The organism is Dyella sp. AD56, from assembly GCF_002878475.1.
In the GTDB taxonomy this organism is placed as follows: domain Bacteria; phylum Pseudomonadota; class Gammaproteobacteria; order Xanthomonadales; family Rhodanobacteraceae; genus Dyella.
The window spans coordinates 1-57,671 of record NZ_NRDP01000024.1; the positions used below are offsets into that span (position 1 = coordinate 1).

A 57,671-nucleotide genomic window follows, 5' to 3' on the forward strand; every position below is an offset into this window, starting at 1 on the left:
CTCGGCGATGTAGGCCGAATAGTTGGTGTAGTAGTTCGTCGACTGCCCGCTCAAAGGTGCCTGCAACGCCTGGTAGTACGGATCACTGGCAATGCTGATGGTGCCGCCACCCGGGGTGGCTCCGGTTGCCGCCGAGCCGGATTTCAGGTTGATCGTGCCGTTCCAGATGCCGTTGGCATCAAAGTAGTTCTGCGTCGTCTGATACGCGGCTAATGCCTTGGCATAAGCAGGATCAGAGGGATTGGCAGCCGGGGCGAAGGGTGCATAGAAGAGCTGCCGTCCGAAACTCTGATTGCCTACGCTGAGATAGACATAAGTCCAGTAATCCAGGTGGCCTGAGATGTAAGTGGCGTAATCGCTGGTGTAGTTGGCGTAATTGGTATCCACCGGAAGCAGCAGCGGGGATGGCGTTGAGCTTCGCTTTGAAACAGGCGCATAAGCAAAATTACTCTGCAGCCAGTTCTGGTAGGCCGTCACGTAATCGGCATAGTTGGTATATGCGCCAGGCTGTGGCGCCACCAGGGTCGTGGGTTTGTAGGCAAGGAAATTGTGGTTGACCGTATTGTTGTTGACATCCGCAAACGCCTGCGCCCACGTATCGCCTCCCGCAACCGATGCAGGCGTCGTGTTGATCTCGGCGATGTAGGCCGAATAGTTGGTGTAGTAGTTCGTCGACTGCCCGCTCAAAGGTGCCTGCAACGCCTGGTAGTACGGATCACTGGCAATGCTGATGGTGCCGCCACCCGGGGTGGCTCCGGTTGCCGCCGAGCCGGATTTCAGGTTGATCGTGCCGTTCCAGATGCCGTTGGCATCAAAGTAGTTCTGCGTCGTCTTGTACGCCGTCACCGCCACCGCATAACCGTTGTCCGATGGCGCCGGAGCGGGTGCAGGAGCCGGTGCCGGTGCGTTCGCCAGCGTCGCGCCGCTGTTTTGCTGATAGAACCCGTCGGTGATGCTGGCCTGGACGTTGAGGTTACCCGCTGCACGCACCGTGAGGATGGGCGCCATCCCCTGATAGCGATAAGCCTGCACGATGCTGCCGTTGGACTGTGTGGTGCCCGCGCCGAGATTCCAGTTGGTAAGCACCGAGATGGTGCCTTGCTGTACCCCGTCTACGGGGTTGTCCAGCTCGATGCCGGGACGCACCTGCACATTGGCAATGCCCGTGTAACGGCTTCCAAAGCTGTAACCCGGCTGCTGCACGTACGACATCAGCGTGCCCGCACCCTTACTCGCATCGCCGCCGACGTAGCCGTAGAAACCCGTATGCGCGCTGTCGACCTTGGCGGGAATGAAGTAGTCGTTCTGCAGGTACTGCGCCAACGTGGCGGCGTCAGTCGGTGCTGCAAGGATCTTGCCCGAAGCATCCGTCCACGTGCCGGAAACCATGGTCCCTGCCGTGCCGGCTTGATACCAACCCGCGGGATCGATCACGCCATCGAAGTGCTGAGCGCCCGTGGAAGTATCCTTTGTACTCCAGACCGCATAAGGCTCGATGGTCACGGTGCGTGCACCGGTGATGGCACCGTTCACGCCAATCTGCACATCGCCGCTGTCCAGCAACGGCGCCCGGAAACTAACCGTACCGCCGTTGTTGGTTCCAGCAGAACCACCCGACACGTTGATCAGCGCGTTGGCGCCAATCTCGATGCGGCCGGAATCCTGTGCCCGCACGTTCTCGTAACCGTAGGTCGGGTTGAACGAACCGTTCGGGTCCGGCGTGCCGCTAGTAGCGATGATCACGTCGCCGCCACGTTGGGCCGGAATGTCACTGGTGGCGATCAACGAACCTTCGACATCCACAAGCTTATTGCCGAACAAAGAGATGCGACTGCCGTAATGGCTGGCTGCGTTGATCGTGCCGACAATCAGCAACTGACCGCCGCCGGCATCGCCCACACCACCGCCGTTGGCACTCAGGTAGACGCGTTGTGCGTTGATCGTGTGCCCAGCGGACAGGCTCAGATTGCCCGCGCCGCTGACCACCTGGAACATACCCGTGGCACCCGCGCTGTTCGCGATATCGACCAGCGAATCCAGATCGACCGCACTACCGCTGCCCAGGGTGAAATAGCCGCCGCGATAACCGCTGCTCGCGCCACCGGTAAGCGTGCCGCCAAACGTCGTCTGAGTGCCCGACTGGAGGGTGAGACTGCCAGCGTCGCCACCGGCAGAAGCACCCGAAAAATCAAGCAGCGAGCCGGAGCCGAGATTCACCGCACCATGATCGGATGTCAGGCTCAACGCACCACCAGGCGCGTACGTGGTGGTGTCGAAGAACGTCTTGTTGATGCCCGCGACAGAGAGCCTGCCGCCACTGCCTACGCTGAGGTCACCCTGTGTCGCCTCGATCGTGAGGTTACCCGCAGGGGCACCGATCACCGTGCCCAGGGACACCGTGCCGCCGGTAAGTTGGAGCGCACCGCCCATGACGCCAGTGGGCAGCGCGCCAGGCGCACCAGTGATGTTCAGCGCACCAGTGGTGGTCAAGGCTGAATTCGCCGCATTGTCGGCGAGCAGCCAGGGTGCGTTGAGGTTGACGTTGGCCTGTCCGAAGTTGAACGAACCGCTGCCTTGTCCCTTCATGCCCTGGGCTGCGGTGGCAGAGAATCCACCGAAGCCACTCAGGCCCGTGTTGCCATTGCCGAAGTCCAGCTCGTTTGCGCGAATGGTGAGCTGACCATTGCCCGCAGCAAAGCTGGCATTGGAGGCACCAAGATCATTGGAGAGGCTGAGGTGATCGGCCTCGATGCTGACCACGCCCCCACGGTTGGCAAACGTACCGGCACTCAGGCCGAGATCGTGGTCGAGATCGATATCCACGTTGCCGTAGAAATCGATATTGCCGCGGCTGCGCAGCGTGATGCTCTGCGCGCCACGCAGCAGGTTCAGGGTCTGCGGGCCGATAACGAAGCCACCGATACCTGTGCCCAGCGACGCACCATCGCCGACAAACGAGATCAAGTTGCTGTAGCTGTCGATGGCCTTGGCGGACAGCACGGCCGTACCGTCGACCATGGTCGCGCCCGTCGCATCCAGCGTCAGCGCGTTGCCGCCATCCACGCGAGCGCCCGCACCGATGGAAAGCGCGCCCACGCCGGTTGTGGACGTGTTGTTGCGCACGATGCTTGCCGTGCCGTTATTGGACACACGCAACAAGGCGCCATCACCATTGACGGCGGCGATAGCGTTGCCATTAGCATCCTTACCCGCAGCCACGCCAAAAATGAGCGGAACATTGGCGGCCCCCGAACCGTTCCCTGTAGCGAGCAAGGCGCTTCCATCCTTCAACAGAACGCCCTGGGCGCCCGCATGTCCGAGGCCGTTCGCTACAAGCAGAATTTCCGCCCCCTGCAACGGATGAGCAGCATCATTGGCGAGCACCACACTGTCTGCCGACGTGTTCACCTGATAACCATTGCTGCCCAACTGGCGCGTACCGCCCAGCAGCAAGCTACCGGCGCCCAGTGCATTGAGTCCGTCGGCAGAAAGCGTGAGGTAGCCGGCGTCACCGCTCTGGCCGCCGTCCACTACTTCGATCGCCTGCGCAGCGATATCTACCAGCGAGCTGCGACCGCCTGCAGCGGGTGTTGCCGTCAATGTCGCGCCGAGGTTCAGCGTCTGGCCGGCGGCCAGCGCAAGGCGACCGGCATCGGCAATCGCGGCCGGAGCGATCTGCCCGCTCTTGCTGGCGAGATTCGAGAAGAACGTGTCGGCATCGGTCAGCGTGTATTGCGAATACTGTTGCCACACAGAACGCGACTGCACGAGGAAACTCGTGTTTCGTGCATCGCGCGCACCGTTCAAGGCATCGGCGAAGTAGCCGCTGACGCTGAGCGTGCCGTCGGGTTGTACCGCACTGCGACCCAGCACCGTATCGATGGCGCTGGTGTCCTGCACGACGCGATACGCACCTGGCAACGTCGCGTACTGTGCAGGCAGCAAGGTGTAGTAGCCGGCCGGCAGGCCCGGCGCGCCTGACAGGTAGACCTGCTGACCCACTGCCGGCCCAGCGTTTCCACTGTTCTGGAACGTAGCGTCGTACGCTGCCACCGGTGACGAATAGCCGGGCAGGATGGCGTAGATGGCGCGCCCATCCGCGTACTGCGGCACCTGTGTGCCGGTGGTGCTGTTGCTGTAACTCGTCCCGTACTGCGAAAGCACGTTACGCGACCCACCGGTGCCATTGACCCACTCAGCTGCCTGCAGGTGGCCACCGCCAGATACATCGATGCCGGCGCCGGTATCCAGCGACAGCGACGCTCCGTACAACTCGATCTGCTTGGAGGGCGCAGCCGTCAGATCGGGCGAGCTGTTGACGGGGTCACCGTTGTAGCGCCATTCGACACCGTCCAGCGTGGCGCCGTAGGGCACGGTTTGTCCACTCAGCGACACAGAGGTGAGACTACCCGGCGCCAGGTGCACCGTTTGCGTGGTGGCGAGCGGGAACAGCGTGGGATCGACGCCAAAGGCGTTGGCCTGTGCCACCGGATCGCTGACGCCGAGTACCAACGTGCCGGATGGCACGCGCAAGGTGCCCCGCTGCTCGATGTCGTTGGCGCTGATCAACAGCGCACCACCGGCGGACAAGGGCGTGGCGCTACTGCCATTGGGCAGGATCGTCACGCTGGTGGACCGCGTGTTGCCAGAAGCATCCTTGATGCCCGATGCATTGGCATCGATCACGAAGTGGTAGTCGCTGACTGGATAGATCTGTGCTGCCTGGAACTGCAGATTGCCCGTGGTGAACAGCAGGCCGGTGTTCTCCTTGCCGCTAACGTAGGCAATAACTGGCGGGGCATAGAAACGGATATCGCCTTGGGAGCTGAAGTCGGCGTTCGCCCAGCGCTGAAGATTCAACCAGCCGCCGAGGTCAATGGCATCGGCGTTGACCTGCAGCGTACCGTCGCCTGCCTGCGCAGCCGGGGTAGCAACGAACACCGGAGTTCCCGAAGTATTCACCGGAGACCCGAGGAGGCTTACGTACGGTGCATTGATCTGTACATGCCCGTTGCCCACGGCGTAACCATTGCCGAGGGCAAGCACTGTCGCTCCCGCAGGCAGTGCCTGGAACGCGGAAGCGTAGGCGGAGAACGAGCGATCCAACGTCAGGTTCACGTCACCCGCGAATGCCAGTGGCACAACGCTTTGGGTGCCAAGGTTGTTCGCCGCCTCGCCGGATGGACCGATCGCCAGCGACGAGATTCCGGAACCGACGAGGCGATCTGCCGCAAAATGCAGGACGCCCGACGGCGTGCCCTGCGCGATTGCGTCACCCGGTTTCAGGCCAGCGGGAACCACCATGCCCGATTGCTGCAGAATAATTGCCTTCGCCGCGGCACCCGCCGTTTGCGCGAGAGGATGCGTCAAACCGATGATGCTCAGGCTGCCCCCTTCGGCCTGTGAGCTTCCGCCCTGTGCAAGCAGGCTTTCGTCGACATACAAACCTGCAGCGGCGGTTAGAGCGATGCTTCCCGCGTCGCTCCACACAGGCGTCGAGACGTACTGCGCGGTGGCCCCCATCAGGCCACCGGCGGTGGGTAGATCAAAGGCGTCCGACGCACCCGAGACGTTGATGGCGCTGCCCTGCTGCGTGACGACGTAGCCGCCGTTGCCCGACAGCGACACGCTGCCGCCCCCGAGCACGACGCCGGTGCGTGGCACCGTCGCCCCCAACAAACCGGTCGCAGGATCGACTGTATTAACCGCACTCGCCCAGGGGTTGATCAGCGATACGCCCGATGCATCCAGCGACGACGTTGCGCCCAGCCAAACTTCCTGCGTCTGCGCAGGCAAGCCCGCCGCGCGATTCAATTGATTGGTGGAAACACTGATCGTTCCCGCTGGCGCGGAGATACTGCCGAGCACGGTAGTCGCCTGCGTGCCTGCCAGCGCTACCGAACCGCCCGCATCCGTGCGAATGTCTGCTCCTGTCCCGAGCACTACCGAGCCAGTGACCCCTGTATATGACGGCGCTCCCAGCGCGGGTTGACCGAAAACTTTCAGCCAGTCCAGATAACGACCAGCCGTCAGCGAAAAGCCGGGGCCGTGGCCTGCGGACGTTTCGCGGGTGACATAGCGATGATAGGCGTCTAGAGCCCCAACCGTTGCGTAGATGCCGTTGGGCTGCGCGGCATTCGCCGCATACAGGTCCGTGCCGGTGGGCGCGGCCATGAGTGCGGAATAGTTCGGCAACAGGTTGTTTCTGCTTATCTGCAACTGAGCGCCCGGCGCAATGGTGCCGTCGGTGATCGCCGTAAGCGAGTAGTTGTCGAAACCCTTGCCGCTGAAGAAGGACGGATCCAGATACAGGCCGTTGGCCATTGGCACTGCCGTCGAATCGCCGCCGATGTTGATCGATACCGCCTGCAGCGAAAGGGTTCCGCCTCCGCTGAAGCCGTAACCGAGCAGCGAGCCACCGAGCGCGATTGACCCGCTGTTCAGCGCCGAGGGCGCGGAGACGGAACCGCCAAAGACGTCGGCCCCATCGATCCTGTCATAGGTGGTCAGCACTATGTCGCCGCCATGTCCGACCGGAACGCCCTGGCTCAGCTCCACCTGGTCGTTGGACCCGACATAGCCGCCGCCGGAAACATCCAATGTGCTGCCCGGACGCAGATTGATCGAACCGGTACCATCCTTGCCCGTTCCGGACAACGCCTGCTGGGTGGAGAGGGTGATCGTTCCGCCATTGACGTATCGGTCACCGACCAACTCATCCGCATTGCGACCGGCGTCGTTGACCCAAAGACCTCGTGTGCTCAGTACGCCGTCCGCACCGATGGTGATGTTGCCGTCGTGCGGCATATTGGCCGGCAACAAGGACAACGCAGCCCCTGGGAACGCAATCGGCGCCGGACCGATGGACGTGATGGATATACTTCCCGCGGGAGCACTCAGCGTGCCAAGCACGTCGATATGCGACCCCGTGAGGGAGATGCTTCCACCAGGCATCACGCTGAACTGCGTGCCGGCCTGCTCGACAATCTCGCCGGTGGAATTGGATGCCGTAGCGACAAGACCCACATGGGCAAAGCCCGCAGCGCGCACCATGTCGGCCGACACAGGCAGCCAGAAGCGCGAGTCGTCGCTACCGGTGGCCGTCAGCAAGGTCTCCCACGGCGTGCTGGCATCGAAGCCGGGCATCTCGTCGTCGAGCAGTTGCGTGGTCTGCTGCAGCGATATGCCAGTCCCATAGTTGGTCCGGTTGTAGTACGAAGCGCCCGTAGCATCCAGATTGAACGAGCCGCCATCCGGCTGCTTGCCCTGCCCGACCTGATCCCGTCCCGCGAAGGCCTGAGCCGTCACCTGCCCATCCATGGCGAAGGCTCCGCCCGCTTGCACGCTGAGCTTGCCCGCGTCGCTCCCCACGACGAAGCCAGGATCCCAGCGACTCACGCCGGCCAGCAAGGGGTTGTTGTAATTCTCCGTGACACCCCAGCGGGCATGGTCGACCCCAAAGTTGCCCGCGAAGCCCACAAAGTTCATGTTGGGATCGGCGTTGGCGACGTTATAGATCCGGCCGTTGGCTCCCAGCAGGTTGGGCGTCGTCACCCAGCCGGCCTGATAAGCGAGATAACCGCCATCAAGGTTCAGCTGCGCCCCGCTCCGCACGATCACTTCCGAACCATTGAGCGTGATGTCGCCGCCCTTGGTCATCATCTGTGTGATGTCGCGCGGCATGTTCTGCACATAGCCGGCGACATTGAGAATGGGGCTGCCCACCCAGTCGAGCCCGTCCGCACGCGTACCACTTTGCGTGCTGTCGATCAGCACGTTCTTCTGTGTATACAGAAAGCTGTTGCGTAGCAGCGGCGAGTTGGCGAGCTCGTTCTGGCCGATGCGCGGCACCGTTACCAGCAACGCGGAGATCGGCAGATTGACGTTGGCGAGGCCGGACACATCCACCACAGCGCCGTTATCGATATAGATACGGCCAGCCGTGGGGCGGGCGTCATTCGCTTCGAGTGTAGCCACAATCGACAGCGCGGCGCTGGGCGCTTCCAGCAATGAACCCTGCTGCAAAGTCACGATACCGCCAGACAGCGACACCGTACTGCGTTGGAACGCAGCGTCCGCTGCTGAAGTGGAGGTGGTCGTGCTGCCGTCCTTCTCTGGAAGAACGGCAGTCACCGATTGCGACCCCAGCGCCAAAACGCCGTGCCCCGAGTAGCTCACACCCGTGGAATTGCCAGTACCCAGATCGTTGGCATTGAGCTGAACGCTGCCGGAATAACTGATGCTGGTGGAGGCCAGCGCGACACCATCCTGGTTGAGGTTGTAGCCCAACATCTGCACTTGGCCGCGCCGGGCCTGGAGCAAGCCAGTGTTGGTCACCGTGCCCGGTACGTGGCTAGGGCCCAGGGCGACACCGCCCATATTGACCATCTGGAGCGCCGTGGTCGTGGAGCCACCACCGGCATTACCGAACTGCGTGCCGGCGGCGAGTATGGCCTGGCCATCGTCGGAAACGATCGATCCGGCATTGCTGACATTCGGCGCGGCGATCAGCGCAAAGCCCTGCTTACCCGTCGTGATCGATGCGCCCTGCTGAATCACCACATCGTGGTTGCGCCCATCGGTGAATATGCCGTCGAACAGGAAACCGCTGGTCGTCGACTGAGCCCCGATGCCACCGCTCAGGAACGCCGCATTGCTCGTGGCAACGTCGCCACTGAACAGGTTCAACGAACTCGCCAGCAGCGACCCCGTATTCACTTGGCTGCCAGCACCAAACAAAATGCCGTTGCGATTGAGCAAGTACACCGTACCTTCGGCCTTGATCTGACCGAAGATCTGGCTGGGCGAGCCACTGGGATCCTGAATGCGATTGAGCGCAATCCAGTTGTTGCTGCCATCGGACTGCGTACCGCCGCTCTGGTTGAAGTAGAGCGTGGTGTTGCGACCGATGTTGAAGCTATCCCAGGTGAGGATGGCCTTCTGCGCAGTCTGCTTGACCTGCACCGTCGTCTTGCCGGCCGCCGCTGTTTGCACCGGCGCGTTGGCGTTCTGCCACAACAAGGGATTGGTCGCGGCACCGGCCGCCACCTGGAGGCCACCCGCTGCAATGCCATCGGGTACGGGCGTGGTGAGTTTCTGGGCGGCTTGTTGCGCTGCCTGCTGCGCGCTGATCTGCGCGGCCACCGCGGCCGCCGCGTTGTTGAGATTGGCGATGGACTGTTGCACCACGCGTTGCTGCAACAACTGTCCCGAGGTCTGCGCGGCAAGGCCACTGGTGTCCGGCATGGTGCCGGTGGCCGCTGCGGGGTTCGGTGTCGGCGTGACGTTGGCGTTGCGCTGCCCGGCAAGCCAGGCCTGGCTCAGTGGCGGTGCGCCAGCGTGGGCGTGCATGGCGCTCATCGCCAATGCGGCGGCGATCCACTGCGCCAGTGGGCGTCGGCCAGGTACGGCGCGCGACGATGTGGCGGAATCCTGCTGCGACCTGACCGTCTTGCTCACGAGACCCTTATCCCTTGTTGTTTCATGGCTACAGGCGTACGCGTCCTGAACGCGACGAGACGCTTTCCTCTATTCAGAAAGCCCCTCGAAAAGACGCCGCATGTCGGAAGTAAAGACGTCCGCCATGCGGCGCGACTGAACCGTTGTCACCAAAACTTCATAAGCAACCAATTCGCCTTGATGCGCTGATCACACGGACACGGGAACGTCATATCGGCTGTCATGCGCACGCATTCAATGCCCCGGCGAAAGCAGTACGGCCGGCGTGGGTGGATAGACAGCCGGTGGCCGCTGCGGCAGCACCGACTTGCCCAGGTTGGAGCCCATGCGGTGGCTCAAGGCGGAAAAGTTGTACTGCCCTACCTGACGATTGGAGGGCTCGTTGGCCACTGCATCGAACGCCGGCCCGGGCACGGAAGGACGCGACGCCCCCGCCGTCAACACGCGACTGAGACAGTCGAACGCCAGCACCGATTGCTGATTGACGCTGACGTCCACGCAACTGGGCGGCGCCGCCGATGACGGTGCCGCTGGTTCCTGTGCCATCACCGGCAGACCGCACCAGCAGGCCAGCAGCCACCCCAAGGCAGCTGGCCATGACGCGCGAAGCGGCTTTCGCCGGCGCGCGCCTGGGGCGATCACGGCTGCGATGCCTCGGCAGCGGGCCGGTAGCGTTGTTCGTACAGACGATCACCGTAATCCTGCGCCGCGTTCTCCAATTTCACCCGTGCCGACGCGGCGAAAGGCTGGCGGGACGCCATCACCGTGCCCATGTCGATATGCGCATAGGCATCGACAACTTCATTGCCGACCTTGTAGAGCGCTTCGTTACGGGCCGTGCAGGTGGACAGCTCCTTGCGGACGCCGTCCAGTTGCGTCGACAGCGCGGTGTTGCGGGTCTGCTGATCCTGCAGGTGCGTGGCGTTCGTTGCGGCGACCGCCTTGCCCTGCTGCACGGCCTCTTCGGCGCGCTGACGCGCATCGCGCTCACTCTTCAGTGCAGCGCCATCGCCGGCCGCACCGGACTTGTACCGGGCCAGTTCCGCCTGCGCCTGTTCAAGCGCCTTGCGGGCCTGGTCGCGTTCGCCTTCCGCCGATGCCTTCTGTGCTTGCCAGCTAGCCTGTTCGTTCTGCAGATCCTGCAGTTGGCTGCGCGTGTCACGCAGCTGCCCGCGCAATTGTTCCTCCAGCGTCTGGGCCTGCAACGAACTGGCCAGTCCGAGCAGCGCGAGCGACATCGCCAGGCGAGTCAGGGTGTTCATGCGCTATCTCCTCAGAACTTGGTGTTGATCTCGAGCTGCACGACGTCGATCGACAGCGGCGGCCCGAACACTTGCTTGGCATTGAAGTAACGGGCCGACAACCAGGTGCGCGTGGCGATGCCATAGTCCGCTGTGAAGATGAAGCCCTTGGCATTGGTGCCGCCAAGATGGAAGTTCACGTCGGTGAGGCCATCGAGCGCGGCGTCGGGCTGCAGGTACTTGTAGCCGAAGGTGACATTCCACTCGTTCGCGGCCATCGGGTTGGGATTGCCCAGGATGCCGCGCACCAACCAGCCCACCGGGCCGCTCTTGTACGGGCCGGATTCCGTGGCCGAGGTGCTGCTTTCGTAGTTGTTCACCGGCGTGCCAAGCCCATTGGCGTAGCGCGTCAGCGCATCCTTGGCGTGATACGCCATGTTGCGCACGTAGTCCGCCTGGATGCGGGCCGGCGTCTCGCCGATCTTGAAATCGAACGTGGAGGTGATGTTGGCCAGGTGGTAGTCGTACGACAGGCCGACAAACTGCGGCTGCGCATAGTTACTCGGCGAGGACGGATCCGGCACGATGTCGCGCAGCAGGAACAGGGTGTTGCCCTTGAGCATGTACGACGGCGCATCGTCGTCGGTGCTGCAGTAATCGACGCCGGTGTAGATCGGGCACGGCGCCGATAGCTTGCCGCGCATGCCGTCGAAGAAGTAGTACGCCAACGCCGTACTCCACTTCATATCCTCATCGATATGCCAGGTCAGGCCCAGCTGCGCGGCAGAAAGCCAGCGGCTGTTGCTCTGGTTCTTGTCATAGCCGAAGCCCTGCGCGGGCGAGTTGTTGCCCGTGTACTGGATCGGGAACATGCCGGCCGTGGCAAAACCTTCGAAGTCGCTGTTGAACGGCACCTTGAACTTGCCGGCGATGCCGTCGAAGTTGAGTTCCGGCGAGTAGATCAAGTCGGTGACGAAGAACGGATCCGCCATACGACCAAAGGTCAGCGAGCCCCAGCTATACGGTTGCCACTGAATCCACGCGCGGTCCAGCCAGATGTCCTTCTTGACGAGGCCGCCGCCCAAGGCCTGCGTGGTGGATACCGGGTTGTTATCGTTACCCGTGCCGATGCGCACACCTGCCGTCACCGTATCGGCTACCTTCGCGGTCATCGCCAGATGTGCCTGCATATCCAGGATGTTCAGGCGATTTTGCTGCGAGTTGAGAATCGGCGGATTGACGCCCTGTGAAATCTGGTTGACGTCGAACGGACCGTTGCGATTGAGCGTCGCGTAATCGATGAAGTACGGCGAGTTGTTGCGGCTATACAGCCACCACTCGTTGCGCACGCGGATGTCACCCGACCAGCTGATGCGATCCAGCCATTCCGGCAGCGCGTTCGGCTCGGCCCAGTGCTCGGTCTTGGCCTGCGCAATCACTTCCTGCTTCACTTGATCGCGGATTTCGTTGCGCACGCTTTGCGGCACGTAGGCCACGCGTACGTCGCCCGGTTGCGCGCCATCCGCCGGCGGCCTTGCCGCCTGGGCAGTGGCCGCTGCTCGCTGTGCCTGCGTTGCCTCAGTGTTCGCCTGGGTAATCAGGCCATCGGCGTCGGCTTGCGAAATCAGGCCCTTCTTCACCATCAAGCGAATCAGGTTGATGGTGGCGTTGGGCGACGGCGCGGCGTCCTGCGCCAGCGTCGGAAGTGCGGTGGCCGCCAACAGCACGGCGATACTGGCGCACAGTGCACGGCGCGTAAGGCGCGCGCCCGCGCTGAGGGCATTCCTGGAACTCATGACTTTCTCCAATGCGTGGTGTTGCCGTGCGGCAAGCAAGGGAAGAACAAAGACTGGGTATTCATGCCGGTCGCCGCCCACGGATGGCCGCGCGCACGGGCATGTGCAAAGTGGATGGTGGTGGCGTGTCGATATGCAGGCCCTGCAGCACGCTGATCAGCGCCTGATCGGTGTTGGACGAGCCGCTGGGCGTTACCAGTTCCACGCGTGACACGCGGCCGTCCGGTTCGATCCACAGGCTGGCCTTGACCTCGAAGGCGAGCCGGCGCGTGCGGTCGTCGCGCTCGATGGCCTGTTGCAGCGCGTAGCCAAGGTATTGCTCGTAGGAAGCACCACCGACGCCATTGCCGCCGCCGCTGCCCACCATGCCGCCGCCATCGCCGGCACCGATGTTGAACGAGTCGTTGCCCGCCTGCGCCGGGCCGTTGATGGACACCTGCTTGGCCAGATCGGGCGCTTGCTTGGGGGCGTCGACCGGCTTCATCGGCTCGTTGGGTTTGGGTATTTCCTGCTTAACCTCTTCGACCTTTTTCGGTTCGGGTGGCTTTTCCTTCGGTGGCGGTGGCGGTGGCGGCAAGGGCGTGATGGTGGCGATGCGCGGCGCTGAGCGCCGCACACCGACTTGATGCCCTGCGAAGTTCCACAGCAACAGTCCGGCGACGATCACGACCGCCGCGACGATGAGACGCCCGCGCCAGCGCTTCCATCCGCCCTTACTTGGTGCCGGTGCGTTCATGGATGGTCCTCGCACCGTCAGCTTTGCTGCTTGCCGGTGACCAGACCCACCTGCGACAGATCCAAACGCCGCAGCAGATCGAGGATGTCGACCACCTTCTGGTACTGCACGTTGGAGTCGCCCTTCACGATCACCGGAAAGTCAGGCGTGATCGCCTTCTGCGTGCGCAGGCGCTGCTCCAGCTCACCCAAGGTCACGGGAAAAGCATCCAGGAAGATCTGCCCACTGTCGGAAACCGTGATCGCCTTGGTCTGCGGTTTGGCCAGGCTCACCGAAGCGCTGGCCTTGGGCAGGTTTACCTTCACGCCCTGCACGGAGGCCGTGGTCATGATGATGAAGATCACCAGCAGCACGTACGCCAGGTCGAGCATGGGCGTGATGTTGATGTCGTCGTACGGTTTTTCGTCGTCTTGGACCTGCATGACCGTTCTCCTCAGGCAGTGACCGTGGTCTGGTCGATATCCCGATGAAGCTCGGCGAGACGCGTGACAAACTCATCCACGAACACCTGCATGTTCGCCGTCACCGCCTTGTTGCGCGTCAACAGGTAGTTGTAGCCAAACAGCGCGGGAATCGCGACGAACAGGCCGGCCACGGTGGCGAGCAACGCGGCGGCGATGCCGGGCGCGATGGCATTGACGTTGACGTCGCCCGCTGCCGCGATAGCGGCGAAGGTGATCATCACGCCGACCACGGTGCCGAGCAGGCCAAGGAACGGGCCGCCCGAGATCGCAATGGTCAGTATCACCATGGAGCGCGAAAGCTTCTGGTTTTCGCGCACCAGGGTGGAATCCATGACAGCGCGGATCGCCTCGATCGACTCGCTCGCGATCACCAGACGGCCGTGGCTGTCGCGACGGCGCCACACTTCCTTCTTGCCGATCTCGTAGAGGCGATACAGCGAGGAATCCGCGAAGTCGAGCGCGTGGTTCCGCTCGTCGGACATGCCGAGCAGATCGCTGCCGAGCGTGCGGAAGCGGTCAAGGAACCGGTCATTGGCGTTGGTGACGCCGCTGACGTAGCGCGCCTTGTTCCACATCACTACCCAGGAGACCAGCGCCATCACCAGCAGGATGCCGATAACCACCCAGGCGTCGGCCGTCACCGACTTCACGATGATGCCGAAGTAACCGAAGCCGAAGCCCGACTTCTTCTCGTCTTCGCCATACTGCAGCAGGCGAGATTCCGCACCTTGAGCGGTCGCATCCATAGCGATCAGTGCCGCGGGGCGGGCCACGCGCGACAGGCGCAGCTCGTCCATCTCGCCTGAAAAATTGCCCAGTGCGGATGCGCCTGCGGCATCGCCACCCAGCGTAGCCACCGAGCTCAGCGCCGGCAGCGACGCCGACATATCGGCATACGGTCGGCCATCGACGTAAAGACGAACATGACCCGACTCACCCGTCACCGCAAGATGCGTCCACTGACCGGCCTTCAATGGCTCGCCGGCCGACGTCCGCTGCGGCTGGGCGCCATCGACTTCGACATAGGGAGCGCCGCCATCCAGGCCGATGACCAGAGCACGGCCTTCCTGACGACGCGCGTAGATCGCCGTCGGTACCGTCGGCAATGCGTCCAGCTTGATCCATGCGCTGAAAGTGAAGTTGCCGCCGTCCGTCACGTTGAGCGATGTGCTTGCCGGCAATTCGATCGGCGCACTGCCGTCGAAGCGCGCAGCCCGCCCGACGATGCCGCCGTCGACGGTGCGCACGGTGCCCTTCTGCGCGTGGTTCGCGTAAGCCGTTGCGTCCTTGGGCGGCGCGCCGGCCGCTTCATCGAAGTGATACACCAGCGTGTAGTCGGCATCGAACGTCGCCGCACCGCTGCTCTGCACGGGTGCCTTGCCGTTGCCGTAGTACATCCAGATGGTCTGCTGCCCGCTGGTCGGCAGATCGGTGGTATCCACCCAGATCTGGCCAACGCCCATGACGGGATCGAAGGTCTCCACTTCGTAGTTCAGCGGCGTCTTGCCATCGGCGGCAATGAAACGCAGATCCGCGCCGTTCTTCGCCACGCCGTCGAACTGGAAGTTGCCGGAGTGCAGGCGGACCAACAGCGGCACGCGTCCCGTGGCGGGCGTCATGGCGGCGCCCTTGGGCGTCGTGTCGATGGTGATGGCCTTGCGGTAGGTCCAGTCGTCGTTCCACCAGGCAACATCAGCGGCCAGGGCAGGACGCGCCGCCCACGAAAGGCATAGCAGGCATGCAAAGATCAGGTAACGCATCGTAGTTCTACCCCTAGGCGTCGGAAATCCGTGTAATGAGCGGGTCATGGCCATGTCCCTCACAGGTTGGCCTTCACGCTGAAGAGCACCTGCCCGTCGTGTGCACGCGTACGCACGCCGTCATGCAGCGGATAGGCGAATTCGATTTCGCCGCTCATCGTGCGGAACAGGCTGAATCGCGTACCCACGCCGGTGCTGAGCAGGTTGAAGCGGCTTTGCTGCTCGGGCAGCGGATCGATCAGCAGGACGCGCCCGCCATCCAGAAACAGGTGGAAACGCCAGTCATCGACGAAGTGGCCCACCATGTCGGCCAGTGACGGACTGCGCAGTTCCACCGACGCCACGCCACCGTTGTCGCCCGTTTCCTCCGCCGACAGATAGCCGCGCACGCTGCTGGCGCCACCGGCCGCGAACTGCTCGCTGGAGATCAACGGCGAATCGGAGAGCTGAAGGCTGCCGCGCACCGCCAGCGAGAAATCACCACCAAGCAGATGCGTGTAGCTGACATCGGAGCGCACGTAGATGTAGTTGTCCTTGCCCTTGTAGCGAAGATTGTCGAACTCCGTACGCGAGCTACCCAGGCCGCTCAGGCCCAGATTGCCGGCCAGCGTGAAGGACAGGTTGGAACGATCGCCGCTGCGCTGCCCGGCGTAGGACACCATGAGCGGGTAGTAAGTGATCGGCACCTTGGACGTCTGCTCGCCCAGCGTGATGTTCTGATCGAAATGCTTGTGGCTAATGCCGAACGACAGCGACTGGCTGTAGGAGCCCAGCAAAGGCAGGCTGCGCGAGGCTTGCAGTGTTTCGGAGTTGCCCTTGCCGAGTACCGTGGTGCCACCCAGCGTGTTGGCGTTGCTGTTGGACTTGTAGCCCGACCCCACCAGCGACCAATCAGCGTTGAGCGGTGCGAGGTAGGAGAGCGCATACACCTCCGCCGCATGGCGATCCTGCGGCGCGACGATATACGTCGCGGAGATCGAGTGCCCCGCCTGCCATAGGTTGTCGTAGCGGACGTTGGCGATGGTGCGCAGCTCAGGTGTGTCGGCGCTGTGGTCGTTATTCACTTCCACGCTGGCATGCAGCGGATAGGTGTCGTTGACCTTCAGCGTCACGTCCATGGTCTGCGGCAGTGCGCCGGGCTTGAGCACGGGCACCACCTGCTGCCCTGGCTGCGCATTGACCTGGGCAAGCTGCGCCTGGGCCTGGGTGAAATTGGGCACGCTGCCTTCCGCCAGCGCAGGCACCGCGTCGCGGATCGCCTCGGGCGAGTGGTACTTCGCCCCCTCCACACGCACGCGGCCGATGCTGTTCTCCACCACCTGCAGGAGCAGCACGCCGTCCTTCACCTGTTGAGGCGGCAACTCCACCACCACCGACTGGTAGCCCTTGGCCTGATAGACCTTTTGCAGGGCGTCACGCGCCGCGTGCACGTCGTCCAGGCTCCGGCCCGGGCCCAGATAGGGCTCGACGGCCGTCTCGATCTCCAGCGAGTCAAGGAGATGATTGCCACGCACTAGGTACTCGTTAACGTCGAAGCGCGCAGGCGCCTGTGTCGTCGCTGTGTCGGCCTGCTGTGCCTGCGCTGCGCCACAGGCGCACAGCAGCGCCAGAGCCAACGGTTTCAAAGACCAACGCCGCCAGGCCATTCCCTTGCCGCTCATACGCACACCCGCCCCCTGTTCGCTCGCGGCGTGTTTCGCGCGAGCGCGAACCGAGAGGGTAGGCCTGCATTTCTAACCGAAAGGCGACAAAGGCATGTCCGATTCGCGTCGGCTGTCACATGAGAGCGGGTGAAGGCACGCGCCACGGCATGAACCGCCGCGCCGTGGCGAGGAACGAGGTCGTTCTCCATACGTGAAAATGGCCTTCCAAACGGCCGGACGTCGTTCGTTTCCATCACGCAAAGCCTTCCCCGGGGCGGGCCCGTGAGCCCGCCCTTTCCTCTCGCCAATATGACCGCCCCGGCGTGGCCCGGGCGGAAGAGAAAGTGGGCATCCCAGCCCCTAGGGATGCCCTGAACTATTCAACGTGAGTGTCACCGACTCTATTTGCCTGCCGCTGCGCGCCGCAGCAGGCAAATAGAGTCGGCCCTGCGGGTAACGTGCAGAAAGCCCACAGGCTGCGGTGCGTCACTTGCCCAGGCAGCCAGCCTGGGCTGCATCACTCCCCACACCCTGTGGGCTTTCTGCACGTCATGCCACCCGCGTTGAATAGTTCAGAGCATCCCTAGCATTCGTCCTTGCCCAGAAAGACGGAGGACCGCATGCGGGACTGAACTAAGTCACGAAAAATTCATGTCAGCGACTGTTTCAGCCGGTTTTCGCCCCGTCGGACACGAATCTGTCATTTCCGCCGTCACGCGCGGAAACGCGACGCAGCAGCGACGCGTTCTGCCCCGCGCATGCAACGATCCAGCGAATAGAAGGAGGTGGGGAGTCAGCTCACCAGCACAATGCCGCCGGGCAAGGAACGCACCGACGCGCCAAAGGCCTGGTGGATGAGCGACGCGACGTCGCCTAGCTGGTTGAGCGATACCTGCGCGTGCACCTTGCGTGCCGCCAATACATCGTTGGTCAGGATGATACGGCCGGGTCGATAGCGGTTGATCTCTGCGATCACTTCCGACAGCGGGCGGTTGTCGAACACCAGCACGCGCCGCCGCCACGCGACCGCTTCGTCTGTGTCGGCGGGCGCCACGGGCGCCAGACTATGGCTTCCATACGCGGTCTGCTGGGCACGTCCCAACAGCTCGGACCTTCCTTGGTATTCCACGCGGACGTTTCCGTCCAGGCCGGTAACTTGCACCCGGCCATCAAGGCAGCGCACGTTACAGAGCGCGCCCGAGGCCGCGTGGATGCCTCCCTGCAAAGCATGTACGTCGAAGCTGCCTGCCAGCGCGCTGGACACTTGCAGCTGGATTTCCCCTGTCAACAACTCGACACCCACGACACGCCCGGCGGACGTGCGCACGTTCATGGCGGTCTGCGTGTTCATTTCCACGACGACACCAGACGTCAGCTCGACCTGGCGCTGTTCGCCGGTGGCCGTGCGGTAATCGGCCATGGCGTCCGGAAGGCTGGGCCACAGATGCAGGGGCGACTGCGCCACCAGCAAGGCCGCCGACGCCGCCACAGCCCCACCCAGGAAGGCACGCCGCGTCATGCGCCGGGACGCCGGGGCCTGCTCCCGCTGGCGCAGGTTGCGCGCTGCGGTGCCCAGGTTGTCCCACATCAGGCGCGTTTCCGCGAAGGCCTGCGCATGCTCGGTGCTCAGAGTGCACCACTGTTTGAACCCCGCGGCATCGTCCGTAGTGGCCCGCCCCGAGGTCAGCAGGAGCAGCCAATCGCGCGCCTCGCGGCGAAGCGTGGAGTCGTGGCCCAGGCTGGAAGAACGTGACGTCATACCCTTAAGACTCTTTTCCGGCGCCGGGACCGAACCGCTGAACCACACGCCGATCGAGACGCCGTCCACAATGTTCAAGCGCCCGCCTCAATTCCTTGCCCACCATGCGGACGGAAATGCGGAAACGGTCGGCGATTTCCTGCTGCGGCAGGTCATCGACCCGGGCGGCAATGAGGATGTCGCGCTGTCGCGCCGTAAGCTCACCCATGGCGCGCTCCAGCGCGGCCACCTCAAGCCGGGCATGGACAATGCGCGCGGGGTCCAGCGAGTCGTCAGCGAAGTGCAGCAGGTCTTCGACCTCCTCGCCGGTCAGGTACCGCGACTCGGCCTGCCGCTGGTCGGCGGCAACGTTCAGCGCCATGCGGAACAGATAACCTGCTGGGTTATGCGACACAACGGAGTCATCGCTCATCCGCTCTACGCGCAGATAGGTCTCCTGCAGAACATCATTAACGAGTTCGTCGGAACCCAACCGGCGACGTAGGCGACGGCGCAGCTCGGGCTGCCACTCCATGAATAGACCAAGCAACGACAGCGTCGGCGTTTCCATCCGGCTGTCCTCAGCCGCGCGCGGCCACGGGCGTGTCGCAATGCAATGCATGCGACTTTCCCGTGGGCAACAGCAGCAAGGTCATGGGCTGACCGAGGCCAGACGGCGGCGGCGCTACCCGGATACCCTCCAGCGCCTGGCTGATCGCGGCATCCCGCGCCTGCAGTCCGGTGCTGCCAAGCAATCGCACGCGATTCACCCTGCCCTCTTCATCGACCCACACCTGCAATGCCAGCCGGTAGCCACCGGGCTTAGCGTCCGGAACCCGGCACAATTCCTGTTCCAATGAAGCCTGCAACGACGCGCCATAGACTTCCCATGCGGTATCACTCTCGTCTGGCGAACTATGCTCGTTCGTGCTTCTTTCATTTGCGCTGTCGAACGATTCGAGCGTAAACGCCTTGTCGGACGCATAGCGTTCGCGTAGGCCGGTGCCCGCCAACAATCGTCGCAAGGCATCTTCCGTGGTGAACTCACCACGCACGCCGGGCGACATTTTCCCGACCAGCAGTCGCTCATCTACAAGCAACGACTGCCCGGTCGCGTCACTGAATGCTTTCACGGCCGCGCTCAATGGCTGCGGGCCGATGTCGAATCGATAGAGGCCTGCCGAAGCGCCTGAAGCCATGTCGATCGTTGACTGCAACCCACCTGCATGGCTCGTCCCCCAACAAAGCCAACCCGACAACACGAGCGCCCACCAGGCGTGCGACATGAAGTACTTCCCCAAGACCGGATGACTGGTCCCTGCGTCGAACGCCGTCACGCGAACATCCCGAAAGAAGGTAACGGTAACTTATGTCAGTTGAATAACGCGATGCCCGTCAACGCGCGCGTTAGTCCCGCGTGAATATGACAAGCAAGTTTTCCGTTTCATGACAAGACAACTGTCGGGCCGCCTAAGCGGCCCGACGTCTTTGGGTTACGGGATCGATTGCATTGAAGTGACCGTGCTATCCATGCCCGCCGGATGCACGGTGAAGCGCACCTTGTCGCCCACCTTGACCGACTGAAGCATGGCTGGCGTCGCCACCTTGAAAGCCATGGTCATCGCCGGCCAATGAATGGCTGTGATCGCTTCATGCTGCAAGGTGACAGTGCCCTTGGAGGTATCGATGGCCTTCACCACACCCTGACCCTGAGCGTCAGTCGGCGGTGTCGCGTGCGACATACCCGGCATGGCCGCCATGCTGTCTTGTGCGAACACGATGGAGGGAGTGGCGGTCAGTGCGGTCGCCATGGCGGCGGCGAGAAACATGGCTTTCATACGTGAAGATTCCTTTGAGTGACGGGAATGGAGGATGCGACCGAGGTGTGGCGCAGACGTCGCTGCGCCATCAGGAGAAAAGCCGCGGGGATGACCAACATGGACAACAGCGGCGCCGTGAGCATGCCGCCCACCATGGGGGCGGCGATGCGTTGCATGACTTCCGAGCCGGCGCCATGGCCCAGAAGAATGGGAAACAAACCTGCCAGGATCACCGCCACCGTCATGGCCTTGGGGCGCACGCGTTGCACCGCGCCCTCGCGAATGGCGTCATGCAGGTCGGTGATGTCAGCCTGAGGATGTGCGCTCACGCGCTGATCCCAGGCGTGGCGCAAGTACAACAGCATCACCACGCCGAACTCCGCAGCCACGCCACCGAGCGCGATGAAGCCAATCACGGTGGCGACTGAAATGGCATGCCCAAGCACCAGAATCAGCCATAAGCCACCGACCAGCGCCAGTGGCACGCTGATCATGATCAGCACCGCCTCGCTGACTCGTCGGAAGACGGCATAGATCAACCCGAAGATGATCAGCAACGCAGCGGGGATCACGTAAGCCAATCGACTCATGGCGCGTGCGAGGTATTCAAACTGCCCCGACCAAGCCAGCGTAACTCCCGGCGGCAACGCCACGTTGCGTGCTACCGCCTGTTGGAGATCGTGTACGACGGCACTGAGGTCACGCCCCGCCGTGTCGATGTACACGTAGGTGGCGAGTTGGCCATTTTCACTTTTGAGCATCGATGGACCGGCAGTCACCGCGATGTCGGCGATCTGTCCGAGCGTCAACTGGGCGCCACCCGGCGCTACGATCGGCAACGTCGTCAAGGCAGCAACGGAGTCGCGAGCCTCCCGCGGATAGCGCACCAAAATCGGATAGCGCTCGCGTCCTTCGATCGACTCACCAATGGCATCGCCGCCGACAGCGGTCGCGATCACCGCTTGCACGGCCTGCTGTGTCAGGCCGTAGCGTGCGGCTTCGTCTCGGCGCACACGCACATCCACATAGCGCCCGGCCGCTGCGCGCTCGGCAATGGCCGAGCCGACACCCGGCACCTGTCGCGCCACCGCTTCGACCTGATCTGCCACGCGCTGCAAGGTTCGCGGATCAGGCCCCAGCACCTTGATGCCGATGGGGCTTTTGATGCCCGTGGCAAGCATGTCGATGCGATTGCGGATGGGCGGCACAAACAGATTGGTCAGGCCGGGCACTTTCACTGCGCGGTCCAACTCTTCCTTGAGCTTGGCCATCGTCATGCCAGGGCGCCACTGATCCTTGGGCTTGAAGGTGATCGTGGTTTCGAACATCTCCAGCGGCGCGGGATCTGTCGCGGTTTCAGCTCGCCCTGCCTTACCGAACACGTGATCGACCTCGGGCACGGTCTTGATCATCCGGTCGGTCAGCTGCAACAACTGCGCAGCCTTGCCCGAGGAAAGCCCCGGCAAGGCTGTTGGCATGTAGAGCAGCGTGCCTTCGTCCATGGTCGGCATGAACTCGCTGCTCAACCGGCTCAGTGGCCATGCCGCGCTGAGCAGCAATGCAGCGGAGAGCAGCAGAACCGTTTTTGGATAGCGAAGCACGGCGTTCAGAACCGGACGATAGAGCGCGATCAACGCACGGTTGAGCGGATTGGCCTGTTCGGAGCGGATGCGGCCCCGTATCAAATACCCCATCAGCACGGGCACCAATGTCACCGCCAGACCCGCTGCTGCCGCCATGGCGTAGGTCTTGGTGAAAGCCAGGGGCTTGAATAGCCGGCCTTCCTGCGCTTCCAGTGCAAACACCGGCACGAAAGACAACGCGATGATGAGCAAGCTGACAAAGAGTGCCGGCCCTACCTCAACGGCGGCCTCGGTCATCAGCGCCCAACGTGTGGCGCCGCTCGGCACCTCGCCATCATGCGCGTGACTCCATTGTTCGAGATGTTTATGTGCGTTCTCGATCATCACCACCGCGGCATCCACCATCGCGCCAATCGCAATCGCAATGCCGCCCAGGGACATCAGGTTGGCGGACAGGCCTTGAAGATGCATCACGACGAAGGCGGTCAACACACCGAGAGGCAAGGTGATCACCGCGACCAGCGCAGACCGTAAATGGCCAAGGAACAGTGCACACACCACCGCAACGACCAGGAACTCCTCCGCCAACTTGCCCCACAGGTTATCGACGGCCGCATCGATCAGCTGCGCGCGATCGTAGGTGGGAACGATGCTCACGCCGGGCGGCAAGCTGTGTTGCAGTTCGGCCAGCCGAGCCTTGACGGCGGCGATCGCGGCGCGTGCGTTCTTGCCAGAGCGCAACACGATGACACCGCCAGCGACTTCGCCCTGACCATCGAGCTCGGCCACGCCGCGACGGAACGTGGGGCCGCGACGCACGGTAGCTACGTCACGCAGCAGGATGGGCACGCCGTCCTGACTCGCGCCCAGCGGTACATGCTCGAAGTCATTCTGGGTGTGCAGATAGCCCTCGCTGCGCACCATCAGTTCGGCCTCACCCTGTTCGATTACCGAACCGCCACCCGCACCATTCGCAGCCTGCACGGCCTCGACCAGCGATGAAACCGTCAGCCGCCGCGCAGCCAGCGCTTGCGGATCGGGAACGATCTGCCACGCCCGTTCCATTCCACCCAGGCTCGCGACTTCCGCAACGTCCGGCACGGTCTTGAGTTGATAGCGCAGGAACCAGTCCTGCAGCGCACGTAGTTGTCCAAGGTCGTGTTGGCCAGTGCGATCCACCAGGGCGTACTCGTAGATCCATCCAAGGCCCGTAGCGTCGGGCCCCAAGGCAGGATTGACGCCAGCGGGCAAGCGATCGCGTACCTGGCTCAGGTACTCCAGCACGCGCGAACGCGCCCAGTAGAGGTCCGTGTGTTCGTCGAACAAGACGTAGACGTAGGAATCCCCAAAGAAGGAGTAAGCGCGCACGGCCGTGGCACCCGGCACAGACAGCATGGTCGTCGCCAATGGATAGGTAATCTGATCCTCGACGACCTGCGGCGACTGTCCCTGCCAGTTGGTGCGGATGATGACCTGCGTGTCGGAGAGATCGGGCAAGGCATCGATCGGCGTGTGAAGCACGGCGAACAAGCCGATGGCGGCCAGCACCAGCGCAGCGAGAAGAACCAGTGCACGATGTGTCATCGATGCGCGAATCAGGCGGGCGATCATCGATCACCTCCCATGGAGGCACTGCTCGCTGCAGCCGGAGCGGCGTCATCGGCATCAAGGCGCTCCAGCGCGCCTGAAAGACTGGCCTCCGAGTCGATCAGGAACTGGCCCGATGCGACCACCCGCTCACCTTCATGCAGGCCGGCCACGATCTCCGTGTAGCCTCCGGCGGCGCGGCCGGTCTGCACCATCACCGGACGGAAGCGCCCATCGCCAAGCGCCACCATCACGCGTGGGTGATCACCGGTAGCTATCAGCGCATCGGTGGGAATCACGAGTACAGGTGCGTTCGACATGGGTGTGAAGGCGACCCGGACGAATTGCCCAGGAACGAGATGACCCGTGGTGTTGGCGAGCACAATGCGCGCTCGCTGTGTGCGTGTAGTGGGATCCAGATCCGGCAACAAGGTTTCGACGTTACCCGTTACACGCTGTCCTGGAAGTGCATCCGTGCTGACCGTTACTGGTGTGCCCGACGACAATCGCCCAGCGAGCGCCTGAGGCACCACCGCTTCGATCCACACGGAAGTCAGGCCGTTGAGGGTCATCAGCGTTTGCCCTGCCGTTACACGCTGTCCCTCGCGGACATCGAGCGAGGTGATCACGCCGGCCTGCGGTGCGCGCAACGTCACACCACCATCGACCGAGCGCGCACCGCTGAGATCGGAAGACGTCAGGCCGAGCACCTGCAAGCGCTGTTGCGCAGCGCCGCGCAGTGCCTGTGCATCCGGTGATTGCGTGTGCCGTAATGCGTCCGACTCGGCGAGCGCACTGCTCCATGACGGCGCCAGCAGATCGGCGAGTGGCTCACCGGCGGCGACGGTTATGTACGGCGCGCGAACGTGCAGCCGTGTGATGACGCCGTCCGCCCTTGCACTGACGGTGATGGCCTCGCGCAGATTCCATGTCACGGTGCCGGGTGCTTGAATCTCCCCCTCCAGCACCTGGCGTTGCACGGGGGCCACGCGAACACCCAGGTTCTGCACGGTCGCAGGATCAATCCGCACACTTCCCGATGTGTCGTTGGCGCCTGTGTACTTGGGCACCATCTGCATGCCCATCGGCGACAAGCCCGGTTTATCGAAGTGCTGATCCGGCACCATGGGGTCGTACCAATACGCCACGGGTTGGGATGGCGTAGAAGCGGCCATTGTGCCGTTGCTTGCAGCGGACGTTGCGGTGGAGCGATGGCCCCATCCGTAGCCAACGGCAACGGCGGTGAGCAGGCCAATGGCGCAAAAGATAGGAATGAGCCGGCGCTTCATGGCGCGTCTCCTTGGGTCGGCAGTAGATAAGCAAGGGACGCCCAGGCGCGGCCGTAATCAGCCTGCATACGGGCGTAGTCGGCGTGATGGGACAGCTCGTCGCGTCGCGCTTGCAGCAGCGGCTGGATATCGCCACCGCCACGATAAGCAGCCAACGCGAGTGCGGAGCGATCCTCGGCCAGCGGCAACAGCACATCGCGATGGCGACGCACCTGCTGCCCCAATGCCTGCCATTGCGCCCAGGCCGCCTGTATCGCACCGGCCTGCTCGCGCCGTGCATCCTCATGCTCGGCTTGCACGGCATCGAGATCTGCCGCGCGAGCGGAGATGCCGCGATCCTGTCTGTTGCGAGTAAACAGCGGCAGGCTGACACCCACTTGCAGCGATACCATGTCGGAAAGGCCACGCACGCGCGAGCCGTAGCTCATGCCGACCGACCATTGCGGGTGTTTGTCAGCCTTCGCTTCGTCTAGGGCCGCTTCTGCGGCGCTCTCTCGCGCCGGCCATTCCAGCAATGCTCCCTGGCGATCGAGTTGTGTCAGCAGCGCGGCTTCATCGACAGGCAGGACGCCAAAATCCGGCGCGTCGCCTAGCGGTTGATCGACTGGCTGGCCGAGCCAACGCATGAGCCGCGCGCGTGCCTGTGCTTCGTCGGCGGCAGCTGTGTCAATCCGATTGGCCAGATCGAGGGCTTCCATGCGCGCGGCGAGAACATCCGCCGCGCTGCCGGTACCGCTGCGCAGATGAGCTTCTGCCATGGCGACGTCCTGCGCCCAGGCGGTCTTCAAGGCGTCCAGCATCATCTGTTCGTGATGGGCGCCCCACGCACTGACCCACGCATCCGCTACCTGTTGCCGAATGGCGAGCGTCGAGGTGGTTTCCGCCGCCGAGGCGAGTTGGACATTCGCCGAAGCGAAAGCACGCTCAGCGCCACGCTTGCTTGCCGACGGCAAGGTCTGCGTGATGCCGACCGTGCGCATGGTCATGCTGTCGCCGCCGGCCGTGAAGGCACCCGGCCCTTGGACGGCCAGATTGTCGATGCCTACGGTCAATTGCGGATCCGGCAGGGCACCGGCACGCGCCGATTCTTCCCGGGCGGCGGTCGTCCGCGCTTGTCGCGCCTCGATCTGTGGCGCATGTGAAAGCGCCTGTTGCTGTGCTTGGTCCAGCGTCAACGCAGGTGATACCGCCCAAGCGGGTGAAACGATGAGCGCGCTGACTACCCACGGCAGCCAACGCCAGCGACGCGCGACTATCGCGCGTACGCCGTATGAAAGGATGGACATGATGAACTCCGATCGCACGCAACCACGGCCGCGCATGCGCACGGCCACCGTTCAAAGCGCGATCGGGGCTTAAATCAACAGGGTGCAGAACCGCAGCGAGGGCGGTGATTCCGGGGGAAAGAGACGGGTATCCGGCAAGTGCGTCCAGACTGGCGCACGAACGACCGCCTTCGCCATGGCGGCGAAATCAGGCGGCAACAACAGCGGCGGCACCGCGGGAACCTTGACATCCGGCGTGGCAGGTACGTGACTGGCGCAATGCTCAGTGCAACGTGGATCCACGGGATGCTGCGCTGACGCGTGATGGGATGCGCCCATCCCCATGGCCTCACAATCACTCATCGCGAGCTCATGCGTGGCGGGAGCCGAGGGCAAGGTGCACACGTAAGCAGCCATCGCCAACTGCTGGAACAGCAGGCAGAACACCACCATCCCCACCCAAAGGAGGCGACGACGACGGCTGAGGCGATAGCGGAAGCGCATGGCGGCGCATGGTAGCGCATCTGGACTTAGGTCCAGTCAAGCGCTACCCGCTTCGACGGGCATCAACGAGCGAGCGAGGTCGAAGGTTTGCGCTTGAGCGGCGCGCGCTTGCTTCGCTGGCCGGCGCCAAGGCTTGACGTTTCAACACACTCCCCGCGTGCCCAGCTTTCCCTGCACGCTTGCGCCAACCGGCGCAGTTCGCGCTCCTGCTCCGCCAGTTCGGCGCGAAGCTGGGTGATCTCGGTCAAGCGTCTCTCCAACCCCGCCAGGATTTGCTCGTGCGGCAACTCATCCTCAGATCTATCAAAGAGGCTGCGCAACGCGTCTAGCGAGAACCCCAGGCGCTGAGCAAGCTGGATGAACTGAAGTCGTTCGACCGCTTGCTGGTCGTAGTCGCGGTACTGGTTGAGACCTCGCTTGCCGGCTGGCAGCAGGCCACTGTCTTCGTAGTAGCGGATGGCAGAGGTACTCATGCCCGTCTGTTTTGCCAGTTCACCGATGCGCATACATAACCCTTGACCTTCAAGTCAACTTGAATCTTAGACTGCCGGCATCGCCACTTCCAGCTCCCTCGCCCATGTCACGTCAACACCCCCTCTTCGAGTCATTGACCCTCCCTGGCGGCCAGACGCTAAAGAACCGAATCGCTAAGGCCGCGATGGAGGAAGGCCTGGCCGAACCCGGACAGCTTCCCGGCAAGCCAACGCATACGCTGTACCGCCGATGGGCCCAAGGTGGCGCAGGGCTTCTCATCACAGGCAATGTGATGGTTGCACCCGATGCGCTGACAGGGCCGGGTGGGCTCGTGCTTGATGACACCACCCCGCTGGCGCCTTACAAGGCGTGGGCGGACGCGGCCCTCGCTGGCGGCGCAAGGATCTGGATGCAGATCAACCACCCTGGTCGCCAGACCTATGCGAACTTGGGAAACCCAGGGTATGCACCCTCAGAAGTGCCTTTGCAGATGGGCAAGCTTGGCGCCTTGTTTGCGCCGGTCAAAGCGCTGACGAGCGAAGAGATCAAAGAAATCATTCGCCGGTTCGCCGCCACGGCACATGCTGCGCAACAGGCAGGGTTCGATGGTGTGCAGATCCATGCGGCTCACGGCTACCTGCTCTCTCAGTTCCTATCACCGCTGACCAACCAACGCACGGACGACTATGGCGGGTCGCTGGAACAGCGCGCCCGACTGCTCATCGAGGTAGTTCGCGCGGTCAAGGCGGCAGCGCCGTCGTTTGCTGTCTCGGTCAAGCTCAATAGCGCCGACTTCCAGCGCGGCGGCTTCAGCGAGGCGGACGCTATCGCGGTAGTCGAACTGCTCAACCATGAAGATATCGATCTGCTCGAACTTTCGGGCGGCAGCTATGAAAGCCCCGCCATGCAGGGTCGAACCGCCGACGGACGCACGCTGGCTCGCGAAGCCTATTTTCTGGAATTTGCATCCGAGCTCGCGAAGGTCGCGCGCATGCCGCTCATGACGACGGGTGGCATTCGTCGACGCGAGATCGCGGAGAACGTACTGGCCGGCGGCATGAGCCTGGTCGGCATAGGCACCGCCCTCGCCTACCAACCCGATCTGCCCAAGCGTTGGCAAACGGCCGAAACCGCCGTAGCGCCGGTCGTTGTCGGTTGGAAGAACAAAGCGTTCGCCAGCGTCGCCACGATGGCCACGGTTCGCCGCCAGCTTCATCGCATGGGCGCGGGGCGAGCACCCTCGGCGGGCCTGTGGCCCAGCACGAGTCTGTTGCTCGACCGGATCAAAACGCGCGCACTGACGAAACGCTATGTGACCTGGCGTCGGGCGTATTCGACGGCCAAGAAATGAGTGCTCCACGCTAGATATCGGGCACTTGCGCGGGACCATAGGTCCGGACTCCGCCATCTTTACCAGTGATAGAGGGCTCGCGGCGACGCGGGCCCTTTTCTCTGCGCGCCATGCTTCAGTGGCAGCGCGCACTCACTGCATCACAGCGAGAAAACCGCCTCCCCTGGGCGACCAGCCGATGCAATGGCTTCGCGTGCCCATTTCCGTTCTTCCACGTGAAAACGTCTAAGCAAGGCCAGCACCATGCGAGGGGCATGCGGCGGGCTTGTACGGCAGTCGATAGCTGCCGTGAACCAAGGGGGAGTCGTGGATACCAAACAGGTAAGAGCGCGGGTGATCGACGCTCAAAATCGGATCCGATCGGAGCTCGATGCTCTGGCAGCAGATATTGGGCCAGGATGGCGACTTTGCTGCGATGTCATCGCCGAAGAGCGCTATGGCCTCAATGTCGAATACTACACATGGATCGTCAACATCGAGGCCAGGCTCAACACGGAGTACTCGTCTCTCCCGAGACCCAGCTTCCCGTGACGGTTCCGCCTTAAAACTAACTGAGCGTTGCTCATAGAAAGTCACTCCGGCTCGCATGTGCATAGCCGGCGTCATTCTGTGCGCAAGATTCGTGCTTGATGTAACAGACGCTTCAAGAAACCGGATCAGCCGACTCTCGCTGCCGCCTGAAAGAGACGCCCTAACATCACCTCGCCACGATTACCAAGCCCACCGCACGATCTATTCTGCTCAAACCTCAGACCAGACGGCCAACTCATAGCCATCGTTATCAACAAAGTGAAAGCGTTGGCCGCCGGGAAAATCGAAGATCGGCCGAACGATGCGACCTCCAGCGGCCTCAATACCTGCCCTGGTCACATCGAGATCGTTCGAGTACAGCACGACGAGTGCGCCGCCCGGTTGCGGAGTGCCATGGTAGAAACCACCCGTGAGTCGACCATCGCGGAACTCGCAGTAATCAGGACCGTAGTCCTGAAATGTCCAATTGAACGCACGACCATAAAAACGCTTTGCCGCCTCGATCGAGGCTACGGCAAATTCGATGTAGTCAATTCGGTGATGCTGGTCGGTACGAGACATGGCGCACTCACAAAGTAGTGGAGGCGTCATTGTTGCGTAGCGCTATGGCTGCTGGCTTGGCGAAAACGGACACATCAACGAACGTGACGCGCCACAAGCTCGCTTGGGGTCAGGCCAGTCAACAGCTGGCTATCGCGAACCAGATGAGGCGCATCGCCATAGCCGGCCTCCAATGCCGCGGAGGTAAGCGTGGCATGTTGCGGGGCCAACTTCAGAAATCGCTGGAGCCGCAATATGCGGTCCAATGTCTTCGGACCATAACCAACAACTTGCTGGCACCGACGCCGCAATGAACGCTCGGTCATGTTGAGAGCGGCGGCCAGCGCTGAAACTCGTGGTGCCGAGGGGCTTTGCAGCATGGAAAAAATCCACTGCATTTGACGGTCTGCAGTCAGCTCACGACTGAGGCACAAGGCATGCAATACCTCCGCTGGGTCCATCGCTTCATGGAGCTGAAGTTCCCAGTCCCCGCTATGGCGGCTTCCCCAGATGTCCGATAGCAGCACGCGTTGATCGGTGATGTGATGAAGAGGCAGCCCCAACAGTCCCGCAGCCGTGCCGTGAGCCAGGCGCACGCCCGTAAGAGTGCTGCCAGGCGCCAGCGTCGCTATGGCCGCACGGCTGTCTGGTCCGGCCACGAAAAGGCTACTTCCATTCCAAATGAAATCGACGCATCCATCCGGTAGTACTTGTGTGGGATGGGTATCGAGATTGCCCTGATGGAACTGCCACGTGCATTGCACACGCTCACGCAAAGCGATGGGTGTAGCCACCTCGGTATAGCGGGAAACAGAGGGCGGAATCATCACGAATCGGCGTGGGTAGACACCGAGAGCTTATTGCACGGGGCTGGAGCACACAAAAACCGGGACCCTGACTTAATAAAGGACCTGCTCCACCGCATTTCCGCGCACAAAAAAGGCGCCCAAGGGCGCCTAAGTCGTTGATGCAATGGAGGCCTGGGTCGGAATCGAACCGGCGTACGCGGCTTTGCAGGCCGCTGCATGACCACTCTGCCACCAGGCCATTACATCCGAATCGTAACCTGAAACACGATTACTATCCGTTGAAAACACAAAACCCCGGAATACCGAGGTTTTGCAGAAAACTGGAGCGGGAAACGAGACTCGAACTCGCGACCCCGACCTTGGCAAGGTCGTGCTCTACCAACTGAGCTATTCCCGCATCGGAGTCAGAAATAATAGCAGAACCATGGCATTTGTGAAGACCTTGGGAAGACTTTTTTCACCTTCCCCGTGATGCGGCCGGGGGCTAGGCATCGCGTTCCGAGGACGTACGGAATGGCAGCCTTCATCTGCAACCACGCGCAGGCGTCTCCCATGGGCAACAGTCCGTCCGATTTGTGCGGTCTGGCATCTGCGCCTTTCCGACTTATCTTGAATGTCAGGCGCTTTACCAGCGCGTCCCATCATCAAGGAGTGCCGCATGATCGACCGTCGACCTTTCAATAGTCTGGGTGGAGCCAACCACGGCTGGCTCAATGCCAAGCATCACTTCTCGTTTGCCAGCTATAACGACCAGGGCCGCATGGGCTGGGGTGCACTGCGCGTGTGGAACGACGACACCATCGCGCCGCAGACGGGCTTCCCGCCGCACCCCCATGCAGACATGGAAATCATCACGTACGTTCGCGAAGGTGCGATCACCCACCAGGACAGCCTTGGCAACAAGGGTCGTACGGTCGCGGGCGATGTGCAGGTAATGAGTGCTGGCACGGGCATCACGCATGCTGAGTACAACCTCGAAAACAGCAACACGCAGATCTTCCAGATCTGGATCATGCCCGATGATCACGGCAACCCGCCATCGTGGGGCACCAAGCCGTTTCCGATGGGCGACCGCTCGGGGCGATTCGTGACGCTGGCCAGTGGCTTCAAGGAAGACACCGACGCCCTGCCCCTGCGTACCGATGCCCGCGTGCTCGGCGCGACGCTGAAGGCTGGTGAGACGGCGGTGTATGAGCTCGACGGCAGTCGCTATGCGTACCTGGTGCCTGCCAAGGGCAAGCTCGACGTGAATGGCGTAACGCTCGATACACGTGACGGCGCGGCGATTCGCGATGAAACGAAGCTGACCGTGACCGCACTCGAAGACTCGGAACTGGTGCTGGTCGACAGCGCACCGTGAGATAGAGCGGCAGGCGACAACGTCTGCCGCCCTTCCGACCAAGGTGGAAGTGAACCATCGGGGCGACCTTGCTAACCTCGCGTGATACTCCTGCGCGAGGTTGGCGATGAATCACGGCATCCACACCATCGATACCGGCTTCGTTCGTCCGCGATTCGATGCGGCTTATTTGCTTGTCGAGGAAGGCCGAGCCGCCTTTATCGATTGCGGCACCAACCATAGCGTGCCTCGCATGCTCAAGGCACTCGACGATGCAGGGCTCGCGCCCGCTGATGTCGATTGGCTGATTCTCACACACGTCCATCTCGATCACGCCGGCGGCGCGGGGCAACTGATCGCTCAACTGCCCAACGCGCGCCTGGTAGTGCACCCACGCGGCGCGCGGCACATGATCGATCCCAGCCAGCTATGGGCGGGTGCCTCGGCGGTCTACGGCGAGGAAGTGATGGAAGCCACGTATGGACGGCTGCGCCCCATTCCCACCGAACGCGTGGTCGAAGCACCGGATGGCCACGTGGTTTCGCTCGCCGGACGGCCGTTGCTCTGCCTCGACACACCGGGACACGCGCGACATCACCTGAGCGTGTACGACCAGCGAGCGAACGTGTGCTTTACCGGCGATACGTTCGGTCTCTCGTATCGCGAGCTCGATACGGCGAACGGCCCCTTCATTCTGCCGACGACGACACCGGTGCAGTTCGACCCGGATGCACTGCATGCGTCGATCCGACGCCTGGTTGGCCTGAACCCTTCGGCGATGTACATCACCCATTTCGACCGCATCGAAAACGTCGAGAAGCTGGCCGGCGATCTGCACGCGCAGATCGATGCCATGGTGTCCATCGCCATCGCAGCGCAAGCGCAATCACTGGATACAGCGCAACGACACGAGGCGATGAAGGCCGCGTTGACCGACCTCTATCTGTCGCGCGCGCAGGCCCATGGTTGGACGGGCGACCGTGAGTCCCTGCTCGTTCTACTGGGCATGGATGTGGAGCTCAATGCGCAAGGCCTGGGCGTGTGGCTGGACAGTCAGAAGAAATCGACCGACTGATGTCACTGCCTTCAGCGCACTGACGCGTCAATCAGCTGATTGGCAATTTTGACAAGGGACTCCGCGGGTCCATGCGACCCGAACATCTGTCCCGAGGCGTAGGTGCCTTCGAGCAGCAGCAGCAGGCCGTCTGCGAGGACCTCCGGCTCCCTTGCCCCCATCGCCGTCGACAACTCGATGAGGCGCTCGCGAAACTTGTGTTTGTGCTCTTCGGCGACCTTGCGGGCCGGATGGTCGTCACCGGGATATTCCACCACTGCGTTGGTAAGCCCGCAGCCGCGGTAACCCGATTGCGTGGCGCGATGGGCTAGCCCCTCGATGTAGGACATGAGTTGCCCGCGCGCGTCATCCGGATGCGTCTCAGCCCCCGCTTCGAACACCTTCCAGAACGCCACTTCGTAGTCACGCAGGTACTCCGCGGCGAGATCGTCCTTGGAGGCGTAGCTGCGGTAGAGGCTTGGTTTGGTGACGCCGGCCTTTGTAACGATTTCCTCCACGCCGATGGCGCGGATACCCTCGCGGTAGAACAACTCACGGGCCGTGCGGCGTATGCGCTCGGCGGCCTTGGGCTTGCTTTCCGCAGCAGGTTCGGCGGGCTCAAATGGGAAATCTTTGATCGACATGGCACACGGCTGTTGACAATGTTACCGATCGGTACGTACGATTCAGCAACTCCACGTACCGACCGGTAACATGACTATACAGCGCACCCGCCCTTTCGGCCAGAAGTACGCCTTCGTCGTCGCCGGCGTGATCTTCCTGGCCCTGCTTGCCGCCGCTGGCGTCCGCGCCGCGCCCGGCGTGCTCATCCTGCCCCTGGGCAAGGCCTTCGGATGGAGCAGGGACACTATCTCCCTCTCCGCCGCGCTGGGCATCTTCTTGTACGGCATGGTCGGCCCGTTTGCCGCAGCGCTGATGCAGGCGGTGGGCGTGCGTCGCACCCTGATTAGCGCGCTGGTGCTGATGACCTTGTCCATTTCGGCCAGCGCATGGATGACCCAACCCTGGCACCTGATGCTGAGCTGGGGCGTGTTCTCCGGCATTGGCTCGGGTTGTGTGGCCATTGTGCTTGGCGCAACCGTAGTGAACCGATGGTTCGTGACGCACCGTGGCCTGATGATGGGCCTGCTCACAGCGAGCACGGCTACTGGCACCCTGGCTTTTCTGCCCGCGTTGGCCGCCATCGCCGAGCACGGTGGCTGGCGCCCAGTGGTGTGGACCGTTGCGGCGGGTTGTGCGCTGCTGATTCCGCTGGCGTGGTGGCTGCTGCCGGAGCGCCCGTCCGACATCGGTCTGCGCCCGTATGGCGCGACGGAGGACGAAGCTGATGCCGCACCGCGTGGCAACCTGTTGTCCATTGCCTTGGGCACGCTGGCCACGGCGTCGAAGCAACGCACCTTCTGGTTCCTGTTCGCCACGTTCTTCATTTGTGGCTTCACCACCAATGGCTTGATCGGCACGCACTTCATTGCGATGTGCGGCGATCACGGCATCCCGGAAGTGCGCGCGGCAGGCCTGCTCGCCATGATGGGCGCGTTCGACCTCATCGGCACCACGCTCTCGGGCTGGCTCACCGACCGTTATGACCCACGCAAGTTGCTTTTCGTGTATTACGGCCTGCGCGGGCTGTCGCTGATCTGGCTGCCCTACTCCGATTTCTCGTTCGCCAGCCTGTCGTTGTTCGGCATGTTCTACGGCCTCGACTGGATTGCCACGGTACCGCCCACACTGCGTCTCGCCACCGAAGCCTTTGGCGATCGCGATGCACCTGTGGTGTTCGGCTGGGTGGCGGCCGGCCATCAGATTGGCGCGGCGAGTGCCGCGTTCTTCGCCGGCGCCTTGCGCACGCAGAATGGCGACTATCTGCAGCCCTTCGTGGTCGCTGGCGTCACCGGCCTGATCGCAGCGGGATTGGCGCTGATGATCAATCGCCGCTCCCATCTGCAACCGGCGTTGCAAGCCGGTTAATCAGGCCAGACGAGTACCGTTGGGAACGGGCCGTTCGACGGCGGTGAGTACCACGCCGTCGTCGGTTGGAAAGCCGGTCAGCAGGAATTGGGAACGGAACGGCCCCACCTGCTTCTCAGGGAAATTGATCACACCCACGATCTGGCGACCGACCAGATCTTCGGCGCGATACAGCTGCACGATTTGCGCACTCGTCTTCTTCTCGCCGTAAGGCCCGAAATCCGCCCATACTTTCCATGCGGGTTTGCGCGCTTCGGGAAACGGCTCCGCGCGCGTGACGGTGCCGGCCACGATCAACACTTTCTCGAAATCAGCCCAGCTGATTTCTTCCTGCGACTTCGCTTCCATCCTGCTCATCCTTCCAATCGTGTCTTGAACCAGTCCTTGCCCTGCTGCCACCAATAACTGGTCTGTGCGCCCAGGTAACCAAACGGGCGATAGGTGCGATCCAGTCCATACGGCGCGAACTGCTTCCAACGGTCATCACCCTCCGCGAGAGCAGATGCCAACAGATCACCTGCTGCGCACGTGGGAGCAAGGCCGTGCCCGCCAAAGGCCTGCGCCCACCAAAGGCCATCGCCGCTGCTACCGATCTGCGGCATCTGGTGTCGGGCGTAGCTCATCAGGCCCGACCACGCGTAATCAACGCGCACACCTTTCAACTGTGGAAACACGCGCAGCAAATCCTGCATCAGCAGGCGCTGTACTGCGCGTGGCGAGCGATCACGCACGGAGATTCGCCCACCCCAAAGCAGGCGCTTATCGGGCAGCGCCCGGTAGTAATCGAATGCGAAGCGCGAGTCGTAGACGGCCGCTCGTGTTTCCAGTGCATCGTTGATGCGATCGCCCAGCGGCTCCGTCACCATCACATACGTGGCGATAGGCAGAATGGCTCGATCGACCTGCCGCTTGAGACCTGCGAGATAGCCACCACACGCCAGCACGACTTGATCGGCATGCACCGAACCCTGCGCAGTTTCGATCCGCCAACGCGAACCTTCGCGACGCAATTGCCAGACATCGGTGTTCTCATGGACGCTCACGCCCTGCGCCGCCGCTGCGCCTGCAAGGCCTATGGCAAGGTTCAGCGGGTGCAGGTGCAGTGCGTCACGCTCGTAGAGGCCATCGTAATAACGCGTGCTATGGACGCGCGCGCGAAGCTCGTTCTGCGGCAGCCATTCCCACGCTGCGCCATAGTGCTTTTCCAGCAGCTCCTGCCGCTGGCGCAGTACCGCTGGGTCGCGGAACCAGTTGGCCCAGATGATGCCTTGGTCGACCAGATCGCAGGGAATCTCATAGCGCGATACGCGTTCGCGGATACGCGCGACCGCGTCGGTCGTCATCCGGAACAACGCACGAGCGGCATCCTGCCCACGCTGATCGAGCAAGGATTGCTCGCCCAGCGAGTAGCCACCGAACACGAAGCCGCCGTTGCGCCCGGATGCGCCGAAGCCAACCTGCTCCCGCTCCAGCAGCACCACGTCACGCACGCCACGCTCGGCCAGACCCAGCGCCGTGTGCAGGCCCGCGAAGCCGCCGCCAACGATGGCGACGCGTGCGTCCACCTTGCCTTGTAACGGCGTAAACGATGCGTACGGCGTTGCCGTGGCGCGGTAATAGGAGACTGCCGGTGACGAAGTCATGCGTTGGGCGTGTGCTTGTCTCGGTTCAGGCGATCAAGCATAACGCAGCCGTGCCGCCCTTCCCTGGCATGACGCTTGGCAGGGGGATACTCAGTCGACGATATTCACACCCAGCGGGCGCATGTCGCTGCGACCACGGTCGTCCACCACCCGCACTTCATAGTTGCCTGCGGTGCCTGGCTGCCAGAACATTGATTCACCGGGCGCACTGCGTCCGACATAGGCATCGTTGACGAACCAATACATCTCATGGACGGAGGCGTCCGCGTTCGCGGTAAAGGGGATGCGATCTTCACCCGCCGACTTCAGCCGCAAGGCATAAATGCTGCCACGCAGCGGCGAGGTGATGGCCGGTGGCTCGCCATCGACGCCGCTGAGTACGCAGGCGTCGTTGCGCGGCGGCGTACGACGCGGAATACCGGCCTGCACGAAGACGCGCTGTAGCTCCGACGGCCAGAATTCGTAGACCTCCACGTGGGTGCGCTTACCCGCATAAGGCGGACAGGCGGGCTTGCCGGTGTCGTCGTCGATGACGATCGGGCGATGCACCTGGCTCACGCGAATGGGCGACTTGCCCGGGATGAACCAGGTCATGCCGCGCTGCGGGCACCATTGGTTGGGCAAGTCGCCGCTGGCGAGGCAGATCTCCACACGCTTGAGGTGCGCGGGCATGTGCCGCACCGGTTCGGTCATCCGCGGTTGCGCCGCTCTCAAAGCATCGACCATCTGGAAGAACAGCGGTGCGGCCGCCTCCACACCGACGAAAGCCGGGTTGCTGCTGCCATCGAAATTGCCGACCCACACCACCAGTACGTAGGGCCCGAAACTGCCGGCCGTCCACGCATCGCGAAAACCCCATGACGTACCGGTCTTCCAGTACACCGGGAAGCGATCCGGTTGCGCGCCCGTGGTCTCATCCGGTCGCGGGTTTTGCCGCAACATGTCCATCACCATGAAGCTGGCTTCGTCGCTCAAGAGGCGTGTGCCGGCGCTTTGTGGATCCGCCGCAAGCAGACGTAATGGCTTGAGTTCGCCGCGATTGGCCAGCATCGCGTAAAGGTCGGCCAGCTCCTGCATGGTGACCTCGCCACCGCCCAGCACCAGGGCCAGGCCGTAGTGCTTTTCGCTCGCCATGCGGCTGATGCCGGCGTCGCGCAGGAACTGGTAGAAACTCGGCTGCTGCAGTTGTGACGCCACCCACACGGCAGGGATGTTGCGACTGCGCACCAGCGCCTCCGTCGCCGTCACAGGCCCAAGGAAGTGTCCGTCGAAGTTCTCCGGTGCATACGGGCCGAATGCGGTCGGCACGTCGCGCAATACGGTCTGCGGGTGCAGTACACCCTGGTCGAATCCAAGTCCGTAGATGAAGGGCTTGAGCGTCGAACCGGGCGAGCGCTTGGCCAGCGTGCCGTTCACCTGCCCCTGGATATCGGCATTGGTGTAATCGGCGGAGCCCACCAACGCCTTGATGCCCATGTCGCGCGTGTCCACCAGCAGCGCAGCCACGTTGCGTATGCCACGCCCGTTGTTGCGTTCTACGTAGCGATCCACTTGCCGCTCCAGCACGTGCTGAAGATCCAGGTCCAGCGTGGTCGTTACACGACTGTCCGTGTCGCTGGACATCACACGGCGCGCGGCAAGCACTTGGTCCACCGCATGGGGGGCTTCAAACGGCAGCTGCGACAAGGGGCGAAGACGCAGCGGCAAGGCGAACAGCGGCTGCAGGCCTGCGTCCTTCGGGTGCAATGCTTTCCAGCGAGCGTAGAGCCGGTTGCGCGAACTGCTGAGTCGGTGGCTGATTAGGTCGGGTGCGTCCGCGCCTGCTTGCAGGCGACGACTGGGATCCTGGGGAATCACCGCCAGGGTCAACGCCTCCGGCAGGCTGAGTGTGTCGGCGGGCTTGTCGAAGTACGCCAGGCTCGCTGCACCCACGCCTTCCACATTGCGCCCATAGGGTGCGTAGTTGAGGTAGGCCTCAAGGATCTGGTCCTTGGAGTAGAACAGTTCCAGCTGTATGGCCCGTGCCACCTGAAGCAGCTTGCCTGTCGGTGTGCGCGTATTGAGCCGCCACAGCAATCGCGCAAGCTGCATGGTGATGGTCGAGCCACCCTGCCGGTTGCCGTGGCTGACGTACGTCACCCAGGCGCCGCGCAACAAACCATAAGGGTTGAAGCCAGGGTGCCAGCGGTACCAGCGATCCTCGTGTAGCAGTACGCCGTCGACCAAGGCGGGAGACACATCCTTGAGTGGCACCCACAATCGGTAGCGCTGGTCACTCGCCAGCGTCAGGCGCAGCAACCGGCCGCGCGTGTCGTAAACCGCCGTCGACGACGGCAGCCACGCATTCAACGGGCGATGTGGCCATACCCGGCAACCCACCAGCAGCGCGCCGAGCAAAGCCGCGCCTACCAGCCAGTTCTGCCAACGAACAACCCAGCGAACCAAGGCACGCCAGCAACGGACAATGAGCGACGACGTGATCATGCGTGAGTGTCCGCAGGCGCGCCCACCGTGGCGGGCGCGCCCTGGAGCCTGTTCAATGCCTCCCCGTGGCCCGCGCCGGGAGCTGTTTGCGCGCAGGACAAGGAAGAGGGAAGGAGTGTACGTCCGTACACGACTGAGTGATGACGCCGGCCTGTGGGCAAACAGACCCGGCCCGAAGGGTTGTTCACCCCAAGCGCCCAGCGGGCGGTCCGCAGCTTGACCTGACCACCAGTCAGGCGCTGCGCTGCAGCCCACTCGCTGGGCGCCTGGGGTGAACAACGCGGGCTACGGGGAGGCATTGAACAGGCTCTTACCCATCAGGGCTGACGGACAACCTCCAGGGTCTTGCCGCCCGCCGTCCTTGCCTGCACGCGGCGATCGTACAGCGCCTCGCCATAGGCCGGCGGCACGATGAACTTGCCGGCATTACTGGCCTTGATGCGATACACGAACTCACCGACATCGGACGTCGCCGAGCCGTAGAGCACCACGCGATCCTCGCGGATATCGGCGTACTCGAGCGCCCAGGTGGACTTGCCCACGCCGATGGGCGAGCGCCATTCGCTGGCCTTTACATCGCTGTCGCCACCGCCATCGCTTGCGTCGCTGCCATCCGGCTGCTGGTCTGTAACGGCCGGCGGCGGCTGGATCACCGGCTCAAAGCCGCCAGGCAACAGGTCAACGATGGCGATGTCGTCATAGTCGCTGCCGTCGGTGCTGCGGATCTTCAGATGGACGTCGATTTCCTGACCAATGGTCACCTTGTCGATAGGCTTGCCGTTGGTGTCGGTGTAGTCGCGGGTGATTTCCAGGCCGTCTTTGATGGCCTTGGCCGGCTGGTCACGGTCATAGCCGCCCTGGCTTACCACGCGCCATGCCGGCAAGGTGCTGTCGTTGGTGAAGCGCAGGCGCTTGGCGTCCGCATTCCAACTGCCTGCCTGCAGCAGGTTGCCTTCCGGTGCGGCAATCGCCTTGACCGAACCGTCCGCCATGACCTGGTCGATCCGCAACTTGTCGAGCTGTACGTTGTTTTCCTGTGCGTAGGTATCCAGCGCCAGCAAAACCATCGACGACGACAAGGTGTTGTACCAGCCGTACTGCAGCGGCTCGGTGATGTTCTCCATCACACGCGGCGACAGTGCCTTGGCCCGATCCGGGAAATGCTTGCTGAGCAGGTACAACGTGGTGGCATCACGCGTCAGCGAATCGTAGTAGTAACCGTAGCTGTAGTCCTTGTCGGCCTTGCTGCGCTCGAGCAGCTTCTGCGGGCCGGCGATGAGCTGCGCAGCCTGCTTATCCTGCTTGAGCAACTGGTACGACGCGGCCAGCCATGCTGCGGCCAGATCGTTCTTCCACTGGTCGGGATAAGCATCCTGCAAGCGTTTCTGCACGGCAGCTAGGTCATTGGTGGTGACGTTGCCCTGGCGGGTCAGCAGGTACACCGCATAAGCGCGCTGACGCACCAGATCGAGCCCGTCGAGGCTATCGTCGCTCGCCAACTGCTTGAGGTACTTGTTACCGGCATCGAACATATCGCGCGGAATCTCCACGCCACGGTCGCGTGCCTCCAGCATGAAGTGCATGGCGTAGGTGGACACGAACGGATTGGCATCCGGCGTGGCGGACCACAGGCCGAAACCACCCTGCCCGTTCTGGCGCGAATGCAGCACGTCGAGGAACTGCGATAGCGCCTCTTCGTTGGTGAGCTTCTTGCCGCCATTCATCACCGGCTGCAAGGCATCAGCAAAGACCTTGACCTGCGGCCACTTCGACAACACCAGCCGCGGCATGGCCGCGCTGACGATCTGCTCGCTGCAGTAGTGCTGGAAGTTCACCAGATAGGTCGTCAGGCCGCTCGACAGCACAACTGGGATGTTGGACATGGCCGAGTCACGCAAGGCGTACTCGCTATACATGCGCCGCAGGTCCGGCTGGTCCTGCTTGCTACCAGCGTCCACGCGACCCACGTCCACCTGCGTGCGATAAGCCGAAGCCGGACGCACGGACACATCCACGCTCTGCCGCGCCGACTTGTCGCCGTACCCCGCCGTGAAGCTGAGGTTGCCGGAGCCGAGCTTGTCGGTCGCCTTGACGCGGAACGTCACGACGCCTTCGCGCATCTCGCCGAGGTTCAAGCTCTGCGTCGGCGTGCCGACGATCTGCAATTGCGGGCCGGTCTTCAGCGTCACTGCTACCGGCACCTGCTTACCACCCAGTCCGGTCAGATTGTTGGCGACACCCACGCTGACGTCGACTTCGTCACCCGGTGCCAACGTCGTCGGCACATTCGGCGAGAGTACGAAATCACCACGCACCGTCGTGCTGCCTTCATAGGTACCAACACGGTCGGACGACACGGCTACCGCCATCACGCGGAGCTTGCCGTTGAAGTAGTCCGGCACCTGATAGGTGAAATCCTTCTCGCCGTTGATATCGACGATGCCCGACCAGTACGCCACCGGCTTGTCGCGCTTGCGCTTGAACGGGTTGAGCTGGCGGCCGATCGCCGCATCGGCATCACCGCCCGGTGCCGCCATCGCCATCAACTTCTCGAAGTCGGGCAGGATCAGGTCGAGGATCTGCGACGTGCCCACTTCCAGCATGCGCTTGCGGAAGAAGAACTTCAGCGGATCACCCAGCTTGTAGCGCGCCACCTGCAAGATGCCCTCGTCCACGGCAAACACCACGGCACGCGTGGGCTGCGGCGCGGTGAGCTTGAAGGTCACTGTGTCACCCGGCTTCACCACCGCCGGCGACTCCACCTTGATGGCGTTACGGCGCGCGTCCAGGTTCACCGAGAACGGCACGACGCCATAGCTCAGCGGGCTCATGAAGATCTCGTCCGACGACGGATCGCGAATGTACTGCACGTTGATGTAGCCGTTGCCCTCGAAATCCGCAGGCACGGTGATGTGCTGCACGGAGCTGCTGGTATCGGCATGGAACCACGCATGCGCGTAGACCTTGTCACGCTCGATGGTGATCAGGCCGCTACCGGCGTAAGGGGCGCGGATAGCGATGTCCACCGACTCGCCCGGCGCGTAATCCGGCTTGCTCAGGTTCAGCTGTAGTTCCGCGTTGCGATCCAGCGAACGGGAGACGTTGGCGGCGCCTGCCACCGAATACTCCACACGGTTCACTTCCACGCCATCACTGCTGCGCACGATCACCAGCGCATAGTTGCCCGGCTTGTCGGTCGGCAGAGCGTAGTCCATACCGTTGGCAGGAATGACCAGCGCCTGCTCGTTGATCGTCACTTCCTTGAGCTTGGACTGGTACTTGTAGACACCCGAGTCCTGCTTGGTGAGCACCGACAGGTAGCGACGCTCGATCAGGCGCGCCTTTAGCTCCTTCAGCGCGACCGACTTAGCCGTGTGATCAATGGCAACAAGGTGCACGCTACGCGTCGCGTCGCGATTGATGTAGTCGAGGTTGTCGACCGACTTATAGCCCACCAGCCAGTCGTTGCTGGATACCAGCGTCTGCGCGGCGGCAGCCACGCTGCGACCACCTTCCGGTTCATAGGCCTTCGCCAGGAAATACAGCTGATACGTGGCATCGGCGTACTTCTTCAGGTCGAGATCGAACTCGGCGTGTCCCTTGTCGTCGGTCTTGCCGTCCTGCAACTTGTCCTCGTAACCCTCCTTCGCACGACGCACATCGTAGAAGTGGTAGTCGGGCCAGCTACGGAACGCCGGCCATGCCGGACGCAAGGTCAGCGATGCCTCGACGCGGCGATCCGCTGCAGGCGTGCCGAACAGGTTCATCACATCGACGATGCCCTTGATCTGGTCAGGCTTGACCCAGCCCTCGGTCACTTGGCCCGCGAGCTTGGCTTCGACCTTCATGCGATCGGGCAGGAATTCCTTGACCTGCACGCTGGTGCTACCGATCTGCGCGCCGGCCTTGCCATCTTTCACGATGTAAAGGTTCACGGTCCACGTGCCCGTCGGTGCCGTTTCCGCCGGTGCGTACTCAAGCTCGCCAAAGCCGGAGGCGTCCATCGACATGGGCAACTGCTTCACCGTCATGCCGCGCGGGTCGACGATTTCAGCCTGCAGCGGCACGCCAACTACGCTGCGCGTCCAACTGGCTGCGCGCACGATCAGGCCGATGTGGAAGGTGTCGCCCGGGCGATAGATACCGCGATCGGAGAACAGGTACGAAGAGAGCTGGCCTTCGTTCTGGGCATTACGCTCGCCGCCCACGTCAAAACGCGAGAAGTCGAGCTTGCGCTCATAACTGGTCGAACCACCGATGGGCAGGAACGAAAGGTCATCGCCCTTCTTCACTACATAGAGCGTGGGCTGCTTCTCGCGATCCAGACCCTTCAGGGTTGGGAAATGCACCACGCCATCGGCGGAGGTGGTGTCACTGAACAGCGTCTGCCCATTCACCGCCAGCACGGATACGGTTGCGCCCCCCACCGGCTGCCCGGTATGGATGGACTGCACGAACACATCCTGGCTGCCGTCCAACGAGCGCTTCACCAGCATGCCCAGGTCGGTCACAACGATCAGGCGCGTATCGGAGGGACTGGACGTATCGCCATTGTCACCGTTGTCCGCCATCTCGCCCTGATCGTCGCCGGACTCTTGCGACTCGTCACCCGAGTTGTCGTTCGTCGGCGCCGCCTGCGGCTCGTTTTCCGCAGCCTTCTTGGCGTCTTCCTTCTTCTTTTCGGCCGCAGCGTCATAGCTGGACAGATGCAGCAGGAACACGCCGCGCTTGCCGTCCTTTAGATACTGTCCGAGATCAATGCCCTCGTAATGAGCCTTGGACGGATCATCCTTGGGGAAGCTGCGTTTCTGCTCGAAACGCTCCACGATGTGGTCTTCACTGAAGTCGTAGCTCAACTCTGGGTGCGCATACGTGCCCTGGTTGAAGCTCACGAGATGCTGCAGCTGATCCGGCAGCACGCGGCCGATCTCGACATGCATGCCGGGCAGATTGCGCGACACCACAGAGATGCGCTTGCTACCCGACATGGAGAGCAGCGAACCGTCTGCCATAAAGCGCAGCAGCTTGGGATAGTTGGGTACGGTGACGACGGTGGTGTAGGCCTTACCCAGGATGTAGCCACCGAAGGATTTCAGCCCCTTGTCCACGCGCACGTAAACGCGCTGGCCCGGCGCCGCATGGAACTTAAAGCTCTGCACGGCTTCGTAATCGTTCTCGGTCGGCACCAATTCCAGCTTTAGCGGCTGGCTCTGGCGCAACTGCGCCTCACCGACCTCGGAGGTCGCCCAGTCGTAGGGCGGCGCATCGTCGGCCTGATCTTCTCCCGCCTTATGCGCAGGCAACACCCATGCCTTAACCAAGCCGGCCAGTTCGCTGTCGCGCACTGTGCCGCCGACGTTGACCATCAGCACCTGCTCGGGCTCGTACTTCTCGTTATCAACCAGCGTGGGCTCAACACTATCGATACTGAGGCTGTAGAGGCCGGGCACGCGCACCTGTGCGGTGACTGCCTCGCTGGTACCGTCACCACCACGCCCACTGCGGATGCCCTTGGCGATGGTGTAGGACACCGAGCTTTCATCGCGCGGCAGGGAAAGCGGCTGCGAGTGGATCCATGCGTGCAATTTGTACTGGTCGTAGGTGACCGTGTATTTGAGCGTCGCGTCGCTGCCAACGCGCTGCTTCAGGCCCACCTCGATGCGCTTCTCGAACTCCGCAGTATCGACCGGATAATTGAACGTGACCGGCAGGATGGTCTTCTTGGCGGTAGCGTCCTGCGGGTCCTGATAGAACTCGCCGTTCTCCACCTTCGCTTCGAACGCCGGGGTATCGAACGCGAAATGGTCATCCCCCATCAGCACATGATGGGCAAACGCCTTGGCGACGTCGAAGCGCACTTCGTAGTGCTTGCCCACCGGCCAGTCTTCCACGGGCACGAACTTCAGCGTGCGATCGTCGACCCAGCTCCACTGCCCCTTCATGACGGGCTGCATGGTGATACCGGTCGTTACCGGTTTGCCGACCTGCTCGATGGGAGCCGCAGAGCCGGAGAATGTCACCATCAACGGATTGATGACGATGGGCTGCCGCGTGTAGTCCGTAATAGACGGCGCGGACGCGCTCAAGGTGATCCGGGAAGGCTCCACCGGCTGGGGCCGATTCTTGTACCACTGCCAACCGAACCAGCCTCCGCAGACCACAACCAGCACAGCCAGCAACGTGCCGGCCGCCTGCATCGGGCGACGTCGGACCCAGCCCCCGGTGGCCGGCAGCCACGCGGGTGCCGACCAACTGACCTGCCCCAAGAGCGGGCGCAATATCAGGCTTATGCCAGCGAGGAGCCCGCGCAACAGGCGCAAGGGCAACGAGAGCAGAAATCGCAGCAGATCCATGATGCTTTCCCGGTTTTCATCCAATGAACACGACAACGGCCAAGCCGGCCTTGGGGCGAAGCCGGATGCGCCAAAATGCCCGCCTCTTGCGAGGCGGAACAGACGTCAGGGGCTTATCCCACAGGTAGCTTGCTCGCCAAAGATGGCGAAGCGCGGGAGAGATTCTGGCATGGTTGCGTCAGAGACGCATGAGAAAACGACGACTCAGGCTGAAGGCAATCCCTTACATTGCGTAGAGACTCAACCCAGGTACTGTCCAGTCACCGGCCTATTAAGGCCGGTGACTCACAGACGACTCAGAGCGTCGCGATGATCTCGCGCACGACCGGCGCAAGCTTTGGATCCTGCAAGGCCATGTGCATGGTGGCACGCACCAGGCCAGCCTTGTTGCCGCAATCGAAGCGAGTGCCTTCGAAACGGTAGGCCAGCACCTTGCCCTGTTCTTTGAGCAACGCCTCAATCGCGTCGGTCAGCTGGATCTCACCGCCGGCACCTGGCGTTGTCTGCTCGAGCAATTCAAAAATGCGACCCGGCAGGACATAGCGCCCGACCACTGCGAGGTTCGACGGCGCATCGGCCGGTTTGGGCTTCTCCACCATGTGGCGGATCTGCGCGCTGCGTTCGTCAATGGGCGTGGCATCGACGATGCCGTACTTGTCGGTATCGCTGGGCGGCACTTCTTCCACAGCAATAACGCCAGCACCCTGGGTTTGCGCCAGCTCCGCCATCTGACGAAGCGCACCCTTGCCCTTGTTCCAGATCAGGTCATCAGGGAGAACGACGCCAAACGGCTCGTCGCCCACGACTGGCTTGGCGCACAGCACCGCATGGCCCAGGCCGAGGGCTTCAGGCTGAGTGACGAAAATGGCGCGAACATGCTTGGGCAGCGTGCCCTGCACGAGTGCAAGCAGCTCGTCTTTGCCTTTTTCCTGAAGCTTGGCTTCCAGCTCATAAGACTTGTCGAAATAATCGGCAATGGCGTGCTTATAGCGATTAGTGACGAAGATAAGCGTGTCTGCACCAGCGTCCACCGCTTCGTCCACAGCATATTGAATCAGCGGACGATCCAATACCGGCAGCATTTCCTTGGCCACGACCTTGGTCGCGGGGAGGAAACGCGTGCCGAGGCCCGCCACGGGGAACACTACCTTGCGCAACGGCTTGCTCACTTACTTTTCTCCTGATTCATTACGACGTAGCGCCACCACGTTGTCCGCCTGCCCCGAGTCGCTCCAACGGAACGACGGCAGCAGGTTGGAGACGCACTGGCGCAGCGTTTCCTCGTCATAGACCACAACGGCGTCTGCCGCCCTGGCCATCTGAGCATTGAGCAGATCCCACTTCACCTGACGGTATTGCGCCAGGAAGATTTTGGCGTGCGTTGTCTCGATGTAGTTCTCCAGAGGATGGAACAACTCCTCGAACAACTTCTCACCCGAGCGCAGGCCGGTGTAAACGATGGGAATTTCCGTGCCGGGCTTGCGGCCGGCGAGGCGGATCATCTGCTCGGCAAGGTCACGGATCTTGATCGGCTCACCCATGTCCAGCGCGAAGATCTCACCACCCTTACCGATGCTGGCTGCCTGCAGAATGAGCTGGCAGGCCTCCGGAATGGTCATGAAGTAGCGGGAGATTTCCGGGTGCGTGATGGTCACCGGGCCGCCATTGCGGATTTGCTCGCGGAACAGCGGCACCACCGAACCCGCGGAATCGAGCACATTGCCGAAACGCACGGTGATGAAGTGGGTATTGGAGTGCTCGTTGAGGTTCTGGCACCAGATTTCGGCCAACCGCTTGCAGGCACCCATCACGCTCGTGGGGTTGACTGCCTTGTCCGTCGAGATCAGCACGAAGCATTCGACGTGATGACGGTCCGCCAAGTCAGCCACGTTACGCGTTGCCAGCACGTTGTTACGGAACGCTGCGCGCAGCTGGCCCTGAAGCATGGGCACGTGCTTGTATGCCGCAGCGTGGAACACTACCTGCGGCTTGTATTCGGAGAACAGCTTGCGCATGGCCGCGGAGTCACCGCAATCGGCCAGCACGCCTTCGTAGATCAGCTCCGGATACTCGGCGCGCAGCTCCTGAGAAATCCGATAAAGATTGAATTCGCAGTTGTCGACCACGCACAGCGATTGCGCACCCAGGCGCGCCACCTGCCGGCAGAGTTCGGAACCAATGGAGCCGCCGCCACCGGTCACCAACACGCGTCGCCCAGTCAGCGTTACGCGAATGGCCGTCCAGTCAAGTTCTACGGTATCGCGACCAAGCAGGTCTTCAATGGCGACCTCCTTGATCTCGTTGAAATGCGCCCGCCCCGAGACCACGTCCTCCAGCTTGGGGACAGTGCGGTATGGCAATCCACTGAGGTCGCACAGCTCAACCACGCGACGCATTTCCTGCGTGGAGGCGCCCGGCATGGCGATAAGCAGCATCTGCACGGCGACTTCGCGGGCAAGCTCCGGAATCTGGTCGATACGGCCAAGCACTGGCTTACCGTTGATGCTGGCGCCACGCAGGCTTTCCTTGTCGTCGACAAAGCCGACCACCGTGAAGCCGTGATCGCGATGCAGGTCACGCGACAGGGCTTCGCCGGCGCGATCAGCACCGACGATCAGCACACGCTGAGGCGGCTTGGCCTGAAACAGGTCGACCCGGCTGTCCTTCCAGAAGCGATAGGCAAGGCGGGGCGTACCCAGAAGAACCGATAGCACGACGGGATACAGCAACAACACCGAACGAGGCACGTCGTCCAGGCGGTTGTAGAGGATCAGCACCGCCGCAATGGCCAAGGCGCCGATCACCGCCGCGCGCAGGATGTTCCAAAGATCCGGAAGGCTCGCAAAACGCCAGACACCCTTGTAGAGGCCCGTCCAGCTCAGCACAGCCCCCTGCACCAGGAGAACCAGCGGAAACTCCAGCACGTGGAAGCTGATGGCCGCGTTGTCGATCATCGCGTAACGGAGGGCCTTTGCCACCCACCACGCCAGCGCAGCCATCAGCAGGTCGTGGAGTACCACGGCCGTTCGCGGATGAATGACACCGACCCATTTACGTAGCGACATGTCGACCCTTGTTCCCTACGCGCCGCAAGCACTGGCGCTTCATGACAATCCAAACGGCGGTCGCTATCAGGTAAGTGCCGAAAAACACCGGCACTGCCCACGTCGGGCAAGCCCATGCAAGGAAAGCGAGCGGTGCCGCCACCAGCATGTTCCAACCCAGATAGCACGCCCCCCCCGTGGCATGCGTAAACCCACTGCGGACCATCCACTGATACAGATGCTCCCGATGAGCAGTGTACCAACGACGGCCACTTACCATACGGTTGAGAAGCGTAAGGCTTGAGTCCGCTACAAAAGATGAACTGAGGATCAGAGCCGGCCAGATCAGGTGCCAGTCCACCTGCCAGAGGAGCGCCGTGAAGGCAAAAATCAGCAGCCCCATAGTGCCGCTGCCCACGTCCCCCATGAAAATACGGGCCCTGGGCCGATTGAAATACCAGAAACCCGCCGCCGCGGCCGCAAGGCAGGCACAAGCAACGGCCATCGCGGGCTGAATGGCCGCCTGCGCTATAAGCGCCAGGCCCAGCCCAATAAAGATCACCTGCTGGGCCAACAGGCCGTCGATGCCGTCCATAAAGTTGTGCAGATTGATGCTCCAGCCACCCGCAAGCATCAGCACGGGCACCCACCACCAGGACATGCCGGCCGATGCCAACGCCACCGCAAGCAGGCCAGCCGACAGCAACTGGATACCGAACCGTGGCAGAACCGGCAATGAAGCATGGTCATCCCACCAACCCACCGCCGCGACCAGGATCGTACTGATCGCCAAGGCTGCAATCACCGCGAAGGACAGCCGAGCCGGGAACACAAACAGGCAGGCAGGCACGGTCAACAACACGGCCACGACGATGCCAATACCACCCCCACGAGGGGTGGGAAGGGTGTGGGAACGACGCTGTCCCGGCAAATCCATCATGCCGCGTCGATGCGCGTACGCGATGGCGCCCCGAACGACCACCATTGCTATCACCAACGCAGCCAGCACCATCCCTATCGCCAGCGAAACCAGATTCATCCGTGCCTCATTCGTTGGCCACGCCATGGATCGGGCGAATCGTGCTCCAGCTCTTGCAACTGGGGCATTGCCAGTGGTGTGCCTTGGCGCCGAAACCGCAGCGGCTGCAGCGGTACATGGCCTGACCTTCCAACAGCTTCTTGGTGAGATCGCGCAGGATCAGGAAGTTCTCGCGCGCCTCCCCTTCCATCCTGTCCATGGTGGCATCGATCAGTGCCATCAGACCTCGCACCGAAGGGCGTAGGCGAAGCTGTGACGTGAGGAACTCCACAGCCGTCCGCTCACCGTCGCGCTGCTGGTACAAGCGCATGAGCGCCAGCACGGGCGAAATACCGTGATAGCGCTCCAGGATGTCACGCAGGAAATGCTCGGCGTGCTCCATCTGCTGCGAACGCGCGTAGCTGTTGAGCAATGGCGGCAGGATCTCGGGAACGAACGCGATGTCCGCTTCGACGGCATGCTCGTAGGCTTTCGCAGCTTCCGCATGCTGCCCTTCTTCGGCGTACAGTCGCCCGGTCAGCATGAATGCACGCACGCAATCCTGCTGGCAGGCAAAAGCCTGGCGCAGATATTCGCGCGCGTCCTGGCGTGCACCGTGCTGGCGCGCCTGCTCCGCCAGCTCACAATAAAACTGGGCGATCATGCCGGCCTCGTCTTCGCCGGTCATCGCCTCCAAGCGGCGCGCATGCTCGATGGCCTTATGCCAATCGCGCTCGTGCTGATAGATGGCAATCAAATGCCGCAAAGCGGACGGCGCGTGTGCGTCCATGGCCACCAGATCAGAAAACAGTGTTTCGGCGCGGTCCAGCAGGCCCGCACGCATGTAGTCCTCGCCCAGCTCTAACAAAGCCACGGTCTTCATGGCATCGGAAAGCCCCGGGCGGGACACAAGATGTTGGTGCAGGCGAATCGCACGATCCACCTCGCCCCGGCGACGGAACAGATTGCCGAGCGCCAGATGAGTTTCAACCGTGTCGCGGTTGTATTCGGCAAGCTTGAGGAATACCTCGATAGCCTTGTCCTGCTCTTCATTGAGCAGGTAGTTCAGGCCACGAAAGTAATCGGACGAAAGCTCACTGACTTGTGCACCGGAACGTCGCACGCCAGCCCGGCGAGCAGTCCACCAGCCACTGGCGAATGCTGCAGGAACCAGCAGGATAAGTACGTACAGAAGCGCGCTCATGCACGGCCGGAGAGGTTTTGGCCTTGCCGCTTTCCTGTCCCATGGCCTTGCGGCGCAAACGCTGTTGCCTGGCGCTGACACCAAGCCAAGCTGTCAGCCCACCCAGCAGCCAGCCGACGACCAGCGCCGCCAAGAGAGCCGCCCCCTTGGGTAACGAAAGCTGCACAAAGCCCAGGTCGTAACCGACCAGATCGGCATTCAACGCGCCAAGGACAATGCCGGCGGCGATGAAGAGCAGGAGAATCAGCGTAACGATCAGGCGCATATCGCGACTTTAACCGATTGCCTGGGGCCATCACAGGCGGGGAGCGAACCACTCTTCACAAATCGGGCGGCAAGTCCGTTTCGCGGATCGCCCAGCTCGTCGCAAAAACCTGCTCCAAAAAAAGGCAGGATCGGCCTGTGGCCGCCCTGCCCTCACTGGGAAAAACCCGTGCAGAAACCTGCGCTGGGTCTTACTCCAGATTCATGTTGACACGCTCTCGCAGTTCCTTGCCCGGCTTGAAGTGCGGGACATGTTTGCCCGGCAGTGCCACTGCGTCGCCCGTCTTGGGATTGCGGCCCATGCGCGGCGGACGGTAATGCAGTGCAAAGCTGCCAAAACCGCGAACCTCAATGCGCTCACCGCTAGAGAGGGCATGGCTCATCTGTTCGATCACGCTCTTGACCGCCAGCTCCACGTCGGCAAACGCGAGGTGGGTCTGACGCCGTGACAGCGCCTCAATCAATTCGGATTTGGTCATGGGTCCCCAATGTCCGTGACGTGAAACCGCGGGGCGGCCGAGCGCCGCCCCGCATTCCTAGCAGTACTACTGCTTAGTCAGCCTTGTTGAGCTGTTCTTTGAGCAGTGCGCCAAGCTTGGTCGTGCCGCCGGAAGCGGACGAGTACTCGGCCATCGCGTCAGCAACGTCTTCTTCGTCCTTGGCGCGGATCGACAGCTGCAGCTGGCGGCCCTTGCGGTCCATGCCGGTGAACTTGGCTTCGACCTTGTCGCCCACCTTCAGATGCTGCGTAGCATCTTCGATGCGCTCCTTGGCGATGTCGTTGGCGCGGAGGTAACCCTCGACGCCTTCGCCCAAGTCGATCACGGCGCCCTTGGCGTCCACTTCCTTCACGGTACCGTTAACGATGGTGCCGCGCGGGTTGGTGGCCATGAACTGACCGAACGGATCCTGCTCCATCTGCTTGATGCCGAGGGAGATGCGCTCGCGCTCCGGATCAACGGCCAGCACCACGGCTTCGATCTCGTCGCCCTTCTTGAAGTTGCGAACGAGGTCTTCACCCGAGGCCTGCCAGGAGATGTCGGACAGGTGGACCAGACCGTCGATGCCACCGTCCAGACCGATGAAGATGCCGAAGTCGGTGATCGACTTGATCTGACCGGACACCTTGTCGTTCTTCTTGTGCATCGCTGCAAAAGCTTCCCACGGGTTCGAGCGGGTCTGCTTGATACCCAGCGAGATGCGACGACGCTCTTCATCCACGTCCAGCACCATCACTTCGGTCTCGTCACCGACCTGCACAACCTTGGCCGGGTTGACGTTCTTGTTGGTCCAGTCCATCTCGGACACGTGGACCAGGCCTTCCACGCCCGGCTCGATCTCAACGAAGCAACCGTAATCGGTCACGTTCGAGACCTTGCCGAACAGGCGGCTGCCGACCGGGTAGCGGCGAGCGATGGCGACCCACGGGTCGTCGCCCAGCTGCTTCAGGCCCAGCGAAACGCGGTTGCGCTCGCGGTCGTACTTCAGCACGCGGACGTCCAGCTCGTCGCCGACGTTGACGACTTCGGACGGATGACGCACGCGCTTCCACGCCATGTCGGTGATGTGCAGCAGGCCGTCGATACCGCCCAGGTCCACGAATGCGCCGTAGTCGGTGAGGTTCTTGACGGTACCCTTGACCACTGCGCCTTCGGTCAGGCGCTCAAGCAGCTTCTCGCGCTCCTCGGAGAACTCGGTCTCGACGACGGCGCGGCGGCTGACCACAACGTTGTTGCGCTTGCGGTCGAGCTTGATGATCTTGAACTCGAGGTCCTTGCCTTCCAGGTAAACCGGATCGCGGACCGGACGCACGTCGACCAGCGAGCCCGGCAGGAATGCGCGGACGTCCTTGATGTCGACGGTGAAACCACCCTTGACCTTGCCGGAGATCTTGCCGGTGATGGTCTCTTCCTTGTCAAAGGCCTGCTCGAGGTCGTCCCATACCATGGAACGCTTGGCCTTCTCACGGGAGAGCTTGGTCTCGCCGAAACCGTCTTCCAGGGCGTCGAGGGCAACCTTCACCTCGTCGCCTACCTGCACTTCCAGCTCTCCGCTCTCGTCCTTGAACTGCTCGATCGGGACGATGCCTTCGCTCTTCAGGCCAGCGTTGATCACGACGACGTCGTTGCGGATTTCCACAACGATACCGGTGACGATCGCGCCCGGCTTCAGCTTGGAGATAGCCTGTTGGCTCTGTTCAAACAGTTCGGCAAAACTTTCAGTCATGTTGATTCCAGAAATGAGAAAAGGCCTTAGATCCTTGTGCGCACCTGTATGAACGGCGCACGGACGGTCAGCCCACCGGTTATGGGTGTCTTGGGATCACTCCCTTGGCACCGTTGACCAATATCCCCTGCCGCAACAGGGGCGCCAAAAGCCGCCGGCAACCCTTTCAGGTCCGCACGACAGCCAATACTTTCGCGACGACGTCCTCGATGCCCATGCCGGTGGTGTCGATAAAAACCGCATCCACGGCCGGCTTGAGCGGCGCGACGGTTCGTGAGGCATCACGGGCGTCGCGCGCTTCGATCTCGCGCTGAAGGGTGGCAAGTGTAACGCTCAGTCCCTTTTCCTTCAACTGCTTATAGCGCCTTTTCGCCCGTTCGGCGGCGCTGGCGGTCAGGAATACCTTGAAGGCGGCATCGGGAAAGATCACCGTCCCCATGTCCCGGCCATCGGCGACCAGGCCTGGTGCCTTGCGAAAGGCCAGCTGCATATCCACAAGTGCCTGACGCACCGAGGGAATCGAGGCAATGGCCGAGGCCGCCGCACCTGCTGTTTCGGTGCGTAATTCGTCCGTGGCGTCATGGCCGTTCACCAGCACATGGGTGTCGTCGCCATCCTTGGCCGCCTGAAAGCGGATCTTGGTGGTCTGGGCACAACGAGTCATCGCCTCGGCATCGGAGAGGTCCAGCCCCTCCATACCCGCCGCATAGCCCACGGCCCGGTACAGCGCGCCCGAATCCAACAGTCGCCAGCCCAGTTTCTCAGCCACCATGCGACTGATGGTGCCCTTGCCCGACCCCGAGGGTCCGTCGATGGTGAGTACAGGGACGGAAGAGGACGAGGACATGGGGGCTCCTGACGGCGGCGAAGGAAAACGCATATGCTATCGCGTTGGTCCTCGCACGGAACGCGGGATGTCCACTCCCTTTTTACTGCCCGCCTGACCATGCAAGTCCACACCATGACCGATCTGCGCCGCGAATTCGAACAGGCCGCCGAAGACATCCAGCGGCTTGACCAGCGGCCGGACAACGACACCCTGCTCAAGCTCTACGCCCTCTACAAGCAGGGTTCCGAAGGCGATGTTCACAGCGAGCAGCCGGGTTTCTTCGATTTCGTCGGCACCGCCAAGCACGAGGCCTGGGCCCAGCTGCGCGGCACCCCGGAAAACGAAGCCATGCAGCGCTACATCGAACTCGTACGGGAGCTGCTGGACTGATCCAGCCCGCCAGCCATCCGGCTTGGCGCGTCAGGGCGAAAACCAGCGCAAGCGCGCCACTCCGGCCCAAGTCGGGGTGTAAAGGGACGTGCCCCACGTCCGCCCTCTTGCTTTCAAACGCTCTACCCAGGCACATTCATACGATCGTTTGAACCAGGTCAATGGCCCTATGAACTTCCCCCGCCTGTTCTCTCCGCTTGATCTGGGCCATACCACCCTGCCCAACCGTATTCTGATGGGCTCGATGCACACGGGGCTGGAGGACAAGTCCAGCGACTACGACAAACTTGCCGCCTATTTCGCCGAGCGCGCCCGTGGCGGCGTGGGCCTGATGGTTACTGGCGGTATCGCACCCAGTATCCGCGGCTGGCTGAAGCCCTTCGGCGGACGGCTCTCCATGCCCTGGCACGTCGCGCGCCATCGCAAGCTCACCAAGGCGGTGCATGCCGAGGGCGGCAAGCTGTGCATGCAGATCCTGCACGCTGGCCGTTACAGCTATCACCCCCTGTCTGTAGCGCCATCGAAGATCAAATCGCCCATCACGCCGTTCACGCCGAGCGCACTCTCCACGGGTGGCGTGGAACGCACCATCCGCGACTTCGTCCGCTGCGCGAAGCTCGCTCAAGATGCCGGCTACGACGGCATCGAAGTGATGGGTTCGGAAGGCTATTTAATCAACCAGTTCCTGGCCGCTCGCACCAATCAGCGCAGCGATGCCTGGGGTGGAGACGCAGCAAAACGCATGCGTTTTCCCGTAGAAATCGTGCGACGCACGCGCGAAGCGGTGGGTCGCGATTTCATCATCATCTATCGTCTGTCGATGCTCGACTTGGTGGAGAACGGCCAGGACTGGCAGGAAATCGTCACCCTTGCCAAGGCCATCGAAGCGGCCGGCGCCAGCATCATCAATACAGGCATCGGCTGGCACGAAGCACGCGTCCCCACCATCGTCACCAGCGTGCCGCGCGCGGGTTTTGCGTGGGTGACGAAGAAGCTCAGGGGGGAAGTATCCATCCCCCTGATCACCACCAACCGCATCAACATGCCCGACGTGGCCGAGCAGATCCTGGCCACCGGCGAAGCGGACATGGTGTCGATGGCCCGCCCGCTGCTGGCTGATCCCGAATGGGCGAACAAGGCCAAGGCGGGGCGCAGCGAGCGCATCAACACCTGCATTGCCTGCAACCAAGCGTGCCTCGACCACGTTTTCAAGAACCAGCGCGCGAGCTGCCTGCTTAACCCGCGCGCCTGCCATGAAACTGAGCTGCTCATCGAACCCGCTGCATTGCGAAAAAAAATCGCTGTGGTCGGCGCGGGTCCGGCGGGCCTCGCCTGCGCCAGCACGCTCGCCGAACGCGGGCACGCCGTAACACTGATCGATCAATCTAGCGAGATCGGTGGCCAGTTCAACTACGCCAAGCGCATTCCGGGCAAGGAAGAGTTCCACGAGACGCTGCGCTATTTCCGCCATCGCCTCGACGACACCGGCGTAACCGTAAAGCTGGGCCACGCGGCCGATGTATCAGCGCTCGCAGCCGAAGGGCATGACGAAGTCGTCGTCGCCACAGGCATCACGCCCCGTAGCGTGCACTTCCCCGGCAGTGACGATCCGCGCGTGCTTAGCTACCTCGACGTGCTGGCACACAACAAACCCGTAGGCCAACGCGTGGCGATCATCGGTGCGGGCGGCATCGGCTTCGACGTGGCCGAGTTCCTAGTCGAACACCAGCCCTCGGCCACGCTGGACGTGTCGCGCTGGACGCGGGAGTGGGGTGTGGACATGCAACTGGATTCGCGTGGCGGCCTGGCAGCCCCGGTGCCGGAAGCACCTGCGCGTCAGGTATGGCTACTGCAACGCTCCGAAGGCCGGCCCGGCGCCCGGCTCAACAAGACCACGGGCTGGGTACATCGCGCCACGCTCAAGGCCAAGCGCGTCACCATGCTCGGTGGCGTCACCTATGAGCGCCTTGATGACGAGGGCCTGCACATTACGGTCGATGGCAAGCCGCAGGTCCTGCCGGTGGACCATGTGATCGTCTGCGCTGGCCAAGAGCCGAACCGCGCGCTCGCCGACGCACTGACCCAGGCCGGCATCAAGGTCCACGTCATTGGCGGAGCCGACGTCGCATCCGAACTGGACGCCAAGCGCGCCATCGACCAGGGCACCCGGTTGGCCGCCAGCCTCTGATCGCACGCGTGTGGGATTCCCCACAACGCAACCCACTGAGCACAAACGACAACGCCCGGCGCTAGGCCGGGCGTTGTGCTGAAAAAGAAAGCGCCCCCGCTAGGCGACGCGTCGATATGGGTCAGGGGGGAGGAAGACCAGATATCGCGGGGATAGCGTCGTAGCGGGGCGAGGGTCGCCGCCACCTGGGGGGAGGGGACGGTGGCGGGACGTAAGAAATAATAGGATCGACCCGTTATAGAAACAAATATATATTTAGCGGCCGACTTATTCGGAAATCGTCTTAAAGCCTTCCTATGTTCGACTTCCGTCAGCTTCGTTACTTTGTAACGGTCGCCGAGGAGCTCAGCTTCACGCGAGCAGCCCAGCGGCTCTACATCTCTCAGCCCCCTCTTTCTCAGCAAATTCAATCACTTGAGAATGACCTGGGTGTGCGCCTACTCGAACGAAACAAGCGCAACGTGTCGCTGACCGAGCCAGGCAAGCTGTTCCTGGAACAAGCCCGCCAGATCCTCGGCAAGGCCGAGGAGGCGCGCGCCCAGATGGCCGACGCGGCTACGGGCTTCAGCGGCAAGCTACGACTCGCTTACACCGTGTCGGTCACCTTCCACCCCTCCCTACCCCAGACGCTGCTGCGCTACCGCAGTTTTGCGCCACAGGTGCGCCTGATCCTCAGCGAGATGTACACCGAGCAGCAGTACGCCGCCCTGATATCAGGCGACCTGGACGTGGGCTTCGTTCGCGATGAGCCTGAACACCCGGGCATGGCCAAGCACCTGCGCTTGGACGTGATCGACCGGGAGCCCTTGCTGCTCGCCCTGCCCGCCAACCACCCGTTGGCAGGCAGGGAAAGCATCTGGTTGCGAGAGGTCGCCATGGAGGCCTTTGTAGTGCAGCCGCGCGAACTGGCCGCCACCCTGTACGATCGCCTCGCCCAGATTGCTGCCAAGGCCAACTTCCATCCGTTGATCCGCCAGCACGCCCAGCAAATCAACGGCCTGCTGGTGCTCGTTGCCGCTGGCATGGGACTGGCCCTGGTGCCGGCGTCCATGCGAT

Annotated in this window: 39 protein-coding genes, 2 tRNA genes and 1 pseudogene (1 of these 42 running past the window's edge); 8 read left to right on the plus strand and 34 right to left on the minus strand. The window is 62.6% G+C overall.

Annotated features, from left to right (window positions below):
• The 17 genes from DyAD56_RS15225 to DyAD56_RS15305 form a co-directional block, all read right to left on the minus strand.
• Window positions 1–9,459: filamentous hemagglutinin N-terminal domain-containing protein (locus DyAD56_RS15225; protein WP_102303628.1), on the minus strand; the 9,459-nt coding region annotated here is incomplete at its 3' end.
• Between the two features lie 234 nt (window positions 9,460–9,693).
• Window positions 9,694–10,005 (minus strand): hypothetical protein, encoded by a 312-nt coding sequence (locus DyAD56_RS15230; RefSeq protein ID WP_146010535.1) that lies wholly within the window; start codon window positions 10,003–10,005, stop codon window positions 9,694–9,696.
• A gap of 92 nt (window positions 10,006–10,097) precedes the next feature.
• Window positions 10,098–10,721, minus strand: coding sequence for a hypothetical protein (locus DyAD56_RS15235; RefSeq protein ID WP_102303630.1), 624 nt, complete (start codon window positions 10,719–10,721; stop codon window positions 10,098–10,100).
• An 11-nt stretch (window positions 10,722–10,732) separates the two neighbouring features.
• Entirely contained in the window at window positions 10,733–12,496 is a 1,764-nt protein-coding gene (locus tag DyAD56_RS15240) for a putative porin (RefSeq protein ID WP_102303631.1), read from the minus strand.
• A 61-nt stretch (window positions 12,497–12,557) separates the two neighbouring features.
• Window positions 12,558–13,232 (minus strand): TonB C-terminal domain-containing protein, encoded by a 675-nt coding sequence (locus DyAD56_RS15245; protein ID WP_102303632.1) that lies wholly within the window; start codon window positions 13,230–13,232, stop codon window positions 12,558–12,560.
• Between the two features lie 17 nt (window positions 13,233–13,249).
• Window positions 13,250–13,654 (minus strand): biopolymer transporter ExbD, encoded by a 405-nt coding sequence (locus DyAD56_RS15250; protein WP_102303633.1) that lies wholly within the window; start codon window positions 13,652–13,654, stop codon window positions 13,250–13,252.
• Between the two features lie 11 nt (window positions 13,655–13,665).
• Window positions 13,666–15,456, minus strand: a complete 1,791-nt coding sequence (locus tag DyAD56_RS15255) for a DUF2341 domain-containing protein (RefSeq protein ID WP_102303634.1) — start codon at window positions 15,454–15,456, stop codon at window positions 13,666–13,668.
• A gap of 59 nt (window positions 15,457–15,515) precedes the next feature.
• Window positions 15,516–17,081 carry a ShlB/FhaC/HecB family hemolysin secretion/activation protein gene (locus DyAD56_RS15260; protein WP_199178995.1) on the minus strand — a complete coding sequence of 522 codons (1,566 nt, stop codon included), beginning with the start codon at window positions 17,079–17,081 and terminating at the stop codon, window positions 15,516–15,518.
• 811 nt (window positions 17,082–17,892) lie between these two features.
• Window positions 17,893–18,858 carry a FecR domain-containing protein gene (locus DyAD56_RS15265; protein WP_102303636.1) on the minus strand — a complete coding sequence of 322 codons (966 nt, stop codon included), beginning with the start codon at window positions 18,856–18,858 and terminating at the stop codon, window positions 17,893–17,895.
• A 4-nt stretch (window positions 18,859–18,862) separates the two neighbouring features.
• Window positions 18,863–19,408, minus strand: coding sequence for an RNA polymerase sigma factor (locus DyAD56_RS15270; RefSeq protein WP_102303637.1), 546 nt, complete (start codon window positions 19,406–19,408; stop codon window positions 18,863–18,865).
• A gap of 10 nt (window positions 19,409–19,418) precedes the next feature.
• Window positions 19,419–20,174: a secretin and TonB N-terminal domain-containing protein gene (locus DyAD56_RS15275; RefSeq protein WP_233202499.1), complete on the minus strand. Its 756-nt coding sequence runs from the start codon at window positions 20,172–20,174 to the stop codon at window positions 19,419–19,421.
• 156 nt (window positions 20,175–20,330) lie between these two features.
• Window positions 20,331–20,675 (minus strand): copper-binding protein, encoded by a 345-nt coding sequence (locus DyAD56_RS15280; protein WP_102303639.1) that lies wholly within the window; start codon window positions 20,673–20,675, stop codon window positions 20,331–20,333.
• Entirely contained in the window at window positions 20,672–23,851 is a 3,180-nt protein-coding gene (locus DyAD56_RS15285) for a CusA/CzcA family heavy metal efflux RND transporter (RefSeq protein WP_102303640.1), read from the minus strand. The genes DyAD56_RS15280 and DyAD56_RS15285 overlap by 4 nt, the downstream gene beginning before the upstream one ends.
• The gene (locus DyAD56_RS15290; RefSeq protein WP_102303641.1) at window positions 23,848–25,116 is read right to left on the minus strand and encodes an efflux RND transporter periplasmic adaptor subunit; all 1,269 of its coding nucleotides are present in this window, start codon (window positions 25,114–25,116) and stop codon (window positions 23,848–23,850) included. Before DyAD56_RS15290 ends, DyAD56_RS15285 begins: the two co-directional genes overlap by 4 nt.
• Entirely contained in the window at window positions 25,113–26,402 is a 1,290-nt protein-coding gene (locus DyAD56_RS15295; RefSeq protein ID WP_102303790.1) for a TolC family protein, read from the minus strand. The genes DyAD56_RS15290 and DyAD56_RS15295 overlap by 4 nt, the downstream gene beginning before the upstream one ends.
• 69 nt (window positions 26,403–26,471) lie before the next feature.
• Window positions 26,472–26,885 (minus strand): hypothetical protein, encoded by a 414-nt coding sequence (locus DyAD56_RS15300; protein WP_102303642.1) that lies wholly within the window; start codon window positions 26,883–26,885, stop codon window positions 26,472–26,474.
• Between the two features lie 62 nt (window positions 26,886–26,947).
• The gene (locus DyAD56_RS15305) at window positions 26,948–27,391 is read right to left on the minus strand and encodes a MerR family transcriptional regulator (RefSeq protein ID WP_102303643.1); all 444 of its coding nucleotides are present in this window, start codon (window positions 27,389–27,391) and stop codon (window positions 26,948–26,950) included.
• 71 nt (window positions 27,392–27,462) lie between these two features.
• Between DyAD56_RS15305 and DyAD56_RS15310 the strand changes: the two genes are divergently transcribed.
• On the plus strand, window positions 27,463–28,710 hold the full coding sequence (locus DyAD56_RS15310) for an NADH:flavin oxidoreductase/NADH oxidase family protein (protein ID WP_102303644.1): 1,248 nt from the start codon (window positions 27,463–27,465) through the stop codon (window positions 28,708–28,710).
• A 306-nt stretch (window positions 28,711–29,016) separates the two neighbouring features.
• Window positions 29,017–29,241 carry a hypothetical protein gene (locus DyAD56_RS15315; RefSeq protein ID WP_146010536.1) on the plus strand — a complete coding sequence of 75 codons (225 nt, stop codon included), beginning with the start codon at window positions 29,017–29,019 and terminating at the stop codon, window positions 29,239–29,241.
• A gap of 210 nt (window positions 29,242–29,451) precedes the next feature.
• Here the strand turns inward: DyAD56_RS15315 and DyAD56_RS15320 are convergent, their stop codons facing one another.
• The 4 genes from DyAD56_RS15320 to DyAD56_RS15335 all read right to left on the minus strand — a co-directional run bounded on the left by DyAD56_RS15320 (window position 29,452) and on the right by DyAD56_RS15335 (window position 30,987).
• On the minus strand, window positions 29,452–29,802 hold the full coding sequence (locus DyAD56_RS15320; RefSeq protein WP_102303646.1) for a VOC family protein: 351 nt from the start codon (window positions 29,800–29,802) through the stop codon (window positions 29,452–29,454).
• 74 nt (window positions 29,803–29,876) lie between these two features.
• A complete protein-coding gene (locus DyAD56_RS15325) occupies window positions 29,877–30,608 on the minus strand; it encodes a helix-turn-helix domain-containing protein (protein WP_102303647.1) in 732 nt (243 codons plus the stop codon).
• A 146-nt stretch (window positions 30,609–30,754) separates the two neighbouring features.
• Window positions 30,755–30,828, minus strand: a tRNA-Cys gene (locus DyAD56_RS15330).
• Between the two features lie 83 nt (window positions 30,829–30,911).
• Window positions 30,912–30,987, minus strand: a tRNA-Gly gene (locus DyAD56_RS15335).
• A gap of 261 nt (window positions 30,988–31,248) precedes the next feature.
• Between DyAD56_RS15335 and DyAD56_RS15340 the strand changes: the two genes are divergently transcribed.
• Both DyAD56_RS15340 and DyAD56_RS15345 read left to right on the plus strand, forming a co-directional pair.
• Window positions 31,249–31,950, plus strand: coding sequence for a pirin family protein (locus tag DyAD56_RS15340; protein WP_102303648.1), 702 nt, complete (start codon window positions 31,249–31,251; stop codon window positions 31,948–31,950).
• Between the two features lie 106 nt (window positions 31,951–32,056).
• Window positions 32,057–33,004, plus strand: coding sequence for an MBL fold metallo-hydrolase (locus tag DyAD56_RS15345; protein ID WP_199178996.1), 948 nt, complete (start codon window positions 32,057–32,059; stop codon window positions 33,002–33,004).
• An 11-nt stretch (window positions 33,005–33,015) separates the two neighbouring features.
• On the opposite strand, the gene DyAD56_RS15350 is transcribed toward DyAD56_RS15345, so the two are convergent.
• Window positions 33,016–33,627 carry a TetR/AcrR family transcriptional regulator gene (locus DyAD56_RS15350; RefSeq protein ID WP_102303650.1) on the minus strand — a complete coding sequence of 204 codons (612 nt, stop codon included), beginning with the start codon at window positions 33,625–33,627 and terminating at the stop codon, window positions 33,016–33,018.
• Between the two features lie 70 nt (window positions 33,628–33,697).
• On the opposite strand from DyAD56_RS15350, the gene DyAD56_RS15355 reads away from it, so the two are divergent.
• Window positions 33,698–34,972, plus strand: a complete 1,275-nt coding sequence (locus DyAD56_RS15355) for an MFS transporter (RefSeq protein WP_102303651.1) — start codon at window positions 33,698–33,700, stop codon at window positions 34,970–34,972.
• Here DyAD56_RS15355 and DyAD56_RS15360 read toward each other — a convergent pair whose 3' ends face one another.
• The 12 genes and pseudogenes from DyAD56_RS15360 to cmk all read right to left on the minus strand — a co-directional run bounded on the left by DyAD56_RS15360 (window position 34,973) and on the right by cmk (window position 54,055).
• Window positions 34,973–35,329 carry a tRNA-binding protein gene (locus DyAD56_RS15360; protein ID WP_233202500.1) on the minus strand — a complete coding sequence of 119 codons (357 nt, stop codon included), beginning with the start codon at window positions 35,327–35,329 and terminating at the stop codon, window positions 34,973–34,975. It lies immediately after the preceding gene.
• Entirely contained in the window at window positions 35,326–36,615 is a 1,290-nt protein-coding gene (locus DyAD56_RS15365) for an FAD-binding oxidoreductase (RefSeq protein ID WP_102303653.1), read from the minus strand. The genes DyAD56_RS15360 and DyAD56_RS15365 overlap by 4 nt, the downstream gene beginning before the upstream one ends.
• 90 nt (window positions 36,616–36,705) lie before the next feature.
• Window positions 36,706–39,099 (minus strand): penicillin-binding protein 1C, encoded by a 2,394-nt coding sequence (gene pbpC, locus DyAD56_RS15370; RefSeq protein ID WP_102303654.1) that lies wholly within the window; start codon window positions 39,097–39,099, stop codon window positions 36,706–36,708.
• A gap of 317 nt (window positions 39,100–39,416) precedes the next feature.
• Window positions 39,417–45,452: an alpha-2-macroglobulin gene (locus tag DyAD56_RS15375; protein WP_102303655.1), complete on the minus strand. Its 6,036-nt coding sequence runs from the start codon at window positions 45,450–45,452 to the stop codon at window positions 39,417–39,419.
• Between the two features lie 296 nt (window positions 45,453–45,748).
• A complete protein-coding gene (gene galU / locus DyAD56_RS15380; RefSeq protein WP_102303656.1) occupies window positions 45,749–46,621 on the minus strand; it encodes a UTP--glucose-1-phosphate uridylyltransferase GalU in 873 nt (290 codons plus the stop codon).
• Complete coding sequence (locus DyAD56_RS15385) at window positions 46,622–48,517, minus strand: nucleoside-diphosphate sugar epimerase/dehydratase (RefSeq protein WP_102303657.1); 1,896 nt, start codon at window positions 48,515–48,517, stop codon at window positions 46,622–46,624.
• Window positions 48,504–49,535 carry a glycosyltransferase family 4 protein gene (locus tag DyAD56_RS15390; protein WP_102303658.1) on the minus strand — a complete coding sequence of 344 codons (1,032 nt, stop codon included), beginning with the start codon at window positions 49,533–49,535 and terminating at the stop codon, window positions 48,504–48,506. Before DyAD56_RS15390 ends, DyAD56_RS15385 begins: the two co-directional genes overlap by 14 nt.
• A gap of 7 nt (window positions 49,536–49,542) precedes the next feature.
• Window positions 49,543–50,718, minus strand: coding sequence for a lipopolysaccharide assembly protein LapB (gene lapB / locus DyAD56_RS15395; RefSeq protein WP_102303659.1), 1,176 nt, complete (start codon window positions 50,716–50,718; stop codon window positions 49,543–49,545).
• A 43-nt stretch (window positions 50,719–50,761) separates the two neighbouring features.
• Window positions 50,762–50,983, minus strand: a pseudogene (locus DyAD56_RS15400) (DUF1049 domain-containing protein); the annotation flags it as partial.
• 190 nt (window positions 50,984–51,173) lie between these two features.
• Window positions 51,174–51,461, minus strand: a complete 288-nt coding sequence (locus DyAD56_RS15405; RefSeq protein WP_102303660.1) for an integration host factor subunit beta — start codon at window positions 51,459–51,461, stop codon at window positions 51,174–51,176.
• Window positions 51,462–51,534: 73 nt separating this feature from the next.
• Window positions 51,535–53,208 (minus strand): 30S ribosomal protein S1, encoded by a 1,674-nt coding sequence (rpsA, locus tag DyAD56_RS15410; RefSeq protein WP_102303661.1) that lies wholly within the window; start codon window positions 53,206–53,208, stop codon window positions 51,535–51,537.
• A gap of 166 nt (window positions 53,209–53,374) precedes the next feature.
• On the minus strand, window positions 53,375–54,055 hold the full coding sequence (cmk, locus tag DyAD56_RS15415; RefSeq protein ID WP_102303662.1) for a (d)CMP kinase: 681 nt from the start codon (window positions 54,053–54,055) through the stop codon (window positions 53,375–53,377).
• Window positions 54,056–54,169: 114 nt separating this feature from the next.
• On the opposite strand from cmk, the gene DyAD56_RS15420 reads away from it, so the two are divergent.
• The 3 genes from DyAD56_RS15420 to DyAD56_RS15430 form a co-directional block, all read left to right on the plus strand.
• On the plus strand, window positions 54,170–54,427 hold the full coding sequence (locus DyAD56_RS15420; protein WP_102303791.1) for an acyl-CoA-binding protein: 258 nt from the start codon (window positions 54,170–54,172) through the stop codon (window positions 54,425–54,427).
• A 169-nt stretch (window positions 54,428–54,596) separates the two neighbouring features.
• Complete coding sequence (locus tag DyAD56_RS15425; protein ID WP_102303663.1) at window positions 54,597–56,615, plus strand: NADPH-dependent 2,4-dienoyl-CoA reductase; 2,019 nt, start codon at window positions 54,597–54,599, stop codon at window positions 56,613–56,615.
• Between the two features lie 296 nt (window positions 56,616–56,911).
• Window positions 56,912–57,671, plus strand: partial view of a LysR family transcriptional regulator gene (locus DyAD56_RS15430; RefSeq protein WP_102303664.1) — the 5' portion only. The gene runs 137 nt beyond the window's last position; only the first 760 of its 897 coding nucleotides appear in the window; its start codon is at window positions 56,912–56,914; its stop codon lies off the right edge, out of view.

Bases quoted from the DNA above. Each gene is read 5' to 3' on its own strand.
- DyAD56_RS15230 (WP_146010535.1), bottom strand. From the start codon at position 10,005: ATGGCACAGGAACCAGCGGCACCGTCATCGGCGGCGCCGCCCAGTTGC.
- DyAD56_RS15235 (WP_102303630.1), bottom strand. From the start codon at position 10,721: ATGAACACCCTGACTCGCCTGGCGATGTCGCTCGCGCTGCTCGGACTG.
- DyAD56_RS15240 (WP_102303631.1), bottom strand. From the start codon at position 12,496: ATGAGTTCCAGGAATGCCCTCAGCGCGGGCGCGCGCCTTACGCGCCGT.
- DyAD56_RS15245 (WP_102303632.1), bottom strand. From the start codon at position 13,232: ATGAACGCACCGGCACCAAGTAAGGGCGGATGGAAGCGCTGGCGCGGG.
- DyAD56_RS15250 (WP_102303633.1), bottom strand. From the start codon at position 13,654: ATGCAGGTCCAAGACGACGAAAAACCGTACGACGACATCAACATCACG.
- DyAD56_RS15255 (WP_102303634.1), bottom strand. From the start codon at position 15,456: ATGCGTTACCTGATCTTTGCATGCCTGCTATGCCTTTCGTGGGCGGCG.
- DyAD56_RS15265 (WP_102303636.1), bottom strand. From the start codon at position 18,858: ATGACGTCACGTTCTTCCAGCCTGGGCCACGACTCCACGCTTCGCCGC.
- DyAD56_RS15270 (WP_102303637.1), bottom strand. From the start codon at position 19,408: ATGGAAACGCCGACGCTGTCGTTGCTTGGTCTATTCATGGAGTGGCAG.
- DyAD56_RS15280 (WP_102303639.1), bottom strand. From the start codon at position 20,675: ATGAAAGCCATGTTTCTCGCCGCCGCCATGGCGACCGCACTGACCGCC.
- DyAD56_RS15285 (WP_102303640.1), bottom strand. From the start codon at position 23,851: ATGATCGCCCGCCTGATTCGCGCATCGATGACACATCGTGCACTGGTT.
- DyAD56_RS15290 (WP_102303641.1), bottom strand. From the start codon at position 25,116: ATGAAGCGCCGGCTCATTCCTATCTTTTGCGCCATTGGCCTGCTCACC.
- DyAD56_RS15295 (WP_102303790.1), bottom strand. From the start codon at position 26,402: ATGTCCATCCTTTCATACGGCGTACGCGCGATAGTCGCGCGTCGCTGG.
- DyAD56_RS15300 (WP_102303642.1), bottom strand. From the start codon at position 26,885: ATGCGCTTCCGCTATCGCCTCAGCCGTCGTCGTCGCCTCCTTTGGGTG.
- DyAD56_RS15305 (WP_102303643.1), bottom strand. From the start codon at position 27,391: ATGCGCATCGGTGAACTGGCAAAACAGACGGGCATGAGTACCTCTGCC.
- DyAD56_RS15310 (WP_102303644.1), top strand. From the start codon at position 27,463: ATGTCACGTCAACACCCCCTCTTCGAGTCATTGACCCTCCCTGGCGGC.
- DyAD56_RS15320 (WP_102303646.1), bottom strand. From the start codon at position 29,802: ATGTCTCGTACCGACCAGCATCACCGAATTGACTACATCGAATTTGCC.
- DyAD56_RS15325 (WP_102303647.1), bottom strand. From the start codon at position 30,608: ATGATTCCGCCCTCTGTTTCCCGCTATACCGAGGTGGCTACACCCATC.
- DyAD56_RS15340 (WP_102303648.1), top strand. From the start codon at position 31,249: ATGATCGACCGTCGACCTTTCAATAGTCTGGGTGGAGCCAACCACGGC.
- DyAD56_RS15345 (WP_199178996.1), top strand. From the start codon at position 32,057: ATGAATCACGGCATCCACACCATCGATACCGGCTTCGTTCGTCCGCGA.
- DyAD56_RS15350 (WP_102303650.1), bottom strand. From the start codon at position 33,627: ATGTCGATCAAAGATTTCCCATTTGAGCCCGCCGAACCTGCTGCGGAA.
- DyAD56_RS15355 (WP_102303651.1), top strand. From the start codon at position 33,698: ATGACTATACAGCGCACCCGCCCTTTCGGCCAGAAGTACGCCTTCGTC.
- DyAD56_RS15360 (WP_233202500.1), bottom strand. From the start codon at position 35,329: ATGAGCAGGATGGAAGCGAAGTCGCAGGAAGAAATCAGCTGGGCTGAT.
- DyAD56_RS15365 (WP_102303653.1), bottom strand. From the start codon at position 36,615: ATGACTTCGTCACCGGCAGTCTCCTATTACCGCGCCACGGCAACGCCG.
- pbpC (WP_102303654.1), bottom strand. From the start codon at position 39,099: ATGATCACGTCGTCGCTCATTGTCCGTTGCTGGCGTGCCTTGGTTCGC.
- DyAD56_RS15375 (WP_102303655.1), bottom strand. From the start codon at position 45,452: ATGGATCTGCTGCGATTTCTGCTCTCGTTGCCCTTGCGCCTGTTGCGC.
- DyAD56_RS15385 (WP_102303657.1), bottom strand. From the start codon at position 48,517: ATGTCGCTACGTAAATGGGTCGGTGTCATTCATCCGCGAACGGCCGTG.
- DyAD56_RS15390 (WP_102303658.1), bottom strand. From the start codon at position 49,535: ATGAATCTGGTTTCGCTGGCGATAGGGATGGTGCTGGCTGCGTTGGTG.
- lapB (WP_102303659.1), bottom strand. From the start codon at position 50,718: ATGAGCGCGCTTCTGTACGTACTTATCCTGCTGGTTCCTGCAGCATTC.
- DyAD56_RS15405 (WP_102303660.1), bottom strand. From the start codon at position 51,461: ATGACCAAATCCGAATTGATTGAGGCGCTGTCACGGCGTCAGACCCAC.
- rpsA (WP_102303661.1), bottom strand. From the start codon at position 53,208: ATGACTGAAAGTTTTGCCGAACTGTTTGAACAGAGCCAACAGGCTATC.
- cmk (WP_102303662.1), bottom strand. From the start codon at position 54,055: ATGTCCTCGTCCTCTTCCGTCCCTGTACTCACCATCGACGGACCCTCG.
- DyAD56_RS15420 (WP_102303791.1), top strand. From the start codon at position 54,170: ATGACCGATCTGCGCCGCGAATTCGAACAGGCCGCCGAAGACATCCAG.
- DyAD56_RS15425 (WP_102303663.1), top strand. From the start codon at position 54,597: ATGAACTTCCCCCGCCTGTTCTCTCCGCTTGATCTGGGCCATACCACC.